The organism is Pseudomonas sp. NPDC077451 (assembly GCF_044543345.1).
Classification (GTDB): Bacteria; Pseudomonadota; Gammaproteobacteria; order Pseudomonadales; family Pseudomonadaceae; genus Stutzerimonas.
In genome coordinates this window covers 462,373-519,425 of sequence record NZ_JBITVX010000002.1, presented here as the reverse complement: position 1 = coordinate 519,425, position 57,053 = coordinate 462,373, and the positions used below count along the sequence as shown (strand labels likewise).

Sequence of the window (57,053 nt, the reverse complement as noted above, 5' to 3'; positions counted from 1 at the left end):
ATGATCTGATGGGCGAACTGAAATTCGTCGAGGTTGCAGGGCGTGACCGGCAGCATGTTCATCTGCACCTGCCGGCCGGCATCTTGATCTTCCTGCAACAGATGCAAGCTCGCCTGCAGGTCGCGGTTAGCCGTTTCCAGCTGCTCGCGGTAGCGCCTGTTCTCCAGACGCAAGCGCGAACGATCGAGCGCTCGACGGACAGAGTGTTCGAGCATCGCCAGATCTTCGAGGGGCTTGATCAAATAATCAGCTGCGCCCAATCGCAGAGCCTCGACGGCATCGCTCATCACACCTGCACCTGAGACCACGATGACCGGAAGGTCAGCCTGGCGCTCACTGATCAGCCGGATCAGCTCAAGACCATCCATTTGCGGCATGCGCAGATCGCAAATCACCAGGTCAGGGTGTTCCGCGTCGAACAGCTCCACTCCGCGCGGTCCGTTAGGCGCCTGCAGGACCTTGAAACCGCTGTCATCCAGATAGGCAGCCAGGCTGGCTCGTACCACATCGTCGTCATCTATGATCAGCAGCGTCGCGCTTGGGTTATGCATGTTCCTACCAGGCGGTATCGCCAGGATGATTGGCGAAAGCATCGGCCCTGCGCGCGCGCTGGGCATGGGATCTTTTCAAGGCGCAGACGGTACTCCCATACGATCTGTGTTTCAAGCCAGGCGCGGTCCCTGCGTCTGTCCTTTACAGGCGGAATTGACAGGCGTTATAAGAACCGACGAAACAAGAACTCAGAGGACGAAACAATGACTCAGCGAGATCGAGACTACAGTGAAAAACGCGACTTCATTCGCATGAATGTCGAGACCGCAATCACCCTGACGCAGGGTGCCCAGCACTACGACGCAACCTGCCTGGACCTTTCCAGCACGGGGATGCAGGTGGTCGCAGCGACCCGCTTGCAGATGGGTGACAAAGTCCATGTGCACATCCCCTCGGAGCACAGCGAACTGAAGGGCCTGGACGCTGAAACAGAAGTGGTGCGGGTCGGCATGCAGGAGGATGGACGGCAAAGTCTAGGCCTGGCCATCCTTTCGATGAGCTGAGAATTGTTTGACGCGAACGCCTTGGCATGGCCGTGGCGTGACGAGGCGGACGAACCGCACTGGCCGAGCCAATGCGGTCCGAGCGACGGTTAGAAGTCGTCTTCGACCTGACCATCCTGCGTGCGGAATTCGCGGTTCTGCAGATAAGCGTTGCGCACGAAGATATACCGGTCGCCAGTGATCATTTTTTCTGCCGAGAGCAAATCGGCACGCAGGTCGACAACGTTGACGGCTCGCGTCACATTGCGTGTCGGCACATGGTCCATGTACGGATATGGCTGCAGCAACGAATCGGGTACGCGTCCTGCCGCATCGCGCACGGTGCTCGGCCCCAGCAGGGGCAACACCACATACGGCCCACTGCCCAGCCCCCAGGCGCCCAGCGTCTGTCCGAAGTCCTCATCATTCTTCTGCAAGCCCATACGGGTCGCGACGTCAAAGAAGCCCAGTACGCCAAAGGTGCTGTTGAAAAGGATGCGGCTGGTATCGATCCCTGCGTCACGGACCTTGCCCTGCAGCAGGTCATTGGTCAGCACCACGACGTCGCCTAGATTGCTGAATATGTTGCCAATGCCATCCTCGACGACGTTTGGCGTGATCTTCTGATAGCCCTGCGCAAGCGGCTTGAGCGTATAGGTATCGACCTTGTCGTTGAAGGTGAAGATCGCCCGGTTGACACCTTCCCAAGGATCCTCCTCGGCTGCCTGCACTGACGAAGCGCCGAACATCCCCAGCACAACGACGAAGGCAACAGTGAAGTTCTCTACCCAATCCTTGCTGATCAATCGCATCGCAGGCTTCTCCTTTATTCGTATGCGGGTGGCTGCCCATCAAAGCGCAGCAGTATAAATCTAATCACACCGCTCCCGGCAGCAGGCGGACATGCGGATCAGTAGCGGCGAACTTCACCGCACTCTACCCAATCAAATCAACGACAAGGCTGGGCCGCTGGTTTAACCTGATCTCATAGTGCCTTGGCGGAAGCTGGCCCCGAAAAAATCACAGAGGGATGAAATATGCCGGAACATGATCTGCAGTCACAGCTTGCGGAGCTGCGTAGTCAACTAGCTTCGGACGCTCCGCTTACGGAAGAAGAGCGCGCGTCACTGCAACTGATTGCTCAGGACATCGATCTGCGCCTGGCCAACCAGGGCGTAGTCGATCACCAGAACGACTCGCTGGTCGATGGCGTCAACCTGGCGGTCGAGCGTTTCGAAGTCAGCCATCCCAACACCGCCATGACGCTGCGCAATATCATGCAAACATTGGCGAACATGGGTATCTGAGCGAAACCTGCTCGAGGTATCAGAGCGTGGACGGGTCCACGCTCTCCGACCGCAGCGTTTATTGTCGAACCTGCCGGCCATTGTCTGGGAATACGTCGTGAGTGCTGCGGTACGGATTGATATCCAGCCCGCCGCGACGCACATAGCGTGCATGTACGCTCAATCGATCGGGTGTCAGCACGCGCTGCAAGTCGAGGAAGATCCGCTCAACGCACTGTTCGTGAAAGTCCGCGTGTTGGCGAAAGCTCACCAGATAGGCAAGCAGGCTGCCGTGGTCCAGCGCAGCGCCCCGATATTCGATCACCACTGTGCCCCAGTCCGGTTGCCCGGTGACGGGGCAGTTGGATTTCAGCAGGTGGCTGTAGACGCGCTCTTCGACCTGACGCAAAGAGTCGCTGCGTAGTAGCTCGGGGCGCGGTGAATCATAGTCTTCGATGGTGACATCCAGATCATCGATACAGAGCCCGTCTAGCGCCGCAATCCCCTCTTCAGCCACTTCGTCCAGCGTCCGCAGGCGAACGCCGACGGGTTTACCCGCAGCGGCTGACAAATCCCGCGTCATAACGTCCACGAGCGCCTGCCGGCTCTCAAAAACCGACTGGTTCAGAGAGTTCAGATAGAGCTTGAAGGACTTGGATTCGATGATGTTGGGCGAGTCGGCAGGAATGCTGAACTCACCAATGGCCACCACCGGTTTGCCAGACGGCAACAGCCAGGACAGCTCGTAGCAGTTCCAGATATCGACGCCACCATAGGGCAAGCTTTCGGCTGTCAGCCCCAGCTCGGCCCACTTCGGTGCGCGGGGGATGGGAAAGAGTTGCTCAGGACTGTAGGTCGCAACATAGGCGCTGGATTTGCCCAGCGGGGATAGTTCGGCGGGGTGCTGCATGGCGGAAACCTGTGCGAAAAACGGCCGCAAGTGTATCGGTTCCCGCCCGGTTTATCATGGCCCGGCCGCCGTTCGTTCCCGAACGGTCGGCCGTTTAACCTAAAACTATTGGCGCATGCCTCGGCCGCTCTTAAGCAAGTGAATGCACCACAGGTACATGCATACTGCCGCCACAGCCATGAAACTGATGGCGATCCCGATACGGATATCAGAGACGCCCAGGATGCCGTAACGGAACGCGTTGACCATGTGCAGGATGGGGTTGGCCAGCGACAGCGTCTGCCAGAACGGCGACAGCAGGTTGATCGAATAGAACACGCCGCCCAGATAGGTCAGCGGAGTCAGCACGAAGGTTGGAATGATCGAAATGTCATCGAAGTTGCGCGCGAACACCGCATTGATGAAGCCACCCAGCGCGAAGATCGTCGAGGTCAGCGTAATCACGAGAAGCGTGACGCCAAGATGATGGACCTGCAGGTCGGTGAAGAACATCGACAGCAGCGTCACGATGAACGCAACCGCTAGCCCGCGGGTAATACCGCCGAGGGCGAAGCCGATCAGAATCACGTGAGGTGACACCGGCGAAACCAGCAGCTCTTCGATGGATCGCTGGAACTTGCTGCTGAAGAAGCTGGAAACCACGTTGCTGTAAGAGTTGGTGATCACCGACATCATGATCAGCCCCGGCACGATGTACTCCATGTACGTGAAGCCATCCATCTCGCCGATCCGCGCGCCGATGAGATTTCCAAAGATGACGAAGTACAGGACCATGGTGATCGCCGGGGGTAACAAGGTCTGCGGCCAGATGCGTGTGTAGCGGCGTATTTCCCGATGGACGATGGTTTGAAGAGCAACCAGATTGGGCCGGAATTCTGCGTTCATTTGGCCCCCTGCGGCAGGTTGTTTTCGACCATCGAAACGAACAACTCTTCCAGACGATTGGTCTTGTTGCGCAAGCTCAGCACTTCGATGCCCTGCGCCGACAGCATGCGGAATAGATCGGTCACGCCCTGGCTCTTGTCCACCTGTACCTCCAGGGTGTGATGATCGACCAGCCGCGCCGGGTAATTGCCCAGCTCTGGCGGCACCAGCTGCGACTCTTTTAGATCGAGCAGGAAGGTCTCGACATGCAGCTGCTTGAGCAGCTCGCGCATGCTGGTGTTCCTGACAATACTGCCGCGGTCGATGATGCCGATGTTGCGGCACAGCTGCTCGGCCTCTTCCAGATAATGTGTGGTGAGGATGATGGTGATGCCTTCACGGTTCAGTTCGGTGAGGAACGACCACATCGAGCGGCGCAGCTCGATATCAACTCCCGCAGTCGGCTCGTCGAGAATCAGCAGCCGTGGCCGGTGGATTAGCGCGCGAGCAATCATCAGGCGCCGCTTCATGCCGCCAGACAGCATGCGAGAAGACACGTCGCGCTTGTCCCACAGGCCCAGCTGGTTGAGGTACTGCTCGGCGCGTTCCTTGGCGACTTTTGCCGGAATGCCGTAGTAACCGGCCTGGGTGACGAGAATGTCGAATGCCTTCTCGAACTGGTTGAAGTTGAATTCCTGTGGCACCACACCCAGGCAACGCTTGAGCCCGGACGGATCGCGGTCAAGGTCGTGACCGAACACGTTGACTGTGCCGCCGGTCTTGTTCACCAGCGTGGACAGGATGCCGATAGTGGTGGACTTGCCAGCCCCGTTGGGGCCCAGCAAGGCAAAAAAATCGCCTTCAGCCACGTCCAGGTCAATGCCCTTGAGGGCCTCGAAGCCGTTTCCGTAAACCTTGGTCAACTGCCGAATGGACAGAGCAGTAGTCATATAAGAATGCACACAACGCAGAGAGATTCAGAATAGATAAGGGCACACCGGGGTAATTGCAACGCCGAAACCAAAACGGCGGCTGGTAGCCAATGCGCACTGGCGAATAAACAGGGTCCCGCGGAGCGGTCACATTCGAACTCCCCTGTTGCAGTCCGGTCATTATCTGAAACCAAACGCGTCGTCCTGTCCCTTCACCCTGCACTCCTCGAAAGCCTATGCTCAAGAAGGACGCCATTCGACTGACAAGGAAGACCTCATGACCCTGCTCTGGCTGCTCGTGTTACTCATCGGCATCGCCGTGATTGCTCACTCACGGGTTTCCCCCGTCCCCGCGCTGGCTATCGTTGCGGCTTATCTGGTTCTTATGGGCGCGGCCGAAGAGACGCCGGCCTGGCTGATGGTCATCCTCTGGCTGGTGCTGATTGCCTTCGCGGTGCCTTTACTGGTGGCCGATCTGCGCATCAAGTATTTCAGCGGCCCTATGTTCGACTGGTTCAAAAAGGTCCTGCCGCCTATCTCTGACACCGAGCGTGATGCCATTGATGCTGGCACGGTCTGGTGGGACGGACAGTTGTTCAGCGGCAAACCGGATTGGGATGTCCTGCTCGCCTACCCAAAGGCTGTGCTTACCGAGGAGGAACAAGCCTTTGTTGATGGCCCGACGGAAACGCTATGCGCCATGGTCAGCGACTGGGAGATCGGTCAGCGCATGGATCTCCCTCAGGACGCATGGAATTACATCAAGGCAGAAGGCTTCTTTGCGCTCATCATTCCCAAGGAATACGGCGGTAAAGGCTTTTCAGCCTACGCCCACTCACAGATCGTCATGAAGCTGGCCACCCGCAGCGGCGACCTGGCGACCACCGTGATGGTGCCCAACTCTCTCGGTCCGGCCGAGCTGTTGATGCACTACGGCACCGACGAGCAGCGCAACCATTACCTGCCACGTCTGGCCAATGGCACGGACATACCCTGCTTCGCCCTGACCGGGCCCTACGCCGGCTCCGACGCCGGCGCGATGAACGACAGTGGCGTGATCTGTCGCGGTCAATGGGAAGGCGAAGAAGTACTCGGGCTGCGTCTGAACTGGGAGAAGCGCTACATAACCCTCGGCCCGGTCGCCACCCTGCTCGGTGTCGCCTTCAAGACCTACGACCCCGATCACCTGCTAGGGGACGAGGAAGAGCTGGGCATCAGCCTGGCGCTGATTCCGACCGATACCGCTGGCGTCGAAATCGGCCGCCGTCACCTGCCCCTTGGCGCCGCGTTCATGAACGGCCCGAACTGGGGCAAAGATGTGTTCGTGCCTCTGGAAGCGATCATTGGCGGGCGCGATATGATCGGCAAAGGCTGGATGATGCTGATGAACTGCCTCTCGGTCGGGCGTTCGATTTCACTACCGGCAACCGGTGCCAGTGCGGCCAAGACCTGCAGCTACGTCAGCGGGCGATACGCGCAGATCCGCGAGCAATTCAACGTACCGCTGTCGGCATTCGAAGGTATCCAGGAACCGCTTGCGCGAATCGGCGGCAACGCCTGGTTGATGGACAGCGCGCGGGTTCTGACCGCCAACGCGGTCGACCTGGGAGAAAAGCCGTCGGTGCTTTCGGCCATCCTCAAATATCACCTCACCGAGCGCGGCCGCGAGTGCATCACCGACGCCATGGATATTCACGGCGGCAAGGGCATCATCATGGGACCGAACAACTACCTCGGCCGCATGTGGTTGTCGGCGCCCATTTCGATCACGGTCGAAGGGGCGAACATTCTCTCGCGCAACCTGATGATCTTCGGCCAAGGCGCGATCCGCTGCCATCCATTCGTGCTTCGCGAAATGGAGCTGGTTCATGAGCCTGACCGCGATGCTGCCATCAAGAAGTTCGATACGCTGCTGATGCAGCATATCGGTTTCGCCGTCAGCAACACGGCTAGCACGCTGGTACTTGGCCTGACCTTCGGTCTGTTTGGGAAGGCGCCAGGCAACGAACTGACCCGACCGTATTTCAGGTCCCTGGATCGAATTGCAGCGGCATTCGCCATGCTCGCCGACCTGTCCATGATGTTGCTCGGCGGCGAGCTCAAGCGCCGTGAACGGCTCTCAGCGCGCCTGGGCGATGTCCTCAGCCACCTGTATCTGGCGTCGGCAGCGCTCAAGCGTTACCACGACCTTGGTCATCCGGCTGAGCAAGCGCCGCTGCTGCGCTGGGCAATGGAAGACTGCCTGTGCAAAGCCGAGCAAGCCCTCGCCGACACGCTGGCCAACTTCCCCAACCGCCTGCTTGGCGGCCTATTGAAGGTATTGGTGTTTCCCTTTGGCGCTCGCCACAAAGGGCCGTCAGATGAGCTGGATACCGAAGTCGCTGACATTCTCGGGCGTCCGGAAGGTGATCCCGCCTTGGAGCAAATCCTGGAAGGCGTCTACCGTCCACATGGCAGCGACGAAGCTTTGGGTGCGCTGCGAGACGCGTTCGACACCCTGGCGGCCGCCCAGCCACTGCAGAAGAAGCTGCACAAAGCGCTCAAGGCGGGCGATTTCAAGCCCACTGCAGGCGAGGATCCGATCAGCGCCGCGCTCGCGGCTGGCGTACTGGATGCCGCCGAAGCGCAGCAGCTCACCGCTGCAGAGGCGGCGCGCCGCAAGGTCATCAGCGTGGATGATTTCGACAAGGAGCCGTTGGAGCTAACCGAAGGCAAGGTTCGCTAGCAGCTGCTGGCGACTCGTTTACTACCAACCCGATGGTTCTGCCAAGCGTCGCGCGCAACACCCGGCGCTTGGCAAGCCACCTTTCCAACCGATGTCTTTCGCCCTGCAGGCAGCACCGTCAGCTAATGCCTGCTCCACGTGAGAGCGCCCCACCTTCTTCAAGGCACGTGACCCCGCCGCAGCAATCCGACCTGCGTACCGAACCCAGTCCTACGACTCGAGTCAACTAGACACGTCCCCAATTAACCCGCGCACCTCTATAATCGCGCGCCAAATCGACTCAGGTGAACCATGGCCAACCCTTATCACGATCACAACCTGGCGCTTCTGGCCCATCTGCGTGGCATCCTGCTTGCAATGGGTGAAACCGAACAGGTTTCGGAAGAAAGCCATGCGCTGTTTCTCGAGCGGTTCGACGAGCTGATCATGAACCTTCAGAACGTGCCGGAAGAACGGCACATGGGCCAAGACATGATCTGCCAGGTCTTTCACCGCTACCCGCAGATTGCACATCTGGTTCCGCGTGATCTGCTCTGGTACTTCGGCGGCGACTGCCTTCACTTCATGCCGGACGAAGAGATCGAAATCTTCCAGCGGCTGGAAGAGCGTCGCTATGAAGCGGAGCAGAACGACGAGCCGTTCGACTGGAATATGGAAAGACAACTCATGAGCATGCCGGAAGAGAGCCCACGGCACTGAATTGATAGCAGTCGTTCGGCGTCCCGTAAGACGGAGGTCTACTACTGCGGGGAAGGGGTAGCGCCCCCGTGGCACACCCTTCCCAGCTGCGGTTCAAAGGGCTCAACCCGAGTTGGTCAAAGCGGGTTGGCGGCCACGGCAGCCAAGTTCGGATCTGCACCGGATTCACCCCAGACGCTCTCCACATCGGCCACGGCGCCACTCCGCTCTGCTGTGGTAGTTTCGGTCTTGCCAGACGCCGCCAGTTACCGCTGCGCATCTAGCTTTCAAGTTTCGAAGTCGTGTGGCGGGTGATCGAAGCCGGCGTCAGCAGCATCCCGAATCGGCTGTACTCCGGCATAGCCGTACCATGCAGCAGCGTTGGTGACGCGGGGCTACCCCTGGGCAGTTCGCGAGCGCAGCATTCCGATTTACGAAATGGATCGACCCAGCCACGTTGGACGGCGTGACGCTTGTGAACAGCCTGTCGAATTGTTGTGCGTCCCCCGAAACGCCCCGCCCGGTGATGCGGGGGCATTGAGCGCGAGGATGATGCCGGGACAAAACGGAAACTTTGGGCCAAGCTTGCAGCTCAGCGTTTGTGTTTGGCTGACCAGAGCGTGACTCAGCACGGCCGGGGGTACCGGTTTCAGGCTGAACGAGAAGCCGACACGGGCGCTTCAAGGAAATTCCGCTTCGTTTTGAATCCTCGGCCAAAGATGCTGCCCAAGCTGCATAGGCCAATGCGTCGACAATCAGATACTCAAGTGATTCAGTCACTTATGGATATAACGGCACGCCGCCCGCGACATGGCAGCCTGCCTTCACGGATAAATTTGCTCAAGGTTGTTTTGTTATGACGTCGTTACTAGCCCCCATCAGCTCGCTGCTGGGTGGAGTTGCATTTCTCCTGCTCGGCCATGGATTGCTGAACACGCTGCTGACGCTGCGCGGCATCGAAGAAGGCTACTCCACTGGGTTGATCGGCCTGCTGATGTCCGGCTACTTCGCCGGGTTTCTCGTCGGCACTTGGCTGGCGCCTTCGCTTATTCGGCGCATCGGCCACATCCGGACCTTCGCCTTCTATGCCGCCCTCGCCTCGATCGCCGTGCTGCTTCACGTGCTGATCGTGAATCCATGGGTGTGGTTGGTGCTGCGCGTGATGTATGGCGTCGCCCTGGTCACGCTGTACATGGTTATCGAAAGCTGGCTCAACGCGCAGGTCAGTGGAGAAAAACGCGGTCAGGTGTTTGCGCTGTACATGGCCGTCAACCTTGGCTCGCTGGCCGCCGCTCAGCAATTGCTGAGCCTGGACAGCCCCATGAACTTCACGCTTTTTGCGCTGGCTGCAATCTTGATCTGCGCCGCGCTGATGCCGATTACCCTGACACGCCAGGCACAACCCGCGCAGCCCGACATGCCGGCTACCGACCTGTTGCAGTTGGCTCGAATCGCCCCGCTGCCGCTGATGGCCGCCGGGATCTCTGGCCTGACGCTTGGAGGATTCTGGGGGCTGGCGCCGGTCTACGCATCGCAGAGCGGTTTCGACGCCTCGGGCGTAGGTCTGCTGATGAGTATCACCATTCTCGGAGGTGCCGTTCTGCAGTGGCCCATCGGGCTGTTTTCCGACAAGCATGACCGTCGACTGGTCTTGCTCTGGGTTGTGGCAATCGCTGCGGTGATTGGCGGCCTGATTACCCCCTTGACCTCCGGCCCCCTACTGCTGGGGATGATGTTCGTCTGGGGGGGGCTGGCGTTTTCGATCTACTCGATCGCCGTGGCTCAGATGGTTGACCAGCTGCACCCGGACGAGATCCTGTCGGGCTCCAGCGGCCTGTTGCTGGCAAACGGTTTCGGCGCTGCCTTTGGCCCGGTGATAGCAGGCGGCCTGATGAGCTTTTTCGGACCCAAGGCGCTGCCGGTGTTCTTCGCGGTCACCCTGGCGTTTCTGGCCCTCTATTCCTACTTCCGCTCGCGCCGCGTATTCGATCTGGTAACCGAGCCGCACGGCCATTTCACACCGATGTTGCGCACCAGCCATACCGTGCTCGAGTTGATGCCCGATACGCCGGAGGGCGAAATCGCCGAGGCGGACATCCTCGACGAAGGCCAGCAGCCCGTCGACGAAGAAGAGGCCGTCGAACCTCGGACCGGCACGCATTCTTAGGCGGGCGATGCTGGGCTGATCCTGGCGTTCGCTACGTCGTTGAGCTCTTAGCGACTCGCGATTACAGGTTTGCAGAGCAAGCCCGAACCAGGCGAGTCGTGTCTGCCAGCGGTGCAATGCCGCTGGCAGGTCTCAGAAATCCACTTTGCCACGCCCAGCCTTGATTGCACCGCGCTTGGTCTTGCCTTCCAGGCGCCGCTTTTTCGAGCCCAGCGTGGGACGTGTCGGGCGACGCGCTTTTTCCACTTTCGTCACGCTACGGATGATCTCGGCCAGACGTTCCAAGGCATCGGCGCGATTCTGCTCCTGAGTCCGGTACTGCTGCGCCTTTATCACGATTACACCGTCACTGGTGATGCGACTGTCGCGCAGCGCCAGCAAGCGCTCCTTGTAGAACGGTGGCAATGACGACGCGTTGATATCAAAGCGCAAGTGCAGCGCACTGGACACCTTGTTGACGTTCTGCCCACCGGCACCCTGGGCGCGGATGGCAGTCAGTTCGATCTCGCTGTCGGCTAGCTGCACATTGCTGGATATGTCGAGCATCGGTCCTTCAACAATCGGGATGGAAAGGCCATTGTCCACAACAAGAGCGTTGCGGACATGTTTTTATATGATTTGGAGCCGCTACGGATCAGCCGGTTCGGCTACCGTAGCGCACTCGAAACAGATGGAACCCTGCATGGACTCAATAACCCAAGCCCTTCTCGGCGCCACGGTTCAGGCGTCGCTGTTGGGCCGTTGGCAAGGCCGCAAGGCCCTGCTCTATGGTGCAGTGCTCGGCACGCTGCCCGATCTTGATGTGGTCATCGATTATGGCGATGCAATCGCCGACATGACCTATCACCGAGGCTTCAGCCACTCACTCTTCGTTCTCAGCACGCTGGCCGTTGTGTTGGCCTGGCTGGCGCGACGAATACGACCTGATCCAGCTTACAGCGGCATGCGCCTGTTCCTCACGGTCTGGCTGGTGCTGGTGACGCATGTGTTGCTGGACGCCTTTACCAGTTATGGCACCCAGCTATTCTGGCCGCTGACCACACCGCCGGTGGCCTGGTCCAGCGTATTTATCATTGACCCTCTCTACAGCATCCCGTTGCTGCTGGCGGTGTTGGTCGGTGCCATTGCGGGGTTGAAGGGTCGCAGCCCCCGTTTGGCGGGTGTCGCGCTGGCGTTGTCGACGGTGTATCTCGGCTTCACCCTGGCAGGCAAGCAAATGGCCGAGCAGCGCGTCGAAACGGTGATGGCGGAGCAAGGCATTCAAGCGAGTCAGATATTCAGCACACCGACGCCGTTCAACAGCCTGCTATGGCGGGTCATCGTCATCGACGATGATCGCTACCATGAAGCGCTGGTGAGCTGGTTCGATGACCGGCCACCCGAACTGGTAGCCATTCCACGTGGCAAACAGCTTGCCGCGGTACTGAGCGAGTCGCCGCAGCATGCTCGTTTGCAATGGTTTACCGGCGGCGTGTTGCGCTACGACGAAGTTGCGGGCCAGCTGTTGGTGACCGACGTGCGCCTCGGCATGACCGGGTTCCACCCCTTCCGCTTCGCACTGGCCGAGCGAAACAGCGCTGAATGGAGGCTGATCCCTTTTGTCGACCGACTCCCAGCCGAACGCGGCGACATGAGCCGACTCAAGGAGATCTGGCAGCGCATCTGGCATCAACAGCCGGGGCTGCCCTTGGCTGAATGGGCCGCTGAACTCAATCGCCGCTAACCGCCGCGCGCCCTTTACGCCAATGCCCGATTCCATAGAGCAAGGCACCCAGCGCCATCAACAGCCCGGCACGCAACCAGGTGCCGGCGCCTTGCTGGGACAGCAACACCAGACAGGAGAGGATCGCCAGGACAGGCAGAAGGGTCGGCGTGCGAAAATGCGGCGCGTCGATCTTGTCCTTGCGCAACACCAGCACCGCGACATTGGTGCTCATGAATACGAACAACAGCAATAGCACTACCGTCTCCGCCAGGGCTGTCAGCGTACCGGTTACGGTCAGAATCATCGCTAACAATGTGGTCAGCACGATTGCCAGCCAAGGCGTGCGCCGTTCAGGCAGTACGCGGGTCAGAACAGTGGGCAGCAGCCCCGCGTCGGCCATACCGTAGGCCAATCGGCTGGACATGATCATGGTGAGCAGCGCGCCATTGGCGACCGCCACCAGCGCTACCGCCGCGAATAGCCCGTGCGGCACGGCATAACCGGTGGCACGCACCACGTCGAGCAAGGGCGCGGATGATTCCGCCAAGGCCGCTGGCGGAAGTATCGCCGTGGCTGCAACACCAACGCCCACGTAGATCAGCCCCGCCACCAACAAAGCGCCGAACAGCGCGCGCGGGTAGTTGCGGCGCACATCTTTGACCTCTTCGGCCACGTTGGCTGACACCTCGAAACCGACAAATGAATAGAACGCGATCAGCGCCGCGCCAAGCACGGCGATAGCAGGCGAGACGCCAGGCGCGAATTCCAATACCCGCGACGGGTCGCCCTGCCCGCTCATAAGGAAGCGTGCGGCCAGCACCACCACGAACAACAGGCCGGACACTTCGATCACTGTCATTACCGCGTTGGCGCCTAGCGACTCCTTGATGCCACGAGCGTTAAGCAGCGCAACGATCGCCAGAAACACCAGCGCAGTCGGCACCGCCGGGGTGTCGAGAAAGGCACCGAGGTAATCGCCAGCAAACGCCAGGGACAATCCCGCCGCGCTTGTCACACCAGCAGCCAACATGCAAAAGCCCACCAGAAAGGACACCAATGGCTTGCCAAATGCCCGCTCGGCAAATACCGCCGCGCCACCGGCCTTAGGATATTTAGTGACCAGCTCTGCGTAAGACGCCGCGGTGAGCATGGCGAAACCCAGCGCGACCAGCAGCGGCACCCAGACCGCCCCGCCCGCTTCACCAGCAATCTTGCCGACCAGCGCATACACGCCGGCACCCAGCACATCACCGAGGATGAACAAGAACAGCGCTGGGCCAGTGATCGCTTGCTTCAGCCGGGACTCGCCCGCAGCGAATACGTTGGTTTTCATCGTTGGGTAGCCTCGATTGCGAGGCAGAAACCGGCGAGCGACAAAGCGTTCAATCTTCTTCTCCCGAGCATGCAGCCGCAGCCGCGTCACCTTTCTAGATAGGTGGAGTCTCGCTGGAGTTCAGCGCCATAAACGACAAAGCCCCGGCATAAGCCGGGGCTTCGCTGCTGCAGAGAAAAACTCAGGTGCGGAAGCGCGCCACCAGCCCTTGCAGTTCGATGCCCAGGCGCGCCAGCTCAGCACTGGCCGCGGCGGTCTGCTCGCTGCCGCTGGCGCTTTGCTCACCAATGTCGCGAACACGGGTCACGCTCTCGGAGATGTTCTCAGCGACGGCGCTCTGCTGCTCAGCTGCCGCCGCGATCTGCTGGTTCATCTGCTCGATGGTCGAAACCGACTCGGTGATGCGACCCAGCGCGATGCCAGCTTCGCTGGCCAGGTCGACGGTGCGTTGGGTCAGGTTACGGCTGGTCTGCATTTGCTCAACGGCCTTTTGCGCCACGCGCTGCAGGTTGGCGATCAGGCCTTCGATTTCCTCGGTGGAGTCGTGCGTGCGGCGAGCCAGGGCGCGGACTTCATCAGCCACCACGGCGAAACCGCGGCCCTGTTCACCGGCGCGAGCGGCTTCGATCGCCGCGTTGAGAGCGAGCAGGTTGGTCTGTTCAGCCACCGCACGAATCACTTCCAACACGGTGCCGATACGACCGCTTTCGGTATTCAGCTCTTCGATGGCATGAGCCGAATGTTCGACCTCGCCAGACAAGCTGCCGATCTGCCCGATAGCCTCCTGAACGACGCGGTCGCCCTGGCGCGCCTGCTGGTCGGCCTCGCGGGCAGCATGCGAGGCCTGCTCCGCGTTTTGCGCGACTTCCTGAACGGTCGCTGCCATCTCGTGCATGGCGGTAGCAACCTGTTCAGTCTCGACCCGCTGCTTCTGGACGCCAGCACTGGTCTGCGCCGTCACCGAGGACAACTGCTCCGCGGCGGTAGCAATCTGACCGACGCCACCACCGATGCGGCCGATCAAGGTGCGCAGGCTCTCAGTCATGTCGGACATCGCTTTCTGCAGCTGGCCGAGTTCGTCGCGACGGGTCACTTTCTGCGACTGAGTCAGGTCACCGTCGGCCACGCGCTGCGCCAGCTGTACGGTGTAGCGCAGCGGTACGACGATCATGCGGGAGATCGCCGTCGCGGCCACCAGGCCTATAACCACGGCCAGAACGCTGATGATTCCGAGCCAGGTGTAGGCGCTGCGGCGCTGCTCCTGCATGGCCTCGGTGGCACCCGTCAATGCCTGATCGGCTGTATCCAGGATGCGCTGAGCCTGGCCCACCATCGCTTGCTCGAGCGCGATGCGCTCGGCGCGGTTGTTGCGGAACTCACCAAACGCCTGCTGATAGGCCGCTAGGGCGGTGAGCGCACCATCCATGGTGGCTTTCTGCTCGTCGTTGAGCCAGGTTTTCAGACTGCTGCCGATGGTGGTCACGTCCGCATAGGACTCGTTCCAGCTGTCCACCGCGGCTTGCGCGCTATGGGCGATGAACATGCTTTCGAAGGTACGCAGATCGAGGATGCGCTTGGTCAGCCCGGACGCCGCTTCAGCGATAGTCAGCGGATCGCTGCCCTTCAAGTGGTCACCTTCCAGACGCAATACGCGCACGGCGTCGTACATATCCAGCTCGATGTATTCAAACTCTTCACGGCTTTTTTGTGCGGCATCGGCCATACGCTCGCGAAGCGCCACACCTTTGCTGATCAGCTCACCGTATTGAGTGAAGTTATCGGCATAGACGGCCGCATCGCTGCGAATCTGCTGCAGCTTCTGCTGGTCTTCTTCAGACGAGCTTTGCGCAAGCTCATCCAGCTCTTGATTGAGCTTGGCCAGGGTGTTGCGCAAGGCCGCGGCGGATTCGTCACTGCGAGTCAGCGCAAAGTCGCGCTCCAGGCCACGGGCCTCAAGAATGGCAGCGTTGATCCGCAACAGCTGATTCATCTGATATGAGCGATTCAGGATCGAGTCCACGGCGTAAAAGCCGGTCCCGGCGACTCCCAAGGTCAGCAGCAGGACCATGGCGAAGCCAAGCAGCAGCTTCTTGCCGACGGAAAGGTTGGCGAAAAAATCGACGGACTGCATCAGAGAATCCCTAAAAAGTAAGCGCGCTTATGGAGTCGGCAGGTCGCGACTAAAGTTGAATACGAAAGCGGCGCAATTTAATCAGGAATTGACGTCAATTTGCCAGCACCACACCGAGCCGACTGGAACTGCTCGCTCACGGTCGTGCCCGATGCCTGGCTCAATGTTGCTGAAGGTGCCCGTAAAGCTTGGCGTAGAGCCCGCCGTCAGCGATCAGCTGCTGGTGATCACCCTGCTCCGCGATGCGTCCGCCATCGAAAACGAGCACCCGATCGGCCTGTTTCACCGCCGACAAACGGTGAGCGATGATCAGCGTCGTGCGCCCTTGCAGGAAACGGTTGAGTCCCTGATGCAAGGCATACTCGGTGGCCGCATCCAGAGCCGACGTAGCTTCATCAAGGATGACCACTTTGGGCTCAGCCAGCACCATGCGCGCCACCGCCAGTCGTTGTCGTTGTCCTCCTGAGAGGCGAACACCGGAACGACCAACGATGCTGTCCAGTCCGGCTGGCAGCTGCCGGATCGTGTCGGCCAATTGAGCTATTTCCAGCGCACGCCAGCATGCCTGATCGTCCCGCTCGCGCCCCATCAGCAGATTGGCGCGCACCGTGTCGTTGAACAGGGCCGGATGCTGCAGCACTACGGCGACGTTGTCGCGAACCGTTGGCAGCCCGATATCCTGCACCTCGACCCCTGCATAGCGAATATGTCCGGCCTGCGGCTGATAGAGTCCCAGCAGCAACTGCACCAGGGTGCTCTTGCCGCCGCCGCTGGCACCGACGATGGCCACCTTCTCACCCGCCGCGATGGACAAATCCAGCCCTTCCAGCACCGGCTCATCCTGATAGGAGAAGCGCAGCCCCTGGACTTCGATGTCGACGGTATCGCGGCCAGCGAACGGATCCTGACCACCGGGATATTGCGGCTCGTCGGCACGCGCCAGCAGCTGGTTGATGCGGCTTAGCGCACCGCCCGCCGCGTAGAAGGCGTACTGCAGATTGAGCAGCTGCTCCACCGGGCCAATCATGAACCACAGGTAGCTGAACACCGCGAGCATCTGTCCGATAGACAGGTCCGAAAACAGCACCGTGAGCATGGCCGCGGCACGGAAGATGTCGATACCGAACTGGAACAACAGGCCACTGGCGCGGTTGGAGGCGTCTGTCTTCCACTGCGAGGCCACCGCGAAATCGCGCACTTCCCGCGCCCGCAGGCCGAGGCGTCCGAGAAAGAAACCCTGGCGGTTACCGGCGCGCACTTCCTGAATCGCATCTAGCGTTTCGGTGAGCGCCTGGGTGAATAACGACGTGCTGTCGTTCTCCAGCTTCTTCAGGTGTTTGACGCGCTTGCCCAGCTGCACCGTGGCGTAGATCACCAGAGGATTGAACAGCAGGATCAGAAGCGCCAGCTGCCAATGCATCCACAGCAGGATCGCCGCCGTACCGGCAATGGACAACACGGCGACCAACAACCGGCTGAGGGTCTCGCCGATGAATTTATCGATAGTCTCAAGATCAGTGACCAGATGTGCCGCAACGGTCCCGCCACCCAGGCTTTCGTACTCGCTCAGCGCAATACGCTTGAGCCGCTCGATCAGCCGTACTCGGATGCGATAGACCAAATCCTTCGATAATCGGGCAAACAGACGCGCCTGCAGAACGTTGAAAATCAGAGCCGATGCGCGCAAGAAAAGCGTTATGCAAAGCATCAGGCCGATATAGCCGACGGCGGTCTGCCACTCCACCGGAAGAAAGTTGTTCATGACCTCAAGCGCTGCGTCGCCCTGCTGCAACAGCACCTCGTCGACCAGCAACGGCAACAACAAGGGAATCGGCACGCTGCACAGCGTCGCCAGCACCGCGACCAGATTGGCCAGCACCAATGCTTTGCGATGGTGAAGTGCGAGGCGGCGGATTTCGGCCCAGCTGAGCTGATCAGGCATCGATATTGTGGTCCAGCCAGCGTGCCAGCAGCGGTGATAGGGCTTCGAGCGGTTGGAATCCGTTCGTCACTAATGCCAGCTGGCCGTCGTGTTCGGCCAGCAAGGTAGGAAATCCCGCGATGCCAAGATTGCGCGACCACTCGAAGTCCGCAACGGTGGCATCGCGTGCGGCCTGGGAATCGAAGTGGTCGGCAAATTCGATACGCGGAATACCAGCGGTCTCGGCCAGCTCGACAAGTTCCGGCGGCAGCGTGACGTTGCGCCCCTCGACGTAGAAGGCCTGCTGGATCAGCCCAGCGAGTCGCCACGCGGCTTGGCTGTCGAGATCACGTGCAGCAACCAGCGCACGGCAAGCCGGCTCGGTATCGTAGACCAGGCCGTCGGGCAAGCCCGCCTCGAAGTTGAAAGGCTGGCCGCTCGCCTCATGTACTGCGTGCCAGTAGGAGGCAGTGCGGTCACGAGCGGCCTGATCCATCGCAGTACGCTCCTGGCGCAATCCACCAGCCACTAGCTCCGAACCCACCCCGCGCGCCTGGGCCTGTTCGATCAGTGCCTGCACGACCGGCGCGAAGCCCCAGCACCATGAGCACATCGGGTCCATCACATAGATCAGTCGGCTGCTCATCGGCGCTCCGGTTCTATCAGGGTAAAGCGCGTGTAGCGCGCTTCATGGCTGTACTCGGTTACACACCCGCCTTGCGATAGTTGTAGCCAATGGGGTGTGGCTGGTTGCGCTCGAGCGCCAGTTCGATCTGCTTCTGCCGCTCACGCGCACTATGACGCGTCTTCTCGCTGAGGTTATCCCAGCAGTGGGGGCAGCTGATGCCTGGAGCGTAGTGCTCCGATTGGCGGTCCTCCAGCGAGATCGGTGTACGACAGGCGTGGCATTGGTCGAAGTCGCCCTCGGTGAGGTCGTGACGGACGGTCACCCGGTTGTCGAACACGAAGCAGTCGCCGCGCCAGCGCGTTTCTTCTTGCGGCACTTCTTCGAGGTATTTCAGGATGCCGCCCTTGAGGTGATAAACCTCCTCGAAGCCCTCGCCGAGCATGTAGCTGGAAGCCTTCTCGCAGCGGATACCACCGGTGCAGAACATCGCGACTTTCTTGTGTTTGGCCGGATCGTAGTGCGCCTTGATGTAATCGGGAAACTCGCGAAAGGATTTGGTTTGCGGGTCGATTGCGCCTTCAAAGGTACCGATGGCCACTTCGTAGTCGTTGCGGGTATCGATCAACAGCACTTCCGGATCTTCGATCAGGGCATTCCAGTCCTTTGGATCGACATAGGTGCCGACGCGCTGGTTGGGATCGACGCCGGGCACACCCAGGGTGACGATTTCCTTCTTCAGCTTGACCTTGGTGCGGTAGAAGGGCTGCTCGTCGCAGTAGGATTCCTTGTGATCGATATCGACCAGGCGTGCATCAGTCCCGAACCAGGCGAGCAAGGCATCGATCCCCTCACGGCTACCGGACACGGTGCCGTTAATGCCTTCTTCGGCCAGCAAAAGCGTGCCTTTAATGCCGTTGGCATCGAGGGTTTCGAGCAGGGGTTCACGCAACGCGACGTAGTCCGGCAGAGAGACGAACTTGTACAGCGCCGCAACGACGATCTTCTGGGTCATGCGGGATACTTCCTCCAGTGGTCACCCAACAGGCCGTTGAAAAACTACCTGCGTGGGCAATCCTGCGTTGAAACGACCCTCGGAATGCTCATTTACAAGCGTAAACTCCGCTTCCTCGTGCCGTTTCGCCTTGTCTTGCCTGCCTCGCCTACGTTTTTCAACGGCCTGTCCAAGGGCGGACCGGGAATACGAAAACGACAACGCCGGCGTGAGCCGGCGCGGTGCGCATTCTAGCAACAAATCTTGATCAGGCCTAAAGCCGCCAGGCAGCTTGTTATTTGTGCCCCCCAGCACAGACCGGCGACGCAGGCGCGACGCCCTGCTCGGCCCACTCTTCCGGGGTATAGGTGTGCAGCGCCAGGGCGTGAATCTGTTGCATGAGATCGCCCATTGCAGCGTAGGCGCGCTGGTGGCGTTTGACCGCAGTCAGGCCGGCGAACTGCTCGCTGACGATCACCGCCTTGTAATGGGTTTCCTGGCCGCGGCTGTGCATGTGGCTTTCGTCCAGCACTTGCAGATGCTGAGGTTGCAGTGCGCTTTGCAGCGTCTGTTCGATGGATTCAAGTTTGGACATCCGGGCGGCTCCGTCTAGGGCTTTTTCTGAGTATCGAGTTCGGCAGTCATCTCTGCCAGCAGCTTGTTGACCTGGGGCACGGCGCTTTGCAGCTTGGCCTGGGTAACCTGCGCCGAACGCGCATTCAGCTCCGGCAGTTTGGTCAGCATCTTCTTGCCAAGCGCCGACTCGTAGAAGTCGTTCAACTGGCTGAGTTCCTGCTCGGTGAAGGTTTCGGTGTAAAGCTTGATCAGGTCCGGCTTGACCTGCTCCCAGCCGATGGCCTTGTCCAGCGCGGCATCGGCCTTCGATTGGTAGCGCTCGAGCAGTGCACGCTTGCTCGCAGGCGCTTGGGTCTGCTCGAAGCGCTCGGCGAACATCTGCTGCACCTGGGCATACACCGGCACAGCGAGCCGATCAGCGTTGACCAGCTCCAGGAAGCGCTCGGCCTGGGCCTTATGACCCGAGCTGTCAGCGCTGGCCTGGCCACTGAGCAGCGCCATCGACAGAACGCTACAAAGGCCGAATGTACGAAGAATGTGCATGAGATGATCCTTGGCGATCGTTAAGTGAGCCTCAATGGACACATTCTGCGCGCGGAGTTCCCGGCGCTCAAGGAACAGCTGCAGGCCAGATTGAACCTGTGCCCACAGCCAGCAACCTAACAGAGATACCTCATCGATGGAGCACGGCATGACACGCACCGAAACCGACAGCCTGGGTCCAGTGGAAGTCCCGGAACAGGCTTACTGGGGCGCCCAGACACAGCGCTCGCTGATCAATTTCGCCATCGGCGACCAGCGCATGCCCCTTGCCGTCTGCCATGCGCTGGCGCTGATCAAGAAAGCCGCGGCGCGGGTCAACGACCGCATAGGCGATCTACCGCCGGACATCGCACGTCTGATCGAACAGGCCGCCGACGAAATACTCCACGGCCAGCACGACGATCAGTTTCCTCTGGTGGTCTGGCAGACGGGCAGCGGCACCCAGAGCAACATGAACGTCAACGAGGTTATTGCCGGGCGCGCCAATGAACTGGCCGGCGGGGCACGTGGCGGCAAGAGCCCGGTGCACCCCAACGACCACGTCAACCGCGCGCAGAGCTCCAACGATTGCTTCCCCACCGCCATGCACATCGCCGTTGCGCGAGCAATCCAAGACGATCTGTTGCCTGCCATCGCCGAGCTGTCTGGCGGCATCGCTGAACAGGCGGCACGCTATGGTCAGCTTGTCAAAACCGGGCGCACCCACATGATGGATGCAACTCCCGTGACCTTCGGCCAGGAGTTGTCGGCCTTCGTGGCCCAGCTGGATATCGCCGAACAGGCAATTCGACATTCCCTGCCCGCCGTTTACGAACTGGCTCAGGGCGGCACCGCAGTGGGCACTGGTCTCAACGCCCCGCATGGCTTCGCCGAAGCGATTGCTGCTGAACTGGCGGCCCTCTCCGGTCTTCCGTTCGTGTCTGCGCCGAACAAGTTTGCCGCCCTTTCCGGCCATGAGCCGCTGGTCGCACTCTCCGGCGCCCTGAAAACACTGGCCACGGCGCTGATGAAAATCGCCAACGACCTGCGCCTGCTCGGCTCGGGCCCGCGCGGGGGTTTCGCCGAAGTGCGTTTGCCAGCCAATGAGCCGGGCAGCTCGATCATGCCAGGCAAGGTCAATCCGACGCAGTGCGAGGCGTTGTCCATGCTTGCCTGCCAGGTGATGGGGAACGACGTGACGGTCGGCTTCGCCGCGAGCCAGGGCCATCTACAGCTCAATGTGTTCAAGCCGGTGATCGTGCACAACATGCTCGAATCGATCCGCCTGCTGGCCGATGGTTGCCGCAACTTCAACACCCACTGCATCGTCGGCCTCGAACCGGACGCGGCACGCATGGCCGAGCATCTGGAGCGTGGGCTGATGTTGGTGACAGCACTGAACCCGCACATCGGTTACGACAAGGCGGCCGAGATCGCCAAGAAGGCCTATGCCGAAGGCACCACCCTGCGCGAAGCTGCACTGGCGCTGGGCTATCTGACTGATGAGGAGTTCGATCAGTGGGTGCGACCGGAAACCATGCTGGAGTCCAGCCGCAGCTGAGCTGAGGTAGCAACCTAGCCGCGGGGTGGTGGGCTGAAGCCCACCCTACTGGCCTCAGTGGCCAGACTGTGGCAATAAAAAACCCGCGCCAAGCGCGGGTTTTTATCTATCTACCTGACTGCTTCCGCCATATATACGGTGGGCTGAAGCCCACCCTACAGGCCAGGTTACGTCGTAGGGTGGGCTTCAGCCCACCGGAAACTTCATAGCAGACCAATCCGTTCACCTGCTGGCAGACGTCTGAACCTCAATAGCCGTTACATCGGTAACCTGGAGCCAGACGCAGCGCGGATGGCCAAGCATCTGGTGCGAGCTGAAGCCCAGCCAAGGAGCGACCAAATAATGATCAGGCATGAAAAACCCGCGCCATCTGGCGCGGGTTTCTTTTAGTCGTCCCTGCGACGACTGATCAGCGCACCGCTTCGAACAGCCCAGACGCACCCATGCCGCCGCCAACGCACATGGTCACAACCCCGTAACGCAGATTCCGACGTTGCAGCTCGCGAACCAGATGACCCGCGGTACGCGAACCGGTCATGCCGAATGGGTGGCCGATGGAAATCGAGCCGCCATTGACGTTGAACTTCTCATTGTCGATTTCCAGCGTATCGCGGCAATACAGGCACTGCGAGGCGAAGGCCTCGTTGAGCTCCCACAGGTCGATGTCGCTGACCTGCAGACCGCGCGCCTTGAGCAGGCGTGGCACCGAGAACACCGGGCCAATGCCCATCTCCTCAGGCTCGCACCCGGCCACGGTGAATCCGCGGAAGAAGGCCCGTGGCTTGAGGCCGAGCTCGAGTGCCTTGTCCAGGCTCATGACCAAGGTCATCGAGGCGCCGTCGGAGAGCTGCGAGGCATTGCCCGCGGTCACCGAGCCATCATCGGCAAACACCGGTTTGAGGCCCGACAGGCTTTCCAGCGTGGTATCCGGGCGGTTGCAGTCGTCACGATCGACCACACCTTCATGCTCGGTGCGCTCACCGGTGTTCTTGTCCTCGGTGAAGTAGCGGACGTTCATCGGCACGATCTCGTCCTGGAACAAACCCTCAGCCTGGGCCCGCGCGGTACGCTGCTGACTCTGCAGGGAATAGGCGTCCTGCTGCTCGCGGGTGACGTTGTAGCGACGCGCGACCAGCTCGGCGGTTTGCCCCATGCTGTGATACAGCCCAGGAACGCGCTCCTGCAGGACTGGATTGAAGAGGTTGTCGCTGTTGCGGCTCTTGGCCGTCATGGTGATCGACTCGACGCCACCGGCAACGATGATGTCGCTGCAGCCGGAAGCGATCTGATTGGCCGCGATGGCAATGGACTGCAAGCCGGACGAGCAGAAGCGATTGAGTGTCATGCCCGCGCACTGGATACCCAGGTTCGACAGCACCGCCACGTTACGACCGATGTTGTAGCCCTGTGCGCCCTCGTTGGAGCCGGCACCGACGATGCAGTCCTCGACCAGCTTGGGGTCCAGCCCGTTACGCGACAGCAGCGCGTTGACGCAATGAGCCGCCATATCGTCAGGACGGGTCATGTTGAACTTGCCGCGGAAGGACTTGGCCAGGCCGGTCCGTACGCTGTCGACGATCACTACTTCACGCATGGCATACCTCGAATGGTTGGGCGGCCGCTGCGGCGGCCGGCCTGTTGACGATGGACCGAGCATAGTTCCGGCCCTTCACCAAAGGCGACGAACATTCAGCAGGGATATGGCTGGCCATTGTCCGCCGTCCCTTGAAACTCAGCTGATCGCTTCTTCCAGCGCGTCGTTGAGCGTGCGCAATACCTTGACCCGGGCAAAGCGCTTGTCGTTGGCCTCAACCAACGTCCAGGGCGCAATTTCGGTGCTGGTGCGATCGACCATGTCCGCCACGGCGTTGCTGTAGTCCTCCCACTTTTCGCGATTGCGCCAGTCTTCCTCGGTAATCTTGAAGCGCTTGTGCGGCGTATCTTCCCGCTCCTTGAAGCGCTCCAGCTGCGTTTGTTTGTCGATGGAGAGCCAGAACTTGACCACCACCACGCCTGCGTCGACCAGCTGCTCCTCGAACTCGTTTATCTCGGTATAGGCCCGCAGCCACTCGTCTGGCGAGCAGAAGCCCTCGACACGTTCGACCAGCACGCGGCCGTACCAGGATCGATCGAAAATGATGAACTGCCCGCGCGCCGGGACGTTGCGCCAGAAGCGCCACAACCAAGGCTGCGCCAGCTCGTCCTCGCTGGGCGCGGCGATTTGTATGGTGCGATACAGCCGCGGATCCAGCGCGCCCGTGACCCGGCGAATGGCGCTGCCCTTGCCCGCCGCGTCGTGGCCCTCGAACAGGGCCAGTACCCCACGCTTGCGCAACCGCGGATCACGCAGCAGCTGGCTCAGCCTTGCCTGTTCATGCCCCAGCTGTTCCTTGTAATGGTCCTTGCTGAGCGATTGCTGCATATCGAGACTGCCTAGCAGGCTCGCCTGATCGAGCTTCAGCTCGATCGTCGCCGTGTGCGGCTGCGAGAGCGGTTGGTCCGCCGCGTCCAGCGCAGCATTGAGCCCCTCGAGCAGCAACCGGCCGGCGGTCAGGCTGCGGTATCGTTCGTCGCTGCCCTCGATGACGTACCAGGGTGCAAAGTCCCGGCTGCTGCGGCGCAGGATCAATTCACCGTGCTTGACGAACCGGTCGTAGGTTTTCGACTGCTGCCAATCCAGCGGGCTGATGCGCCAGCTGTGCAGCGGATCGTCTTTGAGCGATTCAAGGCGCTGGAGCATGCGGTCCTTGGACAGGTGAAACCAGAATTTGAAGATCAGCGTGCCTTCAGCGCAGAGCATGCGTTCGAACCGCTGGGCACGGTCGATGGCCAGCTCCAACTCGGCTTTCTTGATGCGCCCATGGACCCGGTCCTCCAGCAACTTGCTGTACCAGTTGCCGAAGAAGATGCCTGTCTGCCCTTTCGGCGGCAGGCGACGCCAGTAACGCCAAGCGGGCGGACGCGAGAGTTCTTCGTCGGTCGGCACATCGAAGCTGTCGACCCGGATCAGTCGCGGGTCCATCCACTCGCTGAGCAGCTTGATCGTTTCGCCTTTTCCGGCGCCCTCGATGCCATTAATCAGGATGAGCACTGGAAACCGCGCCTGCTCTCTGAGGCGGTACTGCGCCTGCAGCAACGCTTCACGCAGAACGGGCACTTCTTTGTTGTAGGTGTCCTTGTCGATGGTGTGGCCGATTTCTGCGGACTCGAACATCGTGTACTCCAGGAATGGATGCTGTGATGAACCCTAGCAGGCCAAGGTAGCTGCAGTACTGATGCAGCTCCGCCTGTTAGCGCTTGGTGCGCTGGCCTGCGCGCTTACCGATGCGACAAAGCGCGCCCGCAGCAGGTTTCACGCTGCTGCTAGAATCGCGTTTTTTTCCCCCAGGAAACGCCGATGTCCGCCGCGATCCCACCCGGTTTTGAACATGCAGAGCTCGACTGGGACGAGAACGGCCAACCGCAATCGCGGCGCTATGGTGACGTATATTTTTCTCGTGGCTCAGGCATGGCCGAAACCACCCACGTATTTCTGCAACCCAACCGATTGGCCGAACGTTTCGCCGCGCTTCAGGCTGGGGAACGCCTGGTAATTGGCGAAACGGGCTTCGGTACTGGCCTCAGTTTTCTTTGTGCCTGGGCGCTGTTCGAGCGCACAGCGCCTGCCAATAGCGCCCTGCACTTCGTCAGTGTTGAAAAGCATCCACTCACCCGCGACGACCTGCAGCGAGCGCTGACGTTGTGGCCCGAGCTGCAGCTGCAGGCGCGCCAGTTGCTGGATCAGTATGTGGCGATCAATCCGGGATTCCAGCAGTTTCGTTTCGGCCAGGTGACGCTGACGCTATTGGTAGGCGATGCACTCGACCGGCTGAAAGAACTGGATGCCCAGGTTGACGCCTGGTTTCTCGATGGTTTCGCACCGCCGAAGAACCCGGACATGTGGCAGCCCGAGCTATTTGAGCAGGTGGCGCGGCTATCCGCCCCGGGCGCCACGCTGGCGACCTTCAGCAGCGCCGGCAGTGTGCGACGAGCCCTCAAGGAGGCGGGCTTTGAGATCAAGCGGATACCGGGATTCGGCCAGAAGTGGGAAAACCTCCAGGGCCACCTTGCCGCATCGCCAAAAACCTTGGAGAGCCCTTGGTTCGCGCGCCCGCCGCATCAACCAACGCAGCGCAAGGCACTGATCATCGGCGCAGGCCTGGCGGGTTGCGCCAGCGCCGCCAGCCTGGCGGCGCGCGGCTGGCAGGTGACACTGCTGGAGCGGCATGACGACGTCGCCCAAGAGGGTTCTGGCAATCCACAGGGTGTGCTCTATCTGAAGCTGTCAGCGCACGGCACCGCGCTTTCGCAGCTTGTCGCCAGCGGCTTTGGCTACACCCGTCGGTTGTTGCAGAACCTGCAGCAAGGCCAGGACTGGGATGCCTGTGGCGTGCTGCAGCTTGCCTTCGACAACAAGGAAAGCGCCCGCCAAGCCGCGCTGTCCGATACCTTTCCGCCCAGTCTGCTGCGCGCGGTGCAGCGCGAGGAAGCTGAGCAGCTGGCGGGCGTGGCGCTGGGCCATGGCGGGCTGTTCTATCCGGACACGGGTTGGGCGCACCCGCCAGCGCTGTGTCGCTGGCTGATCGCGCACCCCGCCATCGAGCTGCTTCGCCACCGGCACCCGGTCGAGCTGCGTCGCGCCGGCGAGCAGTGGCAGGCGCTGATCGGCGATGAGCTGCTGGCCGAGGCGCCGGTAGTGATTCTGGCTGGCGCCGCCGACGTTGCGCGCTTCAGCCAAAGCGCCTGGCTGCCGCTCAAGCGAATCCGCGGACAGATCACCGCCCTGCCGGTGACCGAACAAAGCTGCGCGTTGCGCACCGTGCTCTGCGCCAAGGGCTACGTCGCCCCGCCCCGTGAGGGCCAGCACACGCTGGGGGCGAGCTTCAATTTCGCCGAAACCGACCCGGCTCCGAGCGCAGCGGAACACCATTCCAACCTGGAGATGCTCGCGGAGATTTCCGCTGATCTGCATCAGCGCCTCGAGGCCGACACCGTCGATATCGACCAACTGCATGGACGCGTCGCGTTCCGCTGCACCAGCCCCGACTATCTACCCATCATCGGCGCGCTGGCCGATCCAGCACGCTTCGCCGAAGCCTATGCCGTGCTGGCGAAGGATGCTCGGCAAGTGCCTGATACGCCCTGCCCTTGGCTTGATGGGCTGTACGTCAATACCGCACACGGCTCGCGCGGCCTGATCACCGCGCCACTGTCGGGCGAGCTACTCGCCGCGTGGCTGAATGACGAACCGCTGCCCGTACCGCGCGCCATCGCCGAAGCCTGCCACCCCAATCGATTCCTGCTGCGCAAGCTCATTCGACGGATCGACTGAGCGTCTCATCGAGCGCCTGCCTATTCGATCCTCGTGACCAAGCTGCCAAAGGTTAGCCTCGGCGAAACGGCTCATCCCAAAATGGCCGGGTGATTTCGGTTTCGATATCGGCCCGGCTCAAACCGATGTCCTTGAGCATCTCGTCACTCAGCGAGGCCAGTTGCTGGCGCTGGCGATACAGCGCGTGCCAGCAACCGAACCGCTGCCAGGCCGCACGCAGCCACCGTCCGAGCGAGAAATGGGGCGTTGCGCTCCGGGCGCAAGATTGAACGAACTCAGCATGGCTTTTCATCGGGTACACCTCCGAGTGGATGGCGCCAGTGTCCCGCCGGGCTTATGATCAATCCAACGAATGTTTGTGATGATGTCCATCTCGGAGATTGATGAATGGCCAACTACCCGAGTATCGATGCCGAGCTGCTGCGCAGCTTTGTGGCAATTGCCGATCACGGCGGCTTCACCCGTGCTGCGGAAGCCGTCAATCGCACGCAGTCGGCAATCAGCATGCAGATGAAGCGGCTTGAAGAGGATGTGCTGCAGCGTTCGGTCTTCGAGCGCGACGGGCGCCAGGTCAAGCTCACCGCAGAGGGCCAGATCCTGCTCGGTTACGCGCGAAGAATTCTCAAGCTGCACGGCGAGGTGCTGACCACCTTGCGTGAGCCGCACATGGTCGGCTCGGTGCGCATCGGCACTCCAGACGATTATGTGATGCGATTCCTACCGGGCATCCTGTCGCGCTTCGCTCAGGCCTATCCGCTGGTGCAGGTGGAGGTGCATTGCGAACCGTCTTACCAGCTGCTGCAGCGACGCGACCTGGATCTGTCCATCGTCACCCGCGAGCCAGGTACCGAGATCGGACAGTTATTGCGGCGCGAACGCTTCGTCTGGGCCGAAGCGCCGGGCTTCAACACCCATGAACAACGGCCCATGCCACTGGCCATGTTCAATACCGATTGCTTCTGCCGGGCCTGGGCCTGCAACGCACTCGACAGCCTGGACGTTCCCTACCGGGTTGCCTATACCAGCCCGAGCCTCTCAGCGCTGATGGCCGTGGTTAACGCAGGGCTCGCAGTGACCGCGCAGCTGCAGAGCCTGGTCACGGCCGACATGCGCTTGCTGGGCGAAGCCGAGGGCATGCCGGAGCTGCCCTTGAGCAGCATTGTCCTGCTGCGCAACGAACGTAGTCAGTCGCAAGTCAGCGAAACACTGGCCGAGCATATCGTCGAAGGCTTTCGCCTATAGCAGACGGCAGGCTCAGCTGGGCTGCTGACTATTCCCTCGAACCGCATATCGAGGCGGCGCGAAGCAGCGCCGCAGTGATTCCATGCTGCTCCCATTCCGGCAACGCGGCGAAACGTGCAACGAACTCCGGCGGCAGCAAAGACGGGGCCTGTTGCTGCAGTGCACGACCCTCTTCAGTCAAATGCAACCATTGGCGGCGGCGGTCCTGATCATCGCGCTGGCGCGACAGCAGTCCGCGTTCGGCGAGCCGGTCGAGCTGCCCGGATAGGGTTGCAGGCGTGAGGCTGACGCGCTTGCTCAGCGCACTGGCCGTGAGCTGTCGCTCGCTCGCAAGCACTTGCAGAATCATTAGCTGCACCGGGCTCAGTCCACCGTAACGTGCCAGCCGCTTGGCATGCATTTCGGCGTCCTGCTGCAACCGGCGCAGAGCCTGAAACAGCGACAGTTCAAGGCTGCTCTCCGGCTTTTCGATAGTTTCAGCTCGAATATTTTCTTCGTTCATAAACAACATAATCAGCTGGGTCACGGTTTGACATGAAAGCACTTTCTTTGTTTCCCTGTAAACCTGACTGACGCAGCAGGGCGCGATTCAGCCTGCGAGTGACGCACCTGAACGATCACCGCAGCTGGCGAGCCAGAGCGCTATACGCTGGTCTGAAAACCTGAACTTCGCGATCCCAGCATCAGTCACACTCCCCAACGGCAACACCGGTAAGGATCTTATGTGCGGCATAGCTGGCGAACTTCGCTTCGATAATCAACCGGCCGATCTGGCCGCGGTTGAACGCATCACTCAATCCCTGACTGCTCGAGGCCCAGACGCCTGTGGCTTCAACAGCCAAGGCCCTCTCGCGCTCGGTCACCGACGCTTGAAAATCATGGACCTGTGCGAGGCCTCGGGTCAGCCAATGGTCGACTCGGCACTCGGTTTGTCGATGGTGTTCAACGGCGCCATCTACAACTATCCGGAATTGCGCGCCGAGCTCGAGGCGCTGGGCTATCGCTTCTTCTCCGAGGGTGACACTGAAGTGTTGCTCAAGGGCTTTCATGCCTGGGGCGAAGCCTTATTGCCGCGCCTCAACGGCATGTTCGCCTTCGCCATCTGGCAGCGCGACGTACAGGAACTGTTCATCGCCCGTGATCGCCTCGGCATCAAGCCGCTCTATCTGTCACGCACTGGCGAGCGCCTGCGCTTTGCCTCGACGCTCCCGGCGTTGCTCAAGGGCGGTGACATCGCTGGTGTACTGAACCCGGTGGCACTGAACCACTACATGAGCTTCCATGCTGTGGTGCCGGCGCCGGACACTCTGATTGCCGGCATCGAGAAACTGCCGCCCGCCACCTTCATGCGTATTGATGCCAACGGCAAGACCAGCCAACACCGCTGGTGGACGCTGGAGTTCGGGGCGTCAGAAGAGGAGCAAGGCTTCAGCTTCGAAGACTGGCAGGAGCGCACCCTGACAACCTTGCGCGAGTCAGTCGCCTTGCGCCATCGAGCAGCGGTCGACGTGGGCGTCCTGCTGTCCGGTGGCGTCGACTCCAGCTTACTGGTCGGTCTGCTTCGCGAAGCAGGCGCTGCGGATAGCTTGCAGACCTTCTCCATCGGCTTTCAGGATGCCGGCGGCGAGCGTGGCGACGAATTCAAGTATTCGGATCTGATTGCGCAGCATTACGGGACGCGCCATCACCAGCTGCGGATACAGGAGAAGGAAATCCTCGAACAGCTGCCTGCTGCCTTTCGCGCGATGAGCGAGCCGATGGTCAGCCACGACTGCATCGCCTTCTACCTGCTCTCACGGGAAGTGTCCAAGCACTGCAAGGTGGTTCAGAGCGGTCAAGGTGCCGATGAGCTGTTCGCCGGCTATCACTGGTATCCGCAGGTGGACGGTGCCGAGGACCCTGTCGAGGCTTATCTCAACGCCTTTCGCGACCGCAGCTTCGAGGAGTACGCCGACACCGTGCAGCAGCAGTGGGTCAAGGGCGACTTCTCCGGTGATTTCGTTCGTCAGCACTTTGCCCAGCCGGGCGCCGATGCGGCGGTCGACAAGGCCCTGCGAATCGACAGTACGGTGATGCTGGTCGACGACCCGGTCAAGCGAGTCGACAACATGACCATGGCCTGGGGCCTAGAGGCACGGGTGCCGTTTCTCGATCACAACGTGGCCGAGCTTTCCGCGCGAATTCCCGCGAAGTACAAGCTGCCCGATGGCGGAAAGTATGTGCTCAAGGAAGCTGCGCGCAAGGTTATCCCGGCCGCGGTTATTGACCGCCCCAAGGGCTATTTTCCGGTGCCGGGCCTGAAGCATCTGCAGGGTGACACGCTGAACTGGGTGCGCGAGCTGCTGACGGACCCGAGCCAGGATCGCGGGCTGTACAACCCGGCAATGCTGGACAAGCTGTTCAACGACCCTGAGGGCCAACTGACGCCCCTGCGCGGCTCGAAATTGTGGCAGCTGGCAGCGGTCAATCTATGGTTGAGCGAACAAGGCCTCTAAGAACCGATCATGACGGCACGGCGCCCAGGCCGGTTGATACGACAAACGCCGTGACGTCATGACAAGCTCCAAGGAACGTACCATGCAGAAGTCTCAAGCCTATGGACAGCGGCTGTTACGCGGCCAGACACCGACCTACGAGCGCCTGCAGCAACGACTCGCGGAGGATGGCCAGGCGGAACGTCAGTCGCCTGTAACTCTGCACTGTGGCTGGGGCCGCATCCTGATCGGCCATACCTATTCCGACCCTGAAAAGCTCGCTGCCGACCTGCTCCATGAACAGGCCGGGGAGCGGGACATTGCGCTATACGTTGCCGCGCCGCACCAAGTGCTCGCCTATGCGCCGCAGCAGCTGTTCCTTGACCCCTCGGACACCTCTCGCATCTGGTTTACCGATTACCGCCCGGCCCGCCGCAGCTTCCGCGGTTTCGGCATTCGGCGCGCCCAGAGTGAGGAGGACTGGAAGGCGATCAATAGCCTGTACCAGTCGCGCCATATGCTGCCCGTCAACCCGGAGCTGTGCACCCCACGAGAGCAAGGTGGTCCGGTTTATTGGCTGGCCGAGGACGACGACTCCGGCCAGATCATCGGCAGTGTCATGGGCATCAATCACCACAAGGCTTTCAACGATCCGGAGAACGGCTCCAGCCTTTGGTGTCTGGCGGTCGCGCCAACCTGCACCCGCCCTGGCGTCGGCGAAGCGCTGGTTCGCCATTTGATTGAACACTACATGGGGCGCGGGCTGGCCTACCTCGATTTGTCGGTGCTGCACGACAACAAGCAGGCCAAGGCGCTCTACGCCAAACTCGGTTTCCGTGACCTGCAGACCTTCACGGTCAAACGCAAGAACACCTTCAACCAGCCCTTGTTTTTAGGGCCTGGCCCGGAAGCCGAGCTGAACCCCTATGCCAAGATCATCGTCGACGAGGCACGGCGCCGCGGCATCGAAATCACCATCGACGACACCGAAGCGGGCCTGTTCACCCTGACCCAGGGCGGCCGAAAAGTTCGCTGCCGCGAATCACTGTCGGACCTCACTTCAGCGGTGAGCATGACGTTGTGCCAGGACAAAAGCCTGACGCACCGCACCCTCGCCCGCGCCGGGCTCAAATTGCCAGCGCAGCAGCTCGCAGGGACGCCAGAGGATAACGAGGCGTTTCTGGAAAAGCATGGCAGTGTAGTGGTCAAGCCGCTCGATGGCGAACAGGGCCACGGGGTCTCGGTCGATCTTCGTAGCCCTGAGGACGTGGAGGAAGCAATTACCCGAGCACGCCACTTCGATCAACGCGTCTTGCTCGAAAGCTTCCATCCCGGCCTCGATCTGCGCATCGTGGTGATCGGCTATGAGGTGGTCGCTGCGGCAATTCGACGTCCGGCTGAAGTGGTTGGCGACGGCAGCCACTCCATCCAAGAACTAATCGAGACCCAGAGTCGCCGTCGCCAGGCCGCGACGGGTGGCGAAAGCAAAATCCCGATGGATGAGGAAACCCATCGGGGCATCAGTGAAGCCGGCTTCGATTACGACAGCGTGCTGCCACGTGGCCAGCATTTGACGGTTCGTCGTACCGCCAATCTGCATACTGGCGGCACGCTCGACGATGTAACCGATCAGTTGCACCCAGTGCTGATCGACGCTGCCGTCCGCGCGGCCCGTGCACTGGATATCCCGGTGGTTGGTCTGGATCTGTTGGTGCCGGCGGCTGACCAGCCTGAGTACGTTTTCATCGAAGCGAATGAGCGAGTCGGCCTGGCCAATCATCATCCGCAGCCGACCGCCGAACGCTTCGTCGACCTGCTCTTTCCACTCAGCTACGGCACCCATTAGCGGGGCAACCAGGCTGTTGATGGCCTGGCTCCGGCACCCTCAGGTGCCGGAATGGCCCAGCCGCCTCGCTTGCGGCACTACCGCAGCTCAACTTCACTCACCTGAATGGCGGCAGCCCGTTTTTCGCCGCTAAGGAATGATCATGACTGCCAAGCTTCCAGAACCAGACCTCAACTACCTGCAGCGTGTGCTGCTGGAAATGCTCGCCATTCCCAGCCCCACCGGCTTCACCGACACCATCGTTCGCTACGTGGCGGAGCGGCTAAAAGAGCTTGGCATTCCTTTCGAGCTGACCCGTCGCGGGACCATCCGCGCCACACTCAAGGGCCGTCGGTACAGCCCGGATCGAGCCATCGCCGCACACCTGGATACCATTGGCGCCAGCGTCCGGGAGATCCAGGACAATGGCCGACTTGGCTTGTCCCCGGTGGGCTGCTGGTCGAGTCGTTTCGCCGAAGGCAGCCGCGTCAGCGTGTTCACCGACACCGGCGTGGTCCGGGGCAGCGTGCTGCCGCTTCTGGCCTCGGGACATGCATTCAATACAGCGGTCGACGAGATGCCGATTAGCTGGAACCACGTCGAGCTGCGCCTGGACGGGTACACCGCGGGCCGCGCCGACACGCTTGCGCTAGGAATCAATGTGGGCGATTTCGTCGCGTTCGACCCGATGCCCGAGTTTACCGACAGCGGGTACATCAGCTCGCGCCATCTGGACGACAAGGCGGGAGTGGCAGCCTTGCTGGCGTCGCTCAAAGCCGTGGTTGAAAGCGGCCGTGAGCCTCCGATCGACTGCCATCCGCTGTTTACCATTACCGAGGAAACCGGTTCTGGTGCAGCCGGCGCCCTGCCCTGGGATGTCAGCGAGTTCGTCGGTATCGACATCGCGCCGACGGCCAAGGGACAGGAATCCAGCGAACACGCCGTCACCGTAGCCATGCAGGATTCAGGCGGGCCTTATGATTTTCACCTGTCGCGGCACCTGCTGAAACTGGCGGAAGCCAATGAGGTACCGGTGCGTCGCGATCTGTTCCGCTATTACCACAGCGATGCGCAGTCGGCGATTGCAGCCGGTCACGACATCCGCACCGCTTTGCTGGCCTTTGGTTGCGACGCGACGCATGGCTATGAGCGCACCCACATCGACAGCCTGGCAGCCATGAGCCGCTTGATTTCAGCCTACTTGCTGAGCCCACCTGTCTTCACCAGTGACGCCCATACGAGCAAAGATTCGCTGGAAAACTTCAGCCATCAACTGGAACACGTGACTCAAATGGAGAACGACACGCGCGTGCCGGCAGTCGATTCGATCTTCGACAAGCAAACCGATGATTCGTCCGGTTGATGGCCACGTTTCATGATGCGCCGCCAACTTGAGGCAATTGCCGATTGCGGGGCGGCGCTGATCCGGGCAAAGTCGCAAACCTCTGAAATATATGGATGCTTGGCCAGTCAGGCATAAAGCGAAGGGATTTGTCCTTCGCGCGACTGGAAACTGCGTTTTGCGAGTTTGCACGCCTTGGGTCAATAACATGCTGCCGCGTCTTTTTCTGGCCGTCTTCCTATTCTGTCTGACCGCTCAGGCATCGGCCTTTGAACCCGTGCCTGTGGATTCACAGCATTTTCGCCAAGCACTGGGCAACTCAAGTTACTTTCTGAGAGACCCTGCCGCCGAACTGAGCGTGGCGGAGGTGTTCGCGCTACCCGAAAAAACCTTCGAGCCAGTGTCAGGCCTACACCCCAATAAGGGGAAGAACGATTCGGTCTGGTGGTTCCGTGTAGAGCTGGACAACCAACTCCGCGACCCTCTTGGCGGCTTCGTCGAAATCAACTACCCGCTGCTTGACGATATCCAGCTGTATCTCCGTCATCCGGACGGCCGGATCAGCCGACAGCACTCGGGGGACAACCATCCGTTCAGCGAGCGCGCGGTCAGGGTCAGCAACTTCTTGTTTCCAGTAGAGCTCGCGCCCGGCACCTCGACCGTGCTGTTGCGTGTGCAAAGCACCAGTACCCTGTACGTCCCGCTGTATTTCAGCACCTACGCAGCTAACGCCGAAGCAACCGAAGACTCGATGGGCTTGGCCGGAGCCTTCTATGGCGTGCTGTTTGCGATGTTCTGCTACAACTTCTTCCTGTTCCTCTCGCTGCGTGAGCCAGCGTATTTCTGGTATCTGATCTACAACCTCAACGTGGGCCTGTTCGCACTCAGCTTCGATGGCTTGCTGGTCAAATGGCTGAACGATGCAGGTGGCGTGGTCGCGTTAGGCATCTACGCGCTGATGTTCAGCCATTGCCTGGTGTCGGTCCAATTCAGCCGCCATTTTCTGCATACCCGCGAGTACTTCCCGCGCCTGGACTTCGCCCTGCGTGTGGCGCTGATCCTGTCGATGGGTGCGCTGCTGTCCGGATTCGTTCTGGAAACGCAGGTCTGGAGCGTGCTCGCCAGTGTGATGGTCATCGGCTCTTCGATCGGCCTGTTGCTGACCGGCGCTTTCGTTTGGAGCCGCGGCGTGCGCTATGGCCTTTATTACACGCTGGCCTGGGGCGTCCTGCTGGCGACGTTCGTTATCGTCACAGCCGGTTCGCTGGGCTTCAACCTGTTGGGCCTGTATGGCGCGTCGATTGTCAAAGTTGGCATCGCCTTCGAGTTGATCACCCTGTCGATCGGGCTCGCCGACCGTATCAACCTGCTTAAGGAAGAAGGCTTCCGTTCGCGCCAGGCAGCCGAGCGGGCAGAAAGCGAGAACCAGGCAAAAAGTCGCTTTCTGGCGAAAATGAGCCACGAGATCCGCACGCCATTGAATGGCGTATTGGGCATGCTGCAATTGCTGCGTGAAACCCCGCTGGATCGTAACCAGCGCTTCTACCTCGATACGGTGGCCAGCTCCAGCAACTCGCTGATGACGGTCATTAACAACATCCTCGATTACGCACGGATCGGCGCCGGCAAACTGGTCTTGGAGGACATCGAGTTTGACCTGGAAGCGCTGGCCTCCGAAACCATCAGCCTGTTCACGGCCCAAGCGCTGCAGAAGCAACTGAACCTGCATCTCAGCCTTGCGCCCGGTGTACCACGCCGTCTTCGCGGCGACCCGACCCGCCTTAAGCAAGTGCTGATGAACCTGCTGAGCAATTCGTTGAAGTTCACCGAGCAGGGTTGCGTGGTGCTGCAGGTCGTCTGTCAGGGGCCGGAGGGCGGCCGAAGCCTGGTCTTTTCGATCACCGACAGCGGCATCGGCATGCGCGCCGAGGTACTGGCCCAGTTGTTCGAGTCCTTCGCACAGGGTGATTCCAGTACAACCCGACGCTACGGTGGCAGCGGCCTGGGCTTGGTCATCAGCAAGGAACTGGTGGAAATGATGGGCGGCCAGATCGAAGTGCAGAGCACGCCTGGCCAGGGCAGCCAATTCAGCTTCGACATTCCGCTGCGGGAGGCGAGCGATAACTCTGATCCACTCACGACCTTGCTCGAAGGCCGAACCGCCGTGATCGCGTCTCGGGATATCTGTGCACTGGATGCGATGGGCAATCTGCTCCACCGTTGGGGCATGCGAATCGTCCGTTGCGAGGAGCCGCAACGACTGCGCCGCTACCTCGACGATCAGGCTTCAGCCCCGCTGCTGGTGATCATGGCACCCTGGCCTGGCAAACCACAGGCATGGCTCAACGCCGTGGCCGACCAGCTCGAACCAAATCAACGCGTCATGCTGCTCTACCCGCCACAAAGCGAGCCCTCACCTGCGTCGTCATCGTTGCACCTGGCAAGCCTGCCGTTGCCCCTGCTGCTCGGCCCTTTGCGCGAAGCACTGCATCGTCTCTATCAGGGAACCCGAACGCCTAATGGCACTGCGATGGTAGCCGCCGACAACCTGACAGGCCGCAAGCCGCTCATCCTAGTAGTCGAGGACAACCCGGTCAGCCAGATGGTCGTGTCCAGCCTGCTGCGCAAACGCGGCTATGAGGTCATGGTTGCTGAAAACGGGCACAGGGCAGTCAGTGCATACAGCGACAACCCGGCCGCTGTGCAGCTGATTTTGATGGACTGCGAGATGCCGGAAATGGACGGATTCGAGGCCAGCCGACAGATCCGCCGACTCGAAGCACAATTGCAGCTGCGACCCGTGCCGATCATCGCACTGACCGCCCATGTGCTCGAGGAGCATCGCCGCGCTGGCAGCGAGGCCGGCATGGACGATTTCATTGGCAAGCCATTGGACAGCGAGCAGCTGTATGCTTACCTGGATCGGTACCTCAACGCGCCGATCAGCGAACCCGACCTGCACCATCCCACTTGATCCGACGCCGATGCTCATCCCTTACGACCAGCTCGAACCTGACACCCTGACCCGCCTCATCGAAGACTTCGTGACCCGCGAGGGCACCGATAATGGCGACGAGACGCCGCAGGAAACCCGCGTCGAGCGGGTACGCCAGGCATTGCGCAAAGGCACCGCGGTCATCGTGTTCGATGTTGATCATCAGCAGTGCCAGCTCGCGCTCAGGCGCGACGTGCCGAAGGAATGGCTGGAAGACTAGATTTCAGCTGAATACCCCGCCGTCACGCTCCCAGGCACAGCGCATGCGCAAATCGCGCTGGTGGGGGCTGTGCGAACCGCTTTCGGTTTCCCAGCGGAAGGTGTGAATGCCGTTGAGTTCGGTCTCCAGGTGAACCACCGCGCTGGTCCAGTAGAGTTCGTTCAGTAGCGCCTCGAAGTGACGTACCCAGAGCGCCCATTCATATTCGACCGCGCGGTAGCTGGCGCCGAAGTGAATGATCTGGGTCTGATACACGCCTTCATCCTTGCAGCAGGAAAACATTTCTCTTCCGAGAAAAGGCCAACCCTCACCTTGCGGCAAGCTGTACAGCGCACGGCGGTTGACTGCACGGCGCAGCCGACACTGCTCGGGGTCGGTCGAAGGCCAGTCACGAATGCTGCCGTAGACGATGGATTCCGGCTCCACAGGAACACTCCAGGCGAAAGTCCGACATGTTCGACCAATTCCGCTCGGCCTTCCAGCGCCCCGTGCGGACATGGCCCGCGCGCGAGTCGCAGAGGTGACGCAGACCACAACCTAAGGTAATAGCGGCACCTTCAGGGCGTCGTCGCAGCAGACAGATCTCGGCGGGGCGCCAGCCGCAAGGCGAGCAGCGACATTGCCGCTGACATGGTCGCGAGTACGAGGAAGGGTTCTCGGTAATCACCGGCGATATCGCGGCCCAGACCGGTCAGCACTGGCGTGAAACAGGCCAGGCAATAACCGGTGCAAAGCATCATCGCCGTCAGGCGGCTGACCGCAAGCGGCGAGTTCGCTTCGTACATGGGCAATACCAGTGACATCGAAAAGGTTCCGTTCAAGGCCACACCCAGCAGCATGCAGACCAGCAAGGGGTTGACCTGAGGAAGCCAGGCAATGACCAACAGACACACCGTCGCCAGTACGCCGCAGCAAGCCATCAGCAGGTGCCGCCGACCGAAGCGCTGCGCCAGCCAAGGCATGATGAACGCGCTGGGTAAACCGATCAGCATGAAGCCACTGAAAAATGCATTGCTCTGTAGCAGGCTGAAGCCAACCTCGTGGTAACGCGCCACCAGCCAAGTCGCCAGTGCGTAGAACAGACCGGCCTGCAAGGCGAAATAGATGCTCACCAACCAGGCGCGTGGCTCACGCCACGGCAGACCGGTGCGGCTCTCGACCGTCGGCTCCGGCTGGTTCGGCAGGCGCCACCAGATCAACAGCGCCAGCACTGCAGGAATAGCCCACAACGCCAGCCCCCAGGTCCAGCGATCGCCCAGCAGTTCGGCCGCCGGTGCGGTAAGCACCACGCCGATGGTGCCGCCAACAGCCATGCTCAACGAATAGTAGGCGGCCGTCTTACCCATCTGCTCGAGGAAATAACGCTTGATGAAGCCTGACAACAGCGGCCCGGCGACCGCGATTCCGGCACCCACCATGGCCGCCGTGCCAATCAACACCGGCGCGCTTTTACCGAACAGACGCAGTAATAGCGCCAGGCCGATCAAGCCAAGGCACAGGCTGATGGTGCGCTCCAGTCCGAAACGCACCGCCAGACGTGGCGCCAACGGCGCAAGCAACCCCATCAGCAGCACCGGCAAGGCGGTAGTAAGACTGATAACGCTGCGGCTGAGACTGAGCTCCTCGGCGATGCGTTCGATCAGGGGTGCGAACGAGGTAATACCGGGCCGAAGATTGATCGCGGCCAGCACCAGAGCCAGCATGAGCAGCCAGCGAGACGGATTTTTCACAGTGAGTCCAGAGGCAGACTGGGTAGGACCGGCAACCCTACTCCCGCCCCTGGATCAGGGCAAGCAAAACGGACCGACTGGTCAGGTTTTGCTCTTGCTACGTTTCTTCTCCGCCAGCAGCGCCATCTCGTCATAGATAGCCTGAGGGTTCTGCTGCTTGATTTTCCAAGCCGCCCGGCCTTCGTCATGCGGCAGGATCATAAACACGCCTTCGGCAACCTGACGGTAGATGTAGTCAGCGATGTCGGCAGCAGAAATAGGCGACGCTTCGAGCAGCTTGCTGATCTGCGCTTTCATGTTGGGCGTCGGCCCACGATAGGAATCCATCAGATTGGTCTGGAAGAACGACGGACAGACCACATGAACCCCGACTTCCTGCTGCTTCAGCTCCACCAGCAGGCTTTCGGACAACGCCACTACGCCGGCCTTGGCCACGTTGTAGTTGCTCATTCCTGGCGCTTGCATCAGAGCCGCCATGGACGCGATGTTAATGATCTTGCCCTGGCTCTTCTGCACCAAAGGCAGGAACGCCTTGCAGCCCTTGACCACGCCCATCAGGTTGATCGCGATCTGCCAGTCCCAGTCCTCCAGCGACAGTTCTTCGAAAAAGCCACCCGAAGCGACGCCAGCATTGTTGACCACTACATCGATGCCGCCAAAATTGCTCTCGCAAGCCTGTGCCAGCGCCGTTAGCTGGCTGTAGTCGCGCACGTCACAGCGCTGAGTGAAACCATCGCCGCCCGCCTCACGGACCATCTTCAGAGTTTCGGCCAGGCCGGCCTCGTTGACATCCGACAATGCCAGCTGCCAACCCTCGCGCGCCCAGCGCAACGCAATTTCGCGACCCAGGCCGGAACCGCCCCCTGTGACCATCATCCGATTTTGCATCGTTTGTAACCTTTTGTTCGTGGAGTTGCCACGAGTCTAGCGAAAGCCGCTGCAGGCTCCGGCCTCTATCGAAATGCTGAATGACTGGCATACCTCGCACCCGATTGACCGGGCTCTGAGTTACCCATAAACCGACGGTGGCGCATAAAAAAAGCAGCCCGAAGGCTGCTTTTTTTCAGGTGAGCTGTGAGGTCAGTGTGCGACCGCACCACTCGAGCCCAGACCGGTCTGCGAACGGATGAATTGCGGGAAGAAACGTGCGCGCTCTTCGGCAGCCGCTTTCGTCTTGTCGGTAACCGAGAAGAACCATAGACCCGCGAACGACGCGATCATGGCGAACAGTGCCGGGTACTTGTACGGGAAGATGGCCTTCTCGAAGTGCAGCACATCGACCCATACCGTCGGACTGAGAATTGTCAGCAGCAACGCCGTGCCCAGGCCCATCGCGCCACCGATCAGCGCACCGCGGGTAGTCAGGTTCTTCCAGTACATCGAAAGGAACAGAATCGGGAAGTTGCAGCTCGCGGCAACCGAGAACGCCAGGCCCACCATGAAGGCAATATTCTGGTTCTCGAAAGCCACACCAAGCAGGATGGCCAGCACGCCCAGGGCCAGCGTGGTGCGCTTGGTCACCTTCATCTCGTCCTCTTCCTTGGCCTTGCCCTTCTTGATCACGCAGGCATAGAGGTCATGGGCGACAGCGGAAGCACCCGCCAGCGCCAGGCCCGAAACCACCGCGAGGATGGTGGCAAAGGCCACCGCGGAGATGAAGCCCAGGAACAGATTGCCGCCGACTGCCGAAGCCAAGTGGATGGCGACCATGTTGGTGCCGCCGACGATGGCGCCCGTGGCGTCCTTGAAGCTCGGGTTGGTGCTGACCAGCAGGATCGCGCCAAAACCGATAATGAACGTCAGGATATAGAAGTAGCCGATGAAGCCGGTCGCATAGAACACGCTCTTGCGCGCTTCTTTGGCATCAGCAACGGTAAAGAAGCGCATCAGGATGTGCGGCAGGCCAGCCGTGCCGAACATCAATGCCAGACCCAGCGAGATCGCGGAAATCGGGTCGGAAACCAGGCCGCCCGGGCTCATGATCGCCTGATGGCTCGGATGCAGCGCCACCGCCTCGGAGAACAGACGGCTGAAATCGAAGCCGACGTTGTACATCACCATGACCGCCATGAAGGTTGCGCCAGACAGCAGCAGCACAGCCTTGATGATCTGCACCCAGGTGGTCGCCAGCATACCGCCGAACATCACGTACATGACCATCAGCACGCCGACCATCACCACCGCGACCAGATAGTCCAGGCCGAACAGCAGCTGGATCAGCTTGCCGGCACCGACCATCTGCGCGATCAGGTAGAAGGCCACCACGATCAGCGAACCGCACGCAGATAGGATACGGATCTGAGTCTGTCCCAGGCGGTAGGAGGCTACGTCGGAGAAGGTAAATTTACCCAGGTTGCGCAGTCGCTCGGCCATCAGAAACAGAATGATCGGCCAGCCCACCAAGAAGCCGATCGAATAGATCAAGCCGTCGTAGCCGCTGGTGAAGACCAGCGCGGATATTCCGAGGAACGAGGCAGCCGACATAAAGTCGCCCGCGATCGCCAGGCCGTTCTGGAAACCAGTTATGCTGCCGCCAGCGGTGTAGTAGTCGGAAGTGGAGGTGTTGCGCTTGGCCGCCCACTTGGTGATACCCATCGTGAACACGATGAATACGATGAACATGGAAATGGCGGTCCAGTTGGTGGCCTGTTTCTGTACATCGCCGGTTAGGGCGTCAGCAAACAGCGCCGGAGCAACTGCCATCAGAGCAGCTGCAGTCAGCAGGCGAGCGAACATTATTTCTGGGCCTCGTCGAGAATGTCCTGGGTGATACGATCGAACTCGCCATTGGCGCGTTGCACGTAGATTCCGGTCAGCACGAACGACAGGAAAATCAGGCCCAGACCCGCCGGGATACCCCAGGTGGTGACGGAGCCAGTGCTCAGAGGTGTTCCCAGCACCGCAGGGTCAAACGCGATGACAAGAATAAATGCGAAGTAAGCGGTCAGCATGATGGTCGCCAGCATCCAGGCGAAACGACCACGCTTGGCAACCAGCTCGTGGAATCGTGGATCAGCATTGATCTGCTGAATTACTGTCTCGTTGTTCATTGGGGTCTCCACACGGTCTCTGCCCACACATGAAGGCAGGGCGGCTACTTTAGGGCCGGCCCGTCTTAACGCCACTCGACCATGGTCTTGTTTTTATTTAGTGAGAGGCCCGTGCCAGACGCGTTGGCGCCTATCAGGCCTACGCAAACGGAAGGCTATAGCGCTGGCCTATCTGGTCCATCGAACACGGTTATTTCCTACGCTTCGCAGGCACAAGCACACTCCACCGCAACAGAGAATAATTCTCGATCGCTGCGGAGAATCGACCATGACCAAGACCGTTACCTTTACCCTGATGCACTTTTGCATCGCGTTCTCGGTCACCTACGCCTTGACCGGCAGCGCAGCAGCCGGTGGCTTGGTTGCCGCTATCGAACCCCTGTGCAACTCGGTGGGCTTTTACTTTCACGAGAAGGTCTGGCAGCGTCTGGACAAGCGTCAAACTGCTGCCGAGAAGCGCATCCCCGCTCACGCCTGGCTACATCACCAGGCGTAAGCGCTACCGCTCTCATCCAGCGCTACCACTGCAATCCCACGAAGCACCTGTGCCGTTAAGAAGCGTGTTAGCAAGCGTTCTAGCAACGACACTCAACTCAAACGTCTGCGCCTGCCGAGCGGTGACCAGCCGGTCACCAATCCACACTGGCCAGTTCGCAACCGGCTTTTTGCTATCACCGCTTAAAAGCGACGCAACCTGCCGGCTTAATTGCGGTCAATGCTTAGCGAAACGACATAGGGCAGGCAATTCCAGGCATCATCTGAGCGCGAAAATGCATGGTCACGGCGATCAGACCAAACTCGATGCCGACACCCCCACCGGTGTCCCAATTATCGTCGAGTGCACCGAACGGACCACGGCCCCGCCGCCGGCCCCTGAAAACTGAATATCAACCAGCCAAACCCCACCGTAGTCACCGGAGATCACCTCATATGCGATTGCTGCTGTGCCTGAGCGCACTGCTTGCACTGGTCGTTACGCCTGCCCACGCGGCAGACATCAGCGTCGAGCAATATGGCTATCCCTTAAGCAACCCATTCGAGGCGACGATAGCCACGACACCGGCGCCATTTCGCGCCGACTTGCCTGAAGATGACGACATCGATCAGGCGGACTACAGCCTGCGGCTACGTCCCGAGCGGGAGTTCACCCTGCCTGATAACTTCTGGGCGGTAAAACGACTCACATATCGGCTAGCAAAACAGCCTGGTCCAGCGCCGCTGATGTTCATCATCTCTGGCACCGGTGCGAGCTACTCAGCCGGCAAGACCGAGTCGCTGAAGCGGTTGTTCTACGGGGCCGGCTATCACGTGGTGCAACTGTCCTCTCCCACCAGCTTCGACTTCATCGCCGCTGCCTCGCGCTACGCAACGCCAGGCTACAGTCCGGGTGACGCCAAAGACCTCTATCGGGTAATGCAAGCCGTTCGCGCGCAGCAGCATGAGCTGCCGGTCACTGAGTTCAACCTGGTCGGTTATAGCCTGGGCGCGCTTAACGCTGCATTCGTCAGCAAGCTCGACGAGACGCGACAGAGTTTCAACTTCAAGCGCGTGCTGATGATCAACCCCCCGGTGAACCTCTACACCTCGATCAGCAACCTCGACAAGCTGGTGCAGACACAGGTTGATGCCATCGACAGCACCACCACCTTTTACGAAGTCGTCCTGGAAAAGCTCACGCGCTACTACCGGCAGCAAGGCACGATCAACCTGGACGAGGCGATGCTTTTCGATTTCCAGCAATCAGCGCTGCGACTTACTGACGAGCAGATGGCCATGTTGATCGGCTCGGTATTCCGCTTCTCGGCGGCCGATATTGCCTTTACCTCCGACCTGATCAACCGACGCGGCCTGATCGTGCCACCGAAATACCCAATCGATGAAGGCACCAGTCTCGAGCCGTTCTTCCGCCGCGCGCTGCTCTGTGATTTCGATTGTTATATCACCGAGCAGCTGATCCCCATGTGGCGCGCGCAGCAGGACGGCGGCAGCATGGCGCAACTGGTGCAACAGGTGAGCCTGTATGCGCTCGAGGATTACATGCGCAACAGTCCGAAAATCGCCGTCATGCATAACGCCGACGACATCATTCTCGGCGCTGGAGATCTGGGGTTCCTTCGCCGCACCTTCGGTGATCGCATGACGCTCTATCCTCGCGGTGGCCACTGCGGCAACCTCACCTACCGGGTCAACGCCCACGATATGTTGGAGTTCTTCCGTGGCTAAACGCGCTTTGCTTGCCGTCATGCTGCTAATCAGCAGCGTGACCCATGCCCAGACGGGGACTGTCGATGAGGATGGTTTCACCCATCCGCTGCGCAACCTGGAGTTCAACCCCGGCCTCGACCAGCGCGAATTTGAACGCGCCACCTTCGACGCGCTGAACATTTACGACCCCTGGGAGTCGCTGAACCGGCGCATGTACTACTTCAACTACCGTCTGGATCAGTTTGTGATGCTGCCTGCCGTCCGCGGGTACCGTTATGTCACGCCCAAGATCGTGAGGACCGGCGTCAGCAATTTCTTCGATAACCTCGGTGAAATCCCAACGCTTTTTAACAGCATCGCGCAACTTAAGGGCGAGCGGGCCATGACCACGACCGCGCGCCTGCTGTTCAACACGATTCTCGGCGTTGGTGGTGTTTGGGACCCTGCAACGCGTATGGGCTTGCCCCGCTACAATGAAGATTTCGGCCAAACCCTCGGCTTCTATGGCGTACCTCACGGCCCGTATCTGATCCTGCCCGCACTGGGCCCGTCGAACCTGCGGGACACCGCTGGCCAGGCAGTGGATTTTGGCGTTGAGCGACAGGTCGACTACTTCAGCTATGCCGAAGCCAGCGGTGGTGAATTCGGTCTCACCGCGCTGCGATTGATCGATATCCGTCACACGACGCCCCTGCGCTACGGCCAACTCAATTCGCCGTTTGAATACGAGAAGGTCCGCTACGTCTACACCCGCGCGCGGGAACTGCAGATCGAGGAATGATCGGCTGAATCGATACGATAGGTTCGAATTTCGCATTAGCGCATCGAGTTGCCGGCCGTAGTCTTAGTCCATCTGTTCTAGGAGCGATGCTATGACCACGCGTGAAGTCCTATCTGTCAGCACCGGCCGCGCCACCTCCGATGGCGCTGGCGTCAGCCTGACGCGGCTGTTCGGCGGCGCCGCGCCGGAGCGCTTCGATCCCTTTCTGATGCTCGATGAGTTCGGCTCGGACAACCCGGACGAGTACATCACCGGCTTCCCGGCGCATCCGCACCGTGGCTTCGAGACCATCACTTACATGCTTGAAGGTCGCATGCGCCACGAAGATCACCTCGGCAATGTCGGCCTGCTAGAGAGCGGCGGTGTGCAATGGATGACCGCCGCACGCGGCGTCATTCACAGCGAGATGCCTCAGCAAGAACACGGCGCGATGCGCGGGTTTCAGATGTGGCTCAACCTGCCGGCGAAAAACAAGCTGGACGAACCGAGCTACCGCGACTTCTCTCCCGCCGAAATCCCCCGAATAACGCTGCCGAGCGGTGTCGAAGCAGTGGTGATTGCCGGCCAGCTCTGCGCCGAAGGCGTCACACAAGCCGGCGCTGTGCAACGCCCGGATACCGAGCCGCAGCTGTTCGATCTTTGCCTTCCAGCCGGCACTCGGCTGAGGCCGCAGGTGTCCGACGGGCAGCGAGTCATCTTGTATGTGTTTGACGGCGAGCTGATGGTGGGTGGGCAACGCCTTGCAAAGAATCAGCTCGCTCGACTCTCCGACCAGGGTGAACTGGAGCTTTCAACCAGCAGCGGCGCCCGCGTCCTTTTTCTGGCAGGCCGCCCGATCAACGAGCCGATTGTGCAGTACGGCCCGTTCGTGATGAACAGCCGCGAAGAGATCGAACAGGCGCTGCGTGATTTACGCGACGGTGTGTTTACACACTAACCGGCTTCTTCGGCCGCTTGCGGTACAGACTCGACTCCCCCTCCGGTCGGGTCTTGAAGCGCCGGTGGGCCCACAGGTACTGCTCAGGATGCTGCCTGACCGCGTCTTCAATCCACTCGTTGATGCGGCGACAATCAGCCTCCTCGCTTTCGCCGGGGAAATCGTCCAATGGCGGATGCACCACCAGGCTGTAGCCTCTTCCTTCAGGCAGGCGTTCCAGCGTGTAAGGGATCACCCTAGCCCTACCAAGGCGTGCGAACTTGGTCGTTGCGGTCACGGTTGCCGCCTGAATACCGAACCAGGGTACGAAGATGCTTTGCTTGCGGCCATAATCCTGGTCTGGCGCATACCAGATTGCCCGGCCCGCACGCAGAACTTTGAGCATGGCACGCACATCTTCACGCTCTATCGCTGTCGCATCCAGGTTGTGCCGCTCTCGGCCACGCCGCTGCACGTAATCGAACACCGGATTCTTGTGCTCACGGTACATTCCATCGATGGTGTGCCACTGGCCGAGCAGCGCTCCGCCGATTTCCAGCGTGGTGAAATGCAGCGTCATCAGGATCACGCCCTGCCCTTCTGCCTGCGCCTGCTGCAGATGCTCAAGCCCTTGGATTTGCGCCAGTCGCTGCAAACGCGACTTGGGCCACCACCAGCTCATGGCCATTTCGAAGAAGGCAATCCCGGTCGAGATAAAGTTCTCGCGCAGCAGTCGTTCACGCTCCTTTTCGCTCAACTCCGGAAAGCACAGCTGCAGGTTGCGCCGGGCAATCTGCCGTCTCGACCGTGCTACGCGGTACATCAATGCACCAAGACCGCGCCCCAGCCACAGCAAAATCCGATAGGGCAACTGCACCACCAGCCACAGTAGACCGAGGCCAAGCCACAGCAGCCAGAAACGAGGATGAAGAAATGATGCGCGAAAACGAGGACGATCCATTGGCAGTCCGAACCGATAAAAGCGCGCATTCTAGCGATAAATCATCCGCCAATGCGGCAGCGTTGCGATGCACGGCACCCGTCCGAGAGTGTGGGCGAGACTTGCAGGCGGCAGTTCGCCCCGCTATAAGTCCTCGCCATTTACCGCAGCAGGCAGACCATGAGCCAAGCCGATCTTACCGACCAAGCCCCCGTATTCCAGCTCAAGGGCAGCATGCTCGCCATCACCGTGCTGGAGCTGACACAGAACGACCTGCAGCGTCTGGATCAGCAGCTCGCCGTCAAGGTCGAACAGGCCCCGGACTTTTTCAATAACACGCCCCTGGTGCTGGCGCTGGACAAACTTCCCAGCGATTGCAACCTCGACCTGCCTGCCCTTATCGCGCTCTGCCGAAAGCATGGCTTGCGTACCCTTGCGTTGCGTTCAGGCGACCCGCAAATCGTCGACGCCGCCGGCCGGCTCGATTTGCCCGTGCTACCGCCGTCGGGCGCTCGTGAACGCAAGCTCGACGTCACCAGCAAGGCCCCAAGCGAACCCGCCAAACCGGCAGAGCCCGCCTACCGCCCCACCCGCGTGATCACCACTCCCATCCGCGGCGGCCAGCAGGTCTATGCCCAGGGTGGCGATCTGATCGTGCTGGCCGCGGTGAGCCCCGGCGCGGAACTTCTCGCCGATGGGAACATCCATGTGTACGGCCCGCTGCGCGGGCGTGCGCTGGCAGGCATCAAGGGCGACGCCAATGCACGTATTTTCTGTCAGCAGCTGGCTGCTGAAATGGTCTCGATTGCCGGGCATTACAAGGTCGCCGAAGACCTTAGACGCGACCCTTTGTGGGCCAAAGCCGTGCAAATGAAGCTATCCGGCGACGTGTTGAACATCACCCGCCTTTAACGGATACTGCCGCGAATTTTCAAGCACCAAAACGGGCGTACTGTAAGCCGACTCGGCTACGGTCCCGACTTCATATTTAGGGTGAATCACCTTGGCCAAGATCCTCGTAGTCACTTCCGGCAAGGGTGGCGTCGGTAAAACCACTTCCAGCGCCGCCATCGGTACCGGCCTCGCCTTGCGCGGCCACAAGACCGTCATCGTCGACTTCGACGTCGGTCTGCGTAACCTGGACCTGATCATGGGCTGCGAGCGTCGCGTGGTGTATGACTTCGTCAATGTCATTCAGGGCGATGCCACCCTGACCCAGGCACTGATCAAGGACAAGCGTCTCGAAAACCTCTACGTCCTCGCGGCCAGCCAAACCCGCGACAAGGATGCGCTGACGCTTGAAGGCGTCGGAAAAGTCATCGACGAATTGGCCAAAAACTTCGAGTTCGTCATCTGCGACTCGCCGGCCGGCATCGAGAAAGGCGCGCACCTGGCCATGTATTTCGCCGACGAAGCCATTGTCGTAACCAATCCGGAAGTCTCGTCTGTTCGCGACTCGGACCGCATGCTGGGCCTGCTGGCCAGCAAATCCCGCCGCGCCGAAAACGGCGATGAGCCGATCAAGGAACATCTGCTGTTGACCCGCTACAACCCCGAGCGGGTGGTCAAGGGCGAAATGCTCGGTGTCGAGGACGTCGAGGAAATTCTGTCGATTCGTCTGCTCGGCGTCATCCCAGAATCCCAAGCCGTACTTAAAGCCTCCAACCAGGGCGTACCGGTCATCCTCGATGACCAGAGCGACGCCGGCCAGGCCTACAGCGACGCCGTGGATCGACTGCTGGGCAAGGAAGTGAACCATCGCTTCCTCGACGTGAAGAAGCAGGGCTTCCTGCAACGCTTGTTTGGAGGCCGCGAATGAACCTTCTCGACTTCTTTCGTGAACGCAAGAAGAAGGAAACGCCAGCTAACATCGCCAAGGAACGTCTGCAGATCATCGTCGCCCACGAGCGCGGCCAGCGCACCCAGCCGGACTACCTGCCGGCGCTGCAGAAAGAGTTGGTCGAGGTGATTCGCAAGTACGTCAACATCGACAGCGATCAGGTTCAGGTCGCCCTGGAAGATCAGGGAAGCTGTTCGATCCTTGAGCTGAACATCACCTTGCCCGATCGTTGATCGACCAGGTAGTCGCCAGCACCGTAGTGTAGCGACAGATTCATCGGCGACTTCGGTCGCCGATGTCGTTTGCGGAATTCGAAAATGCCCCTCAGTCACATCCAGTTCGTTCATCAAGATGCCGCTCTGCTGGTCATCAACAAGCCTACTCTGCTGCTGTCGGTGCCCGGTCGCGCCGATGACAACAAGGATTGTCTGGTCACCCGACTACAGGAAAACGGCTACCCCGAGGCGCGCATCGTTCATCGCCTGGACTGGGAAACCTCCGGCCTGATCGTGCTTGCACGTGACGCGGAAAGCCACCGCGAATTGTCGCGCCAGTTCCATGACCGCGAGACAGAAAAAGCGTACACCGCCCTATGCTGGGGCGAGCCCGAACAGGACAGTGGAAGCATTGAACTTCCGCTGCGCTACGACCCGCCGACCAAACCGCGACATGTGGTCGACCATGAGCTGGGCAAGCATGCGCTAACGTATTGGCGAGTCCTGGAGCGCTGCGGTGATTACAGCCGGGTCGAGCTCACCCCGATCACCGGCCGCTCCCATCAGCTACGTGTCCACATGCTCTCGATCGGCCATCCCCTCTTAGGAGATCGCCTCTATGCGCACGAAAAGGCGCTCACCGCCCATGACCGGCTCTGCCTGCACGCCAGCATGCTTGCCCTGACCCATCCTCAAACTGGCGAACGTATGCGATTCGAGTGTCCGGCGCCGTTCTGATGCGTGATTTCCTCGAGGCGACCCGGGGCGCCCCAGAGCACCCAACTCTGCGCAAAGCGCTCAATCTGTGGACACAACCCCCAAGTCAAGCACTGGACCTGGGCTGCGGAGCAGGACGAGACAGCCTGGCGCTGCTTAGATCCGGCTGGGACGTCGTCGCTCTTGATCGCGATCCGCGTGCGTTGGAGGCGCTGCGCGAGCAGTCCGACAACTATCGCTCAGGAGCGCTCATCACAATTTGCCGCTCATTCGAAGACAATGTGCCATTGCCAGCTGTCGACCTCATAAACGCTGGCTTCGCTCTGCCATTCTGTCGACCAGATGCGTTTCAGGACCTATGGTCGCGCATCACCCAATCGTTGCGGCAACAAGGCTTATTCAGTGGACATTTTTTTGGCCCGAACGACGCTTGGGCGGACAAAGGTCTAAGCATCCTCAACCGCGAGCAACTGATGCGGCAGATGGATGGCTGGACACTGCTGGAACTCAACGAGTTCGAGTACGACGGCAAGACTGCCGTGGGCAGCAACAAACATTGGCATTTGTTTGAGGTGATAGCCAGGCGCGACTGAGCTCCTGAAGCTGCGATCTGCAGCGGAACCGGCCAATGGGATAAACTTTCAACCCTAGCCGTCCGGAGCCAACCATGCGCGAAGAACTCAACCAGGGTCTGATCGATTACCTCAAGGCCTCCCCTACCCCATTTCATGCCACTGCCAGCCTTGCCCAGGCCCTGCAGGCCGCTGGCTACAAGCCCCTGGATGAAAGCGAGACTTGGCACACCGAACCGGGCGGTCGCTACTACGTCACCCGTAACGATTCAGCGATCGTCGCTTTCCAACTGGGTAGCCACTCGGTCATCGAACAGGGCATGCGCCTGGTCGGTGCGCACACCGATAGCCCCTGCCTGCGCGTCAAGCCGCAGCCCGAACTGCAGCGCCAAGGCTTCTGGCAGCTTGGCGTAGAAGTCTACGGCGGCGCGCTGCTTGCTCCGTGGTTCGACCGCGACTTGTCCTTGGCTGGACGCGTAACCTATAGCCGCGACGGTCGAATCGAAAGCCAGCTCATCGATTTCAAGCTGCCCATTGCGGTGATTCCAAGCCTTGCGATCCACCTGAATCGGGAAGCCAATCAGGGCTGGACAATCAACCCACAGAACGAACTACCACCGATCCTGGCGCAAGTCGCCAGCGAAGACAGCCCAGATTTCAGGGCGCTGCTGGCGGACCAACTCAGCCGCGAACATGGTCTGGTTGCGGACGTCGTACTCGATTTCGAGCTGAGTTTCTACGATACCCAAAGCGCTGCCGTGATCGGTCTGAATGGCGACTTTATCGCCGGAGCCCGCCTGGATAACCTGCTGTCTTGCTACGCGGGCCTACAGGCCCTATTGCGTGCGGGCACTGAGGAAACCTGTGTACTGGTCTGCACCGATCATGAGGAAGTCGGATCTACGTCGATGTGCGGTGCGGACGGGCCTTTTCTCGAGCAAGTGTTGCGCCGCGTATTGCCTGAAGGTGAATCCTTCCAGCGCAGCATCAACCGCTCACTGATGATCTCGGCCGATAATGCTCACGCGGTGCATCCTAACTACAGCGACAAACATGACGGCAACCATGGCCCGAAACTCAATGCTGGGCCGGTGATCAAGGTCAACAGCAACCAGCGATACGCGACGAGTAGCGAAACCGCCGGCTTCTTTCGCCATCTCTGCCTGGAAAACGAAGTCTCGGTGCAGAGCTTCGTCACCCGCAGCGACATGGGCTGCGGCTCGACCATCGGCCCAATCACCGCCAGCCAGCTGGGCGTGCGCACGGTGGATATTGGCTTGCCGACCTTTGGTATGCACTCGATCCGCGAGCTGGCCGGCAGCCAGGATCTGGCGCATCTGGTGAAGGTACTCAGCGCATTCTATTCGAGCGCCGAGCTGCCTTAACTCTGGTCTCCAGGCGCATGCGCCTGGATTGTTTAGGCCAGACTGTCGTCGATAACCAACGCAACCTTCCCGGACACCCGGTTGCTTGCCAGGGCAGCAAATGCCGCTTCCACGTCGCGCGCCGGGAAACTGCGTTCCAATCGCGGCGAAAGAGTCTGGTTGGCGAAGAGCGGCCAGATTTCATTCTGCATGTCAGCCAGTAAATCGGCTTTGTCGGCAGCCCCACGGCTACGCAACGTAGAACCAATCAGCTGGATTCGTTTAGCCAATAGCAACCCCAGATCAACCTCGGCTTTGCGTCCGCCCATCAGGCCAATCATTACCCAACGTCCGTCCGTCGCCAAGAGCTGGGTGTTGAGCGCTACATACTTTGCACCAACCGGATCGAGAATTAGATCAAAGGGTCCAAAATCGCGAAGCGCTTCCAGTGACTCACCCCGGAGCACGCCGCCCTGGGCACCCAGCGACTCGCAATAGGCCAGACGATCGGTCGAACCGACGCTGACCCAGCATGGGTTGCCAAAGGCTTTGCACAATTGAATTGCAGCCGATCCCACACCACTGGCACCGGCGTGCAAGAGCACCTTCTCGCCGGGCTGCAGCACACCCAGGCGGAACAGATTGAGCCATGCCGTGGCATATACCTCGGGGATAACCGCCGCCTCTGGCAACGACAGGCCTTGCGGTACCGGAAGAACATGGCGGCTATCGACCACAACCTCCTCGGCCATGCCGCCACCCGCCAATAGAGCACATACACGGTCACCAATCTGGTAGGAAGCGCCAGCCCCAACCTCGCTGATCACTCCGGAGCATTCCAGACCAAGGATATCGGTCACGCCGGGGGGCGGCGGATAGTGCCCCGCCCGCTGCAGCAAATCAGCACGGTTCAGACCTGCAGCGGCTACTTGAATCCTGACCTCTCCATCGCCGCACTTCGCCGCGGTACGCTCCACCCACTCCACCTGTCCCTCGACGCCTTGCAATGCCTTCATGCTGCCTCCATAGTGGTTCATACCTGCGCCCGCTAAACCGTGACTCCGGCAGTGCAGGCCGTTGATTGAGTTCTGCCGAGGCCACATAGCGATACGCCCGTCTAAAACCGTGGAATGCCTTTTCGGTATCCTCCGGTGCAGCGAACCGCTCTGCCCCTCGGTGAGATCTGAATCGCGGCGTGCCAGCCGCCAGATACCATCGGGCTGTGTTTTTCCCGCCGAGCGGATTCCGTCCCGGCGCCTGATTTGATGGCCTAATATGCGTTATTACTCAGCCTCGCGTCGCTCCTTCGATATGAAACGATCATTGACCGCAGGCTTTCTAGCCCTGCTGGTTGGCCTTCAGGCCACTGCCACCTTCGCCAAACCTGCCGACCCAAATGCATGGGACTACCTGCAGCCTGACCGTGACCAGGTGATTGCCAGCCTCAACGTAGTCGAGCTGCTCAAGCGCCACCACTACAACAAGCCCCCGCTGAACGACGCCCGCTCGGCGAAGATCTTCGACAGCTACCTCGAGATGCTCGACCCTTCGCGCAGCTATTTCACTGCAGGGGACGTTGCCGAATTCGAAGCCTGGCGCAACCAGTTCGATGACTTCCTGAAGAATGGCAACCTTGAACCCGGGTTCATCATCTATAAGGTGCATCTGGAGCGACTGCAGAGCCGGCTGCAATATGCGCTGAGCCTGCTGGAGCAAGGCGTCGACAGTTTTGACTTCACCGTTGACGAGGAGCTGTTGATCGATCGCGAAAATGCAGCGCGTCCCGAGAACGAACAGGAACTGGATGACCTCTGGCGCAAGCGCGTAAAGGATGAGGTGCTGCGGTTGAAGATCGAAGGCAAGGAACCCAAGGCCATCGAGGAACTGCTCACCAAACGCTACAAGAATCAGCTGTCGCGCCTTGAGCAGACTCGTGGCGAAGACGTGTTCCAGACTTATATAAATGCCTTCGCGCAGTCCTACGATCCGCACACCCAGTATCTGTCTCCTGACAATGCAGAAAACTTCGATATCAACATGAGCCTTTCTCTGGAAGGTATCGGGGCTGTACTGCAGAGCGACAACGAGCACGTGAAGGTGGTGCGCCTGGTCCCGGCTGGCCCTGCCGAGAAGAGCAAGCAGATCGCGCCTGCCGACAAGATCGTCGGTGTTGGTCAGAGCGACGAAGAGATGGTCGATGTGATCGGCTGGCGGCTCGACGAAGTCGTCAAACTGATCCGCGGCCCCAAAGGATCAGTTGTCCGACTCGAAGTCATCCCAGCGAGCAACGCGCCAAACGACCAGAGCAGCAAAGTCGTCGCAATCACCCGCGAAGCGGTCAAGCTTGAGGAGCAGGCGGCGAAGAAGTCGGTGTTTAAACTCAATCAAGACGGTCGTGACTACAAGCTCGGGGTCATCGAAATTCCGGCGTTCTATCTCGATTTCAAGGCCCTGCGTGCCGGCGACAAGGAATACAAGAGCACGACCCGAGATGTGAAAAAACTGCTCACGGAGCTGGAGAAGGAAAACGTCGATGGAGTGGTCATCGACTTGCGTAACAATGGCGGCGGTTCCCTTCAGGAAGCCACCGAGCTGACCGGCCTGTTCATCGATCAAGGACCTACGGTTCTGGTCCGCAATAGCGATGGCCGCGTCGACGTTCTGGCTGATGAGCAGCAAGGCGCGTTTTATAAGGGCCCGCTGGCAGTGCTGGTTAACCGACTGTCCGCATCGGCCTCGGAGATCTTCGCCGGCGCCATGCAGGATTACCACCGGGCACTTATCGTCGGTGGACAGACATTCGGCAAAGGCACCGTACAAACTGTCCAACCGCTTAATCACGGCGAACTCAAGCTGACGCTCGCCAAGTTCTACCGAGTCTCCGGACAAAGCACTCAGCATCAAGGCGTCATCCCGGACATCTCCTACCCCGCCGAAGTTGATACCAAGGAAATTGGCGAAAGCGCCCTGCCTGAAGCGATGCCATGGGACAGCATTCGCGCAGCGGTCAGCCCGGACATGAATCCGTTCAAGCCGTTCCTCGCCGAACTCAAGGCTCGCCATGAGGGGCGGACCAATGAGAATCCAGACTTTGTATTTACTCGGGATCGCCTCGCACTGACGCAGGAGCTTACTCACGAGACGACTATCAGTCTCAACGAGGAAAAGCGCCGGGCGCAGCAGGAGCGGATCGAGAAGCGTCAGCTGACACTGGAAAACACCTTGCGCAAGGCTAAAGGCGAGGAGCCGCTGGCCAAGCTCGAAAAAGAAGATGAGACGACACCGCACGTTGAAGATAAAAAAATCAAACCCGAGGACGATGCCTATCTGTCAGAAAGCGGCAGAATCCTGCTGGATTACCTAGGCTTGCAAGAGACGATGGCTAAGAACCAGCCTGTCGAGCGCTAAGCAACAGATGTCATCAAAATGACATCGTAGTGTCGTGAAATGCGAAGGGCCGCCATTGTGCGGCCCTTCGCATTTTAAGGCCGCACGAGACCACCATGACCGTTACCGAGCAGTTGAGCACGCTGGATTCCATCCTTGCTCACGGCAGCGTTACCAGCCTGTTCCAGCCCATCGTGTCGCTTTCCGAACGACTCATCCTCGGCTACGAAGCGCTGACACGAGGGCCATCGAACACCTCGCTACACTCCCCTATCAACCTGCTCGCAGCGGCTCGACATGCCGGCCGACTGAATGAGCTGGAAATGACCTGTCGCGAGAATGCCTGTCGTCGCTACAGCCAGCAGCAGCTGCAGAGCAAACTATTCCTCAACGTGTCGCCCGAAACGTTATTGGATGCTAAGCACAAGCCGGGCCGCACTCTGGAGTTACTGCATCAATACGGCATCTCTGCCGACAAGGTCGTGATCGAACTTACGGAGCAAACGCCCACCGATGATTTCGAGCTGCTTCGTGCCGCCTTGCATCACTACCGTGACATGGGCTTCTCCATCGCTCTGGACGACCTCGGTGCTGGCTATTCCAGCCTGCGCATGTGGTCGGAGCTACGCCCGGATTACGTCAAGATTGACCGCTACTTCATAGACGGTCTTCACCGCGACGCCGTGAAGCGCGAGTTTGTCGAGTCGATCATGAAGATTGCCAGAGCGTCACAGGCTCAGGTCATCGCGGAAGGCATCGAGCTGAGTGAAGAACTGCACGTCCTTTCAGACATGGGCATCGACCTGGTCCAGGGCTATCTGCTGGGGCGACCTGAGGAGGAGCCAAGCGCCAGCGCTAGCCTTCGTCTGCCCAATTTTGAAAATCATGGCAAGCCGCTAGGGGACGACCACCCAGCTTGGGCGCTCTGGCATTCAAGCAAGGCGCGCTCCTTTCCTTCCATACGGGCAGCCTGTTGTAACTGTTCCATCAACAGGCAATTTTGAACGTTGCAGGGCGACACACAGGTGGTCTTCAACGTAAGCAAAGCTGCTGTCCGGCGATCTGTCACAGCAGAGCCATCACTGACGATGGATGATCTCGTCGAAGCTAGCAGCCGTGGAGGCAGCATCGGGGCGAGGGTATTCTCCTTTCGCCGTTACGGGCTCATAGAGCGGGTTCGATCAATCCTGATCTCGATCGCCCAATGTCCGGCGCGGGCGATGCTCCATATCGGTATCCGTGTCGCCATGGTTGGATTGCTCGTAAGCCTGTTGCGTTCGCTGGTCGGGTAGTTTGCGATCCTTATCAGACTGTTCCGGTAGTCGCTCGATACCCGCACCGGTGCCCATGGACCCATTACCTAGGGTTCGATCGACCGAGCCCGAGTTCTGCGCCAGCTGAACGGTGCCTGGCATTGTGACGCCAGCTGTTGCCGTGGCTGTAGCTGTAGCTGTAGCTGTAGCTGCAAGCGCCGCTGCCAGCGCGATAGGCAAATAGCTCCGCATACCCTTCTCCTCTATTCGAGTCGCTCCCCACAGTTTAGGCAGCCGGCTGCCGGCATAGGTCCACGTTGCCGACAGATGGCAAGCGGAACCGTTGTTTGCATTTCGCGGTCCACTACAGCGAGAGCTGATGATGTCTGGTTAGAAAGGAATCCAACGATGATCACACCGCCACTGGTAATTCTTCTGATAGTGATTGGCTGGAGCGCAGCCGCCCTGGCGATGCTTTGGGGCATGCTGCGAATCGCGCGTCACCATCACAAAGCGTCCCCTGGCGCACGACCGGCTCGACACCAGCCCCCCTCGGCCGAGCCCCACGCCGCGCATGTTTCGCTAACTGCCTGACGAAAGATTGTCCGTTTGGCAATAAAACCGTGACAGATCAACCGAAAGATGTAGAA

51 protein-coding genes and 1 pseudogene (1 of these 52 running past the window's edge) are annotated in these 57,053 nt (G+C 60.3%); 26 read left to right on the top strand and 26 right to left on the bottom strand.

Features of this window, described 5'->3' with window-relative positions:
- Positions 1-551, bottom strand: the 5' end (the start) of a protein-coding gene (rssB, locus tag ACIGHL_RS06170; protein WP_216706856.1) for a two-component system response regulator RssB. The gene continues 634 nt to the left of window position 1, outside the view; only the first 551 of its 1,185 coding nucleotides appear in the window; the start codon lies at positions 549-551; its stop codon lies off the left edge, out of view.
- A 204-nt stretch (positions 552-755) separates the two neighbouring features.
- Between rssB and ACIGHL_RS06165 the strand changes: the two genes are divergently transcribed.
- Positions 756-1,055, top strand: coding sequence for a PilZ domain-containing protein (locus tag ACIGHL_RS06165; RefSeq protein WP_216706857.1), 300 nt, complete (start codon positions 756-758; stop codon positions 1,053-1,055).
- An 89-nt stretch (positions 1,056-1,144) separates the two neighbouring features.
- Here the strand turns inward: ACIGHL_RS06165 and ACIGHL_RS06160 are convergent, their stop codons facing one another.
- Complete coding sequence (locus tag ACIGHL_RS06160; RefSeq protein WP_241509160.1) at positions 1,145-1,783, bottom strand: MlaA family lipoprotein; 639 nt, start codon at positions 1,781-1,783, stop codon at positions 1,145-1,147.
- A 288-nt stretch (positions 1,784-2,071) separates the two neighbouring features.
- Between ACIGHL_RS06160 and ACIGHL_RS06155 the strand changes: the two genes are divergently transcribed.
- Positions 2,072-2,341 (top strand): DUF4404 family protein, encoded by a 270-nt coding sequence (locus ACIGHL_RS06155; RefSeq protein ID WP_128120593.1) that lies wholly within the window; start codon positions 2,072-2,074, stop codon positions 2,339-2,341.
- 58 nt (positions 2,342-2,399) lie between these two features.
- Here ACIGHL_RS06155 and queF read toward each other — a convergent pair whose 3' ends face one another.
- The 3 genes from queF to ACIGHL_RS06140 form a co-directional block, all read right to left on the bottom strand.
- Entirely contained in the window at positions 2,400-3,230 is an 831-nt protein-coding gene (gene queF, locus ACIGHL_RS06150) for an NADPH-dependent 7-cyano-7-deazaguanine reductase QueF (RefSeq protein ID WP_128120592.1), read from the bottom strand.
- A gap of 105 nt (positions 3,231-3,335) precedes the next feature.
- Positions 3,336-4,115 carry an ABC transporter permease gene (locus ACIGHL_RS06145; RefSeq protein WP_128120591.1) on the bottom strand — a complete coding sequence of 260 codons (780 nt, stop codon included), beginning with the start codon at positions 4,113-4,115 and terminating at the stop codon, positions 3,336-3,338.
- Positions 4,112-5,044, bottom strand: a complete 933-nt coding sequence (locus tag ACIGHL_RS06140) for an ABC transporter ATP-binding protein (RefSeq protein ID WP_128120590.1) — start codon at positions 5,042-5,044, stop codon at positions 4,112-4,114. Before ACIGHL_RS06140 ends, ACIGHL_RS06145 begins: the two co-directional genes overlap by 4 nt.
- Before the next feature lie 259 nt (positions 5,045-5,303).
- Here ACIGHL_RS06140 and ACIGHL_RS06135 point away from each other — a divergent pair, with 259 nt between their 5' ends.
- From ACIGHL_RS06135 to ACIGHL_RS06125, 3 genes are all read left to right on the top strand, one after another.
- On the top strand, positions 5,304-7,751 hold the full coding sequence (locus ACIGHL_RS06135; RefSeq protein WP_128120589.1) for an acyl-CoA dehydrogenase: 2,448 nt from the start codon (positions 5,304-5,306) through the stop codon (positions 7,749-7,751).
- 291 nt (positions 7,752-8,042) lie between these two features.
- On the top strand, positions 8,043-8,450 hold the full coding sequence (locus ACIGHL_RS06130) for a PA2817 family protein (RefSeq protein ID WP_046163746.1): 408 nt from the start codon (positions 8,043-8,045) through the stop codon (positions 8,448-8,450).
- An 835-nt stretch (positions 8,451-9,285) separates the two neighbouring features.
- Complete coding sequence (locus ACIGHL_RS06125) at positions 9,286-10,596, top strand: MFS transporter (RefSeq protein ID WP_046163747.1); 1,311 nt, start codon at positions 9,286-9,288, stop codon at positions 10,594-10,596.
- 132 nt (positions 10,597-10,728) lie between these two features.
- Here ACIGHL_RS06125 and arfB read toward each other — a convergent pair whose 3' ends face one another.
- Positions 10,729-11,142 (bottom strand): alternative ribosome rescue aminoacyl-tRNA hydrolase ArfB, encoded by a 414-nt coding sequence (arfB, locus tag ACIGHL_RS06120; RefSeq protein WP_045428199.1) that lies wholly within the window; start codon positions 11,140-11,142, stop codon positions 10,729-10,731.
- Positions 11,143-11,278: 136 nt separating this feature from the next.
- On the opposite strand from arfB, the gene ACIGHL_RS06115 reads away from it, so the two are divergent.
- Complete coding sequence (locus ACIGHL_RS06115; RefSeq protein WP_128120588.1) at positions 11,279-12,319, top strand: metal-dependent hydrolase; 1,041 nt, start codon at positions 11,279-11,281, stop codon at positions 12,317-12,319.
- On the opposite strand, the gene ACIGHL_RS06110 is transcribed toward ACIGHL_RS06115, so the two are convergent.
- The 7 genes from ACIGHL_RS06110 to ACIGHL_RS06080 form a co-directional block, all read right to left on the bottom strand.
- Entirely contained in the window at positions 12,306-13,634 is a 1,329-nt protein-coding gene (locus ACIGHL_RS06110; protein WP_128120587.1) for an APC family permease, read from the bottom strand. The genes ACIGHL_RS06115 and ACIGHL_RS06110 overlap by 14 nt on opposite strands.
- 181 nt (positions 13,635-13,815) lie before the next feature.
- Positions 13,816-15,765, bottom strand: coding sequence for a methyl-accepting chemotaxis protein (locus ACIGHL_RS06105; RefSeq protein ID WP_128120586.1), 1,950 nt, complete (start codon positions 15,763-15,765; stop codon positions 13,816-13,818).
- Positions 15,766-15,925: 160 nt separating this feature from the next.
- Positions 15,926-17,707 (bottom strand): ABC transporter ATP-binding protein, encoded by a 1,782-nt coding sequence (locus ACIGHL_RS06100; protein ID WP_128120585.1) that lies wholly within the window; start codon positions 17,705-17,707, stop codon positions 15,926-15,928.
- Positions 17,700-18,332 carry a DsbA family protein gene (locus ACIGHL_RS06095; RefSeq protein ID WP_128120584.1) on the bottom strand — a complete coding sequence of 211 codons (633 nt, stop codon included), beginning with the start codon at positions 18,330-18,332 and terminating at the stop codon, positions 17,700-17,702. The genes ACIGHL_RS06100 and ACIGHL_RS06095 overlap by 8 nt, the downstream gene beginning before the upstream one ends.
- A 58-nt stretch (positions 18,333-18,390) precedes the next feature.
- On the bottom strand, positions 18,391-19,326 hold the full coding sequence (trhO, locus tag ACIGHL_RS06090) for an oxygen-dependent tRNA uridine(34) hydroxylase TrhO (protein ID WP_128120583.1): 936 nt from the start codon (positions 19,324-19,326) through the stop codon (positions 18,391-18,393).
- A gap of 274 nt (positions 19,327-19,600) precedes the next feature.
- On the bottom strand, positions 19,601-19,900 hold the full coding sequence (locus tag ACIGHL_RS06085; RefSeq protein WP_128120581.1) for a BolA family protein: 300 nt from the start codon (positions 19,898-19,900) through the stop codon (positions 19,601-19,603).
- 14 nt (positions 19,901-19,914) lie between these two features.
- Entirely contained in the window at positions 19,915-20,424 is a 510-nt protein-coding gene (locus tag ACIGHL_RS06080) for a DUF2059 domain-containing protein (RefSeq protein ID WP_128120580.1), read from the bottom strand.
- A gap of 148 nt (positions 20,425-20,572) precedes the next feature.
- Here ACIGHL_RS06080 and ACIGHL_RS06075 point away from each other — a divergent pair, with 148 nt between their 5' ends.
- Entirely contained in the window at positions 20,573-21,964 is a 1,392-nt protein-coding gene (locus ACIGHL_RS06075) for a class II fumarate hydratase (protein WP_045428225.1), read from the top strand.
- Between the two features lie 409 nt (positions 21,965-22,373).
- On the opposite strand, the gene ACIGHL_RS06070 is transcribed toward ACIGHL_RS06075, so the two are convergent.
- A complete protein-coding gene (locus tag ACIGHL_RS06070; RefSeq protein WP_128120578.1) occupies positions 22,374-23,558 on the bottom strand; it encodes a thiolase family protein in 1,185 nt (394 codons plus the stop codon).
- A gap of 138 nt (positions 23,559-23,696) precedes the next feature.
- Complete coding sequence (gene pap, locus ACIGHL_RS06065; protein ID WP_128120577.1) at positions 23,697-25,178, bottom strand: polyphosphate:AMP phosphotransferase; 1,482 nt, start codon at positions 25,176-25,178, stop codon at positions 23,697-23,699.
- A 183-nt stretch (positions 25,179-25,361) separates the two neighbouring features.
- On the opposite strand from pap, the gene mnmC reads away from it, so the two are divergent.
- On the top strand, positions 25,362-27,335 hold the full coding sequence (gene mnmC / locus ACIGHL_RS06060) for a bifunctional tRNA (5-methylaminomethyl-2-thiouridine)(34)-methyltransferase MnmC2/FAD-dependent 5-carboxymethylaminomethyl-2-thiouridine(34) oxidoreductase MnmC1 (RefSeq protein ID WP_128120576.1): 1,974 nt from the start codon (positions 25,362-25,364) through the stop codon (positions 27,333-27,335).
- 52 nt (positions 27,336-27,387) lie between these two features.
- On the opposite strand, the gene ACIGHL_RS06055 is transcribed toward mnmC, so the two are convergent.
- Positions 27,388-27,627: a DUF1127 domain-containing protein gene (locus ACIGHL_RS06055; RefSeq protein ID WP_128120575.1), complete on the bottom strand. Its 240-nt coding sequence runs from the start codon at positions 27,625-27,627 to the stop codon at positions 27,388-27,390.
- A 95-nt stretch (positions 27,628-27,722) separates the two neighbouring features.
- On the opposite strand from ACIGHL_RS06055, the gene ACIGHL_RS06050 reads away from it, so the two are divergent.
- Complete coding sequence (locus ACIGHL_RS06050) at positions 27,723-28,577, top strand: LysR substrate-binding domain-containing protein (RefSeq protein WP_045428240.1); 855 nt, start codon at positions 27,723-27,725, stop codon at positions 28,575-28,577.
- Positions 28,578-28,605: 28 nt separating this feature from the next.
- Here ACIGHL_RS06050 and ACIGHL_RS06045 read toward each other — a convergent pair whose 3' ends face one another.
- A complete protein-coding gene (locus ACIGHL_RS06045; protein ID WP_128120660.1) occupies positions 28,606-29,079 on the bottom strand; it encodes a MarR family winged helix-turn-helix transcriptional regulator in 474 nt (157 codons plus the stop codon).
- Positions 29,080-29,260: 181 nt separating this feature from the next.
- A complete protein-coding gene (locus tag ACIGHL_RS06040; protein WP_241509164.1) occupies positions 29,261-29,419 on the bottom strand; it encodes a hypothetical protein in 159 nt (52 codons plus the stop codon).
- Between ACIGHL_RS06040 and ACIGHL_RS06035 the strand changes: the two genes are divergently transcribed.
- The 5 genes from ACIGHL_RS06035 (at position 29,348) to ACIGHL_RS06015 (ending at position 37,433) form a co-directional block, all read left to right on the top strand.
- Positions 29,348-31,072 (top strand): N-acetylglutaminylglutamine amidotransferase, encoded by a 1,725-nt coding sequence (locus tag ACIGHL_RS06035; RefSeq protein ID WP_241509158.1) that lies wholly within the window; start codon positions 29,348-29,350, stop codon positions 31,070-31,072. The genes ACIGHL_RS06040 and ACIGHL_RS06035 overlap by 72 nt on opposite strands.
- Before the next feature lie 82 nt (positions 31,073-31,154).
- Entirely contained in the window at positions 31,155-32,897 is a 1,743-nt protein-coding gene (gene ngg / locus ACIGHL_RS06030) for an N-acetylglutaminylglutamine synthetase (protein WP_128120573.1), read from the top strand.
- A 142-nt stretch (positions 32,898-33,039) separates the two neighbouring features.
- Positions 33,040-34,239, top strand: coding sequence for an osmoprotectant NAGGN system M42 family peptidase (locus ACIGHL_RS06025; protein ID WP_045428247.1), 1,200 nt, complete (start codon positions 33,040-33,042; stop codon positions 34,237-34,239).
- Positions 34,240-34,426: 187 nt separating this feature from the next.
- Positions 34,427-37,192, top strand: a complete 2,766-nt coding sequence (locus ACIGHL_RS06020; RefSeq protein WP_128120572.1) for a hybrid sensor histidine kinase/response regulator — start codon at positions 34,427-34,429, stop codon at positions 37,190-37,192.
- A gap of 10 nt (positions 37,193-37,202) precedes the next feature.
- Positions 37,203-37,433 (top strand): YheU family protein, encoded by a 231-nt coding sequence (locus ACIGHL_RS06015; RefSeq protein WP_045428253.1) that lies wholly within the window; start codon positions 37,203-37,205, stop codon positions 37,431-37,433.
- Positions 37,434-37,436: 3 nt separating this feature from the next.
- Here the strand turns inward: ACIGHL_RS06015 and ACIGHL_RS06010 are convergent, their stop codons facing one another.
- From ACIGHL_RS06010 to ACIGHL_RS05990, 5 genes are all read right to left on the bottom strand, one after another.
- On the bottom strand, positions 37,437-37,859 hold the full coding sequence (locus ACIGHL_RS06010; protein ID WP_128120571.1) for a hypothetical protein: 423 nt from the start codon (positions 37,857-37,859) through the stop codon (positions 37,437-37,439).
- A 131-nt stretch (positions 37,860-37,990) separates the two neighbouring features.
- A complete protein-coding gene (locus tag ACIGHL_RS06005; protein ID WP_128120659.1) occupies positions 37,991-39,136 on the bottom strand; it encodes an MFS transporter in 1,146 nt (381 codons plus the stop codon).
- A gap of 108 nt (positions 39,137-39,244) precedes the next feature.
- A complete protein-coding gene (locus tag ACIGHL_RS06000; protein ID WP_128120570.1) occupies positions 39,245-40,051 on the bottom strand; it encodes an SDR family oxidoreductase in 807 nt (268 codons plus the stop codon).
- Positions 40,052-40,243: 192 nt separating this feature from the next.
- On the bottom strand, positions 40,244-41,899 hold the full coding sequence (locus ACIGHL_RS05995; RefSeq protein WP_128120569.1) for a cation acetate symporter: 1,656 nt from the start codon (positions 41,897-41,899) through the stop codon (positions 40,244-40,246).
- On the bottom strand, positions 41,899-42,213 hold the full coding sequence (locus ACIGHL_RS05990; protein WP_128120568.1) for a DUF485 domain-containing protein: 315 nt from the start codon (positions 42,211-42,213) through the stop codon (positions 41,899-41,901). The genes ACIGHL_RS05995 and ACIGHL_RS05990 overlap by 1 nt, the downstream gene beginning before the upstream one ends.
- Positions 42,214-42,481: 268 nt before the next feature.
- On the opposite strand from ACIGHL_RS05990, the gene ACIGHL_RS05985 reads away from it, so the two are divergent.
- From ACIGHL_RS05985 to ACIGHL_RS05970, 4 genes are all read left to right on the top strand, one after another.
- Positions 42,482-42,709: a DUF2061 domain-containing protein gene (locus tag ACIGHL_RS05985; protein ID WP_128120567.1), complete on the top strand. Its 228-nt coding sequence runs from the start codon at positions 42,482-42,484 to the stop codon at positions 42,707-42,709.
- 434 nt (positions 42,710-43,143) lie between these two features.
- A complete protein-coding gene (locus ACIGHL_RS05980) occupies positions 43,144-44,436 on the top strand; it encodes an alpha/beta fold hydrolase family protein (protein WP_128120566.1) in 1,293 nt (430 codons plus the stop codon).
- A 19-nt stretch (positions 44,437-44,455) separates the two neighbouring features.
- Positions 44,456-45,199, top strand: a complete 744-nt coding sequence (locus tag ACIGHL_RS05975; protein WP_101153055.1) for an MlaA family lipoprotein — start codon at positions 44,456-44,458, stop codon at positions 45,197-45,199.
- A gap of 91 nt (positions 45,200-45,290) precedes the next feature.
- A complete protein-coding gene (locus tag ACIGHL_RS05970) occupies positions 45,291-46,136 on the top strand; it encodes a pirin family protein (protein ID WP_128120565.1) in 846 nt (281 codons plus the stop codon).
- Here the strand turns inward: ACIGHL_RS05970 and ACIGHL_RS05965 are convergent.
- Positions 46,126-47,076: a lipid A biosynthesis lauroyl acyltransferase gene (locus ACIGHL_RS05965; RefSeq protein WP_128120564.1), complete on the bottom strand. Its 951-nt coding sequence runs from the start codon at positions 47,074-47,076 to the stop codon at positions 46,126-46,128. The genes ACIGHL_RS05970 and ACIGHL_RS05965 overlap by 11 nt on opposite strands.
- A 159-nt stretch (positions 47,077-47,235) precedes the next feature.
- Between ACIGHL_RS05965 and minC the strand changes: the two genes are divergently transcribed.
- The 6 genes from minC (at position 47,236) to ACIGHL_RS05935 (ending at position 51,784) form a co-directional block, all read left to right on the top strand.
- Positions 47,236-47,967 (top strand): septum site-determining protein MinC, encoded by a 732-nt coding sequence (gene minC / locus ACIGHL_RS05960; protein WP_216706859.1) that lies wholly within the window; start codon positions 47,236-47,238, stop codon positions 47,965-47,967.
- A 91-nt stretch (positions 47,968-48,058) separates the two neighbouring features.
- Positions 48,059-48,874, top strand: coding sequence for a septum site-determining protein MinD (minD, locus tag ACIGHL_RS05955; protein WP_128120563.1), 816 nt, complete (start codon positions 48,059-48,061; stop codon positions 48,872-48,874).
- Positions 48,871-49,128: a cell division topological specificity factor MinE gene (gene minE, locus ACIGHL_RS05950; protein ID WP_019341568.1), complete on the top strand. Its 258-nt coding sequence runs from the start codon at positions 48,871-48,873 to the stop codon at positions 49,126-49,128. Before minD ends, minE begins: the two co-directional genes overlap by 4 nt.
- An 84-nt stretch (positions 49,129-49,212) precedes the next feature.
- Positions 49,213-49,848, top strand: coding sequence for an RluA family pseudouridine synthase (locus ACIGHL_RS05945; protein ID WP_128120562.1), 636 nt, complete (start codon positions 49,213-49,215; stop codon positions 49,846-49,848).
- On the top strand, positions 49,848-50,420 hold the full coding sequence (locus ACIGHL_RS05940; RefSeq protein ID WP_181690004.1) for a class I SAM-dependent methyltransferase: 573 nt from the start codon (positions 49,848-49,850) through the stop codon (positions 50,418-50,420). Before ACIGHL_RS05945 ends, ACIGHL_RS05940 begins: the two co-directional genes overlap by 1 nt.
- Before the next feature lie 74 nt (positions 50,421-50,494).
- Positions 50,495-51,784 (top strand): M18 family aminopeptidase, encoded by a 1,290-nt coding sequence (locus tag ACIGHL_RS05935; protein ID WP_046163769.1) that lies wholly within the window; start codon positions 50,495-50,497, stop codon positions 51,782-51,784.
- Positions 51,785-51,816: 32 nt separating this feature from the next.
- Here the strand turns inward: ACIGHL_RS05935 and ACIGHL_RS05930 are convergent, their stop codons facing one another.
- The gene (locus ACIGHL_RS05930; RefSeq protein WP_128120560.1) at positions 51,817-52,779 is read right to left on the bottom strand and encodes an NAD(P)H-quinone oxidoreductase; all 963 of its coding nucleotides are present in this window, start codon (positions 52,777-52,779) and stop codon (positions 51,817-51,819) included.
- A 295-nt stretch (positions 52,780-53,074) separates the two neighbouring features.
- Between ACIGHL_RS05930 and ACIGHL_RS05925 the strand changes: the two genes are divergently transcribed.
- Both ACIGHL_RS05925 and ACIGHL_RS05920 read left to right on the top strand, forming a co-directional pair.
- Complete coding sequence (locus ACIGHL_RS05925; RefSeq protein WP_128120559.1) at positions 53,075-55,171, top strand: carboxy terminal-processing peptidase; 2,097 nt, start codon at positions 53,075-53,077, stop codon at positions 55,169-55,171.
- 95 nt (positions 55,172-55,266) lie between these two features.
- Positions 55,267-56,031, top strand: a pseudogene (locus ACIGHL_RS05920) (EAL domain-containing protein); the annotation flags it as partial.
- A 300-nt stretch (positions 56,032-56,331) separates the two neighbouring features.
- Here the strand turns inward: ACIGHL_RS05920 and ACIGHL_RS05915 are convergent.
- On the bottom strand, positions 56,332-56,565 hold the full coding sequence (locus tag ACIGHL_RS05915) for a hypothetical protein (RefSeq protein WP_128120557.1): 234 nt from the start codon (positions 56,563-56,565) through the stop codon (positions 56,332-56,334).
- Between the last annotated feature and the right edge of the window lie 488 nt (positions 56,566-57,053).

Bases quoted from the DNA above. Each gene is read 5' to 3' on its own strand.
- ACIGHL_RS06165 (WP_216706857.1), top strand. From the start codon at position 756: ATGACTCAGCGAGATCGAGACTACAGTGAAAAACGCGACTTCATTCGC.
- ACIGHL_RS06160 (WP_241509160.1), bottom strand. From the start codon at position 1,783: ATGTTCGGCGCTTCGTCAGTGCAGGCAGCCGAGGAGGATCCTTGGGAA.
- ACIGHL_RS06155 (WP_128120593.1), top strand. From the start codon at position 2,072: ATGCCGGAACATGATCTGCAGTCACAGCTTGCGGAGCTGCGTAGTCAA.
- queF (WP_128120592.1), bottom strand. From the start codon at position 3,230: ATGCAGCACCCCGCCGAACTATCCCCGCTGGGCAAATCCAGCGCCTAT.
- ACIGHL_RS06145 (WP_128120591.1), bottom strand. From the start codon at position 4,115: ATGAACGCAGAATTCCGGCCCAATCTGGTTGCTCTTCAAACCATCGTC.
- ACIGHL_RS06140 (WP_128120590.1), bottom strand. From the start codon at position 5,044: ATGACTACTGCTCTGTCCATTCGGCAGTTGACCAAGGTTTACGGAAAC.
- ACIGHL_RS06135 (WP_128120589.1), top strand. From the start codon at position 5,304: ATGACCCTGCTCTGGCTGCTCGTGTTACTCATCGGCATCGCCGTGATT.
- ACIGHL_RS06130 (WP_046163746.1), top strand. From the start codon at position 8,043: ATGGCCAACCCTTATCACGATCACAACCTGGCGCTTCTGGCCCATCTG.
- ACIGHL_RS06125 (WP_046163747.1), top strand. From the start codon at position 9,286: ATGACGTCGTTACTAGCCCCCATCAGCTCGCTGCTGGGTGGAGTTGCA.
- arfB (WP_045428199.1), bottom strand. From the start codon at position 11,142: ATGCTCGACATATCCAGCAATGTGCAGCTAGCCGACAGCGAGATCGAA.
- ACIGHL_RS06115 (WP_128120588.1), top strand. From the start codon at position 11,279: ATGGACTCAATAACCCAAGCCCTTCTCGGCGCCACGGTTCAGGCGTCG.
- ACIGHL_RS06110 (WP_128120587.1), bottom strand. From the start codon at position 13,634: ATGAAAACCAACGTATTCGCTGCGGGCGAGTCCCGGCTGAAGCAAGCG.
- ACIGHL_RS06105 (WP_128120586.1), bottom strand. From the start codon at position 15,765: ATGCAGTCCGTCGATTTTTTCGCCAACCTTTCCGTCGGCAAGAAGCTG.
- ACIGHL_RS06100 (WP_128120585.1), bottom strand. From the start codon at position 17,707: ATGCCTGATCAGCTCAGCTGGGCCGAAATCCGCCGCCTCGCACTTCAC.
- ACIGHL_RS06095 (WP_128120584.1), bottom strand. From the start codon at position 18,332: ATGAGCAGCCGACTGATCTATGTGATGGACCCGATGTGCTCATGGTGC.
- trhO (WP_128120583.1), bottom strand. From the start codon at position 19,326: ATGACCCAGAAGATCGTCGTTGCGGCGCTGTACAAGTTCGTCTCTCTG.
- ACIGHL_RS06085 (WP_128120581.1), bottom strand. From the start codon at position 19,900: ATGTCCAAACTTGAATCCATCGAACAGACGCTGCAAAGCGCACTGCAA.
- ACIGHL_RS06080 (WP_128120580.1), bottom strand. From the start codon at position 20,424: ATGCACATTCTTCGTACATTCGGCCTTTGTAGCGTTCTGTCGATGGCG.
- ACIGHL_RS06075 (WP_045428225.1), top strand. From the start codon at position 20,573: ATGACACGCACCGAAACCGACAGCCTGGGTCCAGTGGAAGTCCCGGAA.
- ACIGHL_RS06070 (WP_128120578.1), bottom strand. From the start codon at position 23,558: ATGCGTGAAGTAGTGATCGTCGACAGCGTACGGACCGGCCTGGCCAAG.
- pap (WP_128120577.1), bottom strand. From the start codon at position 25,178: ATGTTCGAGTCCGCAGAAATCGGCCACACCATCGACAAGGACACCTAC.
- mnmC (WP_128120576.1), top strand. From the start codon at position 25,362: ATGTCCGCCGCGATCCCACCCGGTTTTGAACATGCAGAGCTCGACTGG.
- ACIGHL_RS06055 (WP_128120575.1), bottom strand. From the start codon at position 27,627: ATGAAAAGCCATGCTGAGTTCGTTCAATCTTGCGCCCGGAGCGCAACG.
- ACIGHL_RS06050 (WP_045428240.1), top strand. From the start codon at position 27,723: ATGGCCAACTACCCGAGTATCGATGCCGAGCTGCTGCGCAGCTTTGTG.
- ACIGHL_RS06045 (WP_128120660.1), bottom strand. From the start codon at position 29,079: ATGAACGAAGAAAATATTCGAGCTGAAACTATCGAAAAGCCGGAGAGC.
- ngg (WP_128120573.1), top strand. From the start codon at position 31,155: ATGCAGAAGTCTCAAGCCTATGGACAGCGGCTGTTACGCGGCCAGACA.
- ACIGHL_RS06025 (WP_045428247.1), top strand. From the start codon at position 33,040: ATGACTGCCAAGCTTCCAGAACCAGACCTCAACTACCTGCAGCGTGTG.
- ACIGHL_RS06020 (WP_128120572.1), top strand. From the start codon at position 34,427: ATGCTGCCGCGTCTTTTTCTGGCCGTCTTCCTATTCTGTCTGACCGCT.
- ACIGHL_RS06015 (WP_045428253.1), top strand. From the start codon at position 37,203: ATGCTCATCCCTTACGACCAGCTCGAACCTGACACCCTGACCCGCCTC.
- ACIGHL_RS06005 (WP_128120659.1), bottom strand. From the start codon at position 39,136: ATGCTGGCTCTGGTGCTGGCCGCGATCAATCTTCGGCCCGGTATTACC.
- ACIGHL_RS06000 (WP_128120570.1), bottom strand. From the start codon at position 40,051: ATGCAAAATCGGATGATGGTCACAGGGGGCGGTTCCGGCCTGGGTCGC.
- ACIGHL_RS05995 (WP_128120569.1), bottom strand. From the start codon at position 41,899: ATGTTCGCTCGCCTGCTGACTGCAGCTGCTCTGATGGCAGTTGCTCCG.
- ACIGHL_RS05990 (WP_128120568.1), bottom strand. From the start codon at position 42,213: ATGAACAACGAGACAGTAATTCAGCAGATCAATGCTGATCCACGATTC.
- ACIGHL_RS05985 (WP_128120567.1), top strand. From the start codon at position 42,482: ATGACCAAGACCGTTACCTTTACCCTGATGCACTTTTGCATCGCGTTC.
- ACIGHL_RS05980 (WP_128120566.1), top strand. From the start codon at position 43,144: ATGCGATTGCTGCTGTGCCTGAGCGCACTGCTTGCACTGGTCGTTACG.
- ACIGHL_RS05975 (WP_101153055.1), top strand. From the start codon at position 44,456: ATGCTGCTAATCAGCAGCGTGACCCATGCCCAGACGGGGACTGTCGAT.
- ACIGHL_RS05970 (WP_128120565.1), top strand. From the start codon at position 45,291: ATGACCACGCGTGAAGTCCTATCTGTCAGCACCGGCCGCGCCACCTCC.
- ACIGHL_RS05965 (WP_128120564.1), bottom strand. From the start codon at position 47,076: ATGGATCGTCCTCGTTTTCGCGCATCATTTCTTCATCCTCGTTTCTGG.
- minC (WP_216706859.1), top strand. From the start codon at position 47,236: ATGAGCCAAGCCGATCTTACCGACCAAGCCCCCGTATTCCAGCTCAAG.
- minE (WP_019341568.1), top strand. From the start codon at position 48,871: ATGAACCTTCTCGACTTCTTTCGTGAACGCAAGAAGAAGGAAACGCCA.
- ACIGHL_RS05945 (WP_128120562.1), top strand. From the start codon at position 49,213: ATGCCCCTCAGTCACATCCAGTTCGTTCATCAAGATGCCGCTCTGCTG.
- ACIGHL_RS05940 (WP_181690004.1), top strand. From the start codon at position 49,848: ATGCGTGATTTCCTCGAGGCGACCCGGGGCGCCCCAGAGCACCCAACT.
- ACIGHL_RS05935 (WP_046163769.1), top strand. From the start codon at position 50,495: ATGCGCGAAGAACTCAACCAGGGTCTGATCGATTACCTCAAGGCCTCC.
- ACIGHL_RS05930 (WP_128120560.1), bottom strand. From the start codon at position 52,779: ATGAAGGCATTGCAAGGCGTCGAGGGACAGGTGGAGTGGGTGGAGCGT.
- ACIGHL_RS05925 (WP_128120559.1), top strand. From the start codon at position 53,075: ATGAAACGATCATTGACCGCAGGCTTTCTAGCCCTGCTGGTTGGCCTT.
- ACIGHL_RS05915 (WP_128120557.1), bottom strand. From the start codon at position 56,565: ATGCCAGGCACCGTTCAGCTGGCGCAGAACTCGGGCTCGGTCGATCGA.